The sequence below is a fragment of the Campylobacter sp. BCW_4338 genome (genome assembly GCF_001763255.1).
GTDB lineage: Bacteria > Campylobacterota > Campylobacteria > Campylobacterales > Campylobacteraceae > Campylobacter_D > Campylobacter_D jejuni.
This window is the reverse complement of record NZ_MJYJ01000025.1, coordinates 1-57,671: the sequence shown is the minus strand read 5'-3', so window position 1 is coordinate 57,671 and position 57,671 is coordinate 1. Positions and strand designations below refer to the sequence as shown.

The window sequence follows — 57,671 nt, the reverse complement described above, 5'->3', positions numbered from 1 at the left end:
ATACTATTTATAAAAAACTAGAAGAATGCTACAAAAAGGCATAATTTGGATATTTTAAAACTTGCAATCAAAGATTTTTTAAGTCTTAAATTTTTAAAATTTGCCTTAATTCCTTTGATTTTTAGCCTTATACTGATGCTTTTTTTAGGAGTACTTGGCTTTTCGGCCTTGCTTGATTATTTTAATTCTTTATTTAGCGTTGGAGAAGATTCGTTTTGGGCGTGGTTTTATGCCCTTCATTTTGTACAAATTTTAATCACCATCATAAGTTTTTTATTTTCAGGTTTTATTGTTGTTTTTGCTTCGGTTTTTTTAGCCCTTTTTATCACTTCTTTTCTTACTCCTTTTATCGCTAAAGAAATCAACCAAAAATATTACCATTATGATAATATAAACGAAGTTTCAACCCTAAAAACTATCTTTGAAATTTTTAAAATATTTATAAAATTTATAGGGATTTTATTGCTTTGCACCTTGGCTTTATTTTTACCTTTTATCAATATTTTTGTATATTATCTTGCTTTTTATTATCTCTTTCACAAACTTTTAATGATTGATGTTACAAGCACGATTTTAGACAAAGAAAGTTTTAAAAATTTTCATTCTGATTTTTCGCCTTTAGAGTTTAAATTTAGCACTCTTTGTTTTTATCTACTCTCATCAGTACCACTTTTAGGACTTTTTTTGCAAGTGTTTTTTGTGATTTTTCTCACACATTTAGGCTATCAAAGAATTTTAAAACTAAAAGCTAAGGCTTGAAATATCGATTTTATGATTGTATAAATAAGCTCTTAAAAGTCTTGGAATTTTAGCTATTCTACACTCTTCTTTAAAATTTTTAGTTAATTTTTGACAAGTTTCATACTCAAAAACAATAGCTTGTTCGTTTTTATATACAAGTGCTATTTTACCACCTAAAACACAATCACCTTTTAAAAGCTCTTTTCTTTGTGCCGTGCTTAAAAGCAAACCTTTCATTTTCACCGCTCTAGCAATCAAACTTTCATTTTTAGGGCAAATAAGAAGTCCTTGAATTTCTTTGATATTTTCAAAATCATAAAGTTTTTTCCTATCTTTATCAAGATAAGAAAAACTTCTTTTTAAACCCTGATGAAATTCACTCACAAAGGCATTAGAGAAATTTTTTCTTATATAATTTCTAAAATATTTTTCATTTTCATTACTTTCATCATGGAAATAAAAAATATCTTTTTCTTTTAAAAAAGATGAAATTTCATCTTTACTTATAAAGAGTAAAGGGCGTAAAAGTGTATAATTTGAGCGTTTTTCACACTCTTGCATACCTAAAATTTCAGCCAAACCTGCGCCTCGTGAAAGTTGCATCAAAAACCATTCAAATTGATCGTTTAAATGATGGGCTAAGATAAGATGGTCATAACCTTGCTCAAGACAAATTTTTTCAAAAAAATCATAGCGAAAATCTCTGGCTTTTTTTTCAAAGTTACTTTGAAATTTAGGAGCGTGTTTTATGAAAATTTTTTTATGAAATTTTAAAGCAAGTTCTTTGGCTTTTAACTCTTCTAAATCACTATTTTTTCTAGTTTTATAATTTATCATCACAAGATCAAAGTCGATCTTTTCTTGCATTAAAAGATAAAAAAGCGCACTAGAATCACTTCCATAAGAAAAAGCAAGTAAATTTTTACCCCTTTTTAAAAGGGCTAAAATTTCATCTTTAATTTGCATCTACTTTTCTTAAAGCCTTAGCAAGGAGTTTTTTATCAAGGTTTTGTAAAATTTCACATTCATAAATTTGCCCCATTTCCAAATTTCCACATTCGCTTTCATTAATAAGAATTTCCCCATCAATCTCTCTATCCCATCTTAGATCTTTAGCTGCGATAAAAAACTCTCCCTCGCTACTTTCTCCTGTGCAAACTACTAAACGCTTTTGCCCTACTTCTTTTTCAAAACTTTTTTCTATCACTTCATCAACAATTTTTTCTATGATTTTAAGTCTTTTATTGATCACTTTAAAAGGCACTTGCTCCATATCAAAAGCGGCTGTATCTTCTTCCTTAGAATACGCAAAAACACTCACCCTATCAAAACCAAAGTCTTTAACAAACTCACAAAGCTCTTCAAAATCTGCCTCACTTTCACCTGGATGCCCTACGATAAAGCCCGTGCGTAAAAAGCTATTTGGCGCACTTTTCATTAAATTTAGCATTTCTTTAAGTCTTGTGCTATTTGCCCCACGCTTCATGATTTTAAGCATATTATCACTTATGTGCTGCAAAGGCATATCAAAATAATTTACAAAAATTTCAGAAGCTATAATGCGTTTGATCAAAGCTTCACTCGCACTCGTAGGATAAAGATATAAAATTCTAGCCGCTCTTATGTCTTTGATTTTTTCCACCTCATCGATTAAGCGTATAAGCCCATCTTTTTCACCCTTATCAAACAAATAAGAACTCGTATCTTGTGCAATAAAAGAAAAGTCCTTATAACCTCTAGCTACCAAATCTTTAAGCTCAGCTATAATGCTACTTATCTCGCGAGATTTTAACTTGCCTTTAAAACTTGGGATAGCACAAAAAGAGCATTTTTGATTACAACCTTCGGCGATTTTTATAAAAGCATGGGAATTTGAACCTGTGATAATACGTTTGGAATTTTCACTTTGCAAATAAGTCGAATTTGAAAATAAATTTGTTTTTTTAAGTATCATTTCATCGATTCTTTCATAATCACCCACACCTGTGAAAAGATCAACCTCAGGAAGTTCTTTCATAAGTTCTTCGCGGTAACGCTGCATCAAACAACCCGTAACCACCAAAAGAGAATCTTTTTTTCTTTGTTCGTGCAAATCCAAAATCGCATTAATACTTTCTTTTTTTGCGCTATCGATAAAACCACAGGTATTTACGATCAAAACATCGGCTTTACTTGGTTCATCGCAAAGTTCATAAGCACTAAGGCGCCCTAGCATGATCTCACTATCGACTAAATTTTTATTACAACCTAAAGACATAAGATAAAGTTTTGACATTTTTTTCCTATATTAAAGTTTTCTTTTGATATAATTTTTGACTTTAAAAATATAATTATAGCAAAGAAATTTTATGGATAATTACGAATTTAGCGAACTTTTAAAAACTTTAAAAAACAAAGTCGGCAACATAGCCTCCATCATCAAGCCTGAAAATATCCAAACAAGGCTTAAAGAAATCGAAGAGCTTGAAAATTCTCCTTCTTTTTGGAGCGATGTAAAACAAGCAGGGATCATAGGCAAAGAAAAAACCAAAATCACCAATCTACTTAAAAACTATGAAAATGCTTTTAATGCCCTAAATGACGCAAGCGAACTTTTTGATCTGGCTAATAGCGAAAACGATACAGAAACGCTTGAAGCTTTATTTAATGACGCACCAAAACTTGAAGATACCATCACAAGTCTTGAAATTTCCATGCTTTTAAGCGGAGAAAATGATGGTAAAAATGCTATTGTTTCCATTCACCCAGGTGCGGGTGGAACGGAAAGTAATGACTGGGCAAGCATACTTTATAGAATGTATTTAAGATTTTGTGAAAGAGAAGGTTTTAAAGTCGAAACTTTAGACTTTCAAGAAGGCGAAGAAGCAGGACTTAAAGATGTGAGCTTTTTAGTTAAAGGAGAAAATGCTTATGGTTATTTAAAAGCTGAAAATGGTATCCATCGTTTGGTAAGAACTTCTCCTTTTGATAGTGCAGGACGCCGCCATACAAGCTTTTCAAGTGTTATGGTAAGCCCTGAACTTGATGATGATATAGAAATTGAAATCGAAGAAAAAGACATAAGAATAGATTATTACAGAGCAAGTGGTGCAGGCGGACAACATGTCAATAAAACAGAATCGGCTGTGAGAATCACGCATTTTCCAACCGGCATAGTTGTACAATGCCAAAATGACAGAAGTCAGCACAAAAACAAAGCCACCGCTTTTAAAATGCTAAAATCTCGCCTTTATGAACTTGAACTCATGAAACAACAAGATAGTGCTAATGCCGGAGAAAAAAGCGAGATAGGCTGGGGGCATCAAATCCGCTCTTATGTACTTTTCCCTTATCAGCAAGTCAAAGACAATCGCAGCGGAGAAGCTTTTTCTCAAGTGGATAATATCCTTGATGGAGATATCAAAAAAATGATAGAAGGCGTTTTAATTGCCTTAAAAGCGGAGTAACAGGCTTAAAAATAAGTAATTTCTGCAAAATGTCGGTATAAAAAGAATTAGAAAGATAGCGGGACTTTCCCGCTTGTTTTATTATCTTGCATAAAACCTAAAAGCATCATTCACAGAACAATAAATTCTTTTCTTAAAGTCTTTATCGCAATAAACACTCACAACTTTATAGTCTTTTTTATCGTTTGGATTTAATAAGAAAACATAGTTTGAGTATGGAGTTTTATCTATTTCTAAATCACGCTTCATTTCTTTGATTTTACCTTCTGGATCTTTAATATCACTAATTGCTCTGACTGAAGTATAATCATAAAGCTTATAATTTGGATATTTTTTCATAATCTCTTGATTACCTAAATCAAACATAGCTTGATCGTTGCCATTGTTCTTTAACTCGACTAAATCGCCATCGCCACAACCCACAATCAAAGTCATAGCTCCTAAAGCCAAAGCACTTGTTAAAATCTTTTTCATTATTTTTGCTCCTAGTTTTAAAATTAAATTAATATAACTATACCTAAATTTAAAATTTAAATATCATTTTTGCAATAAATTCTAAAGTAAAAATCACGTAAAAATTTAACTCATAATTATTTCATTCAAACAAATTTTTATGCAAAATTTCTTCTAAAACCACAGTAGCATAAGAGCCTTTTTGCAAGAAAAACTCTATACAAAAATGGGCTTTTTCTTTATCATAACGCCATTTTAACTCTTCTAAATATCCCCACATAAAGCGTCTTGAACCTTGCATTTTAGCCTTAAACTCCAAAGTATCTTTAAAAATTTCATTTTCTAAATTTAAGGCCAAACCTTCTCCTGTTTCATAAGCCTTAGCACCGATTAAAAGCCCCATAGCGCTTATAGCTCTTGCCTTAAAACGCCCAAGCTCAGCACTTAAATCCTCACATAAAAAACACTTTCCAAAAGGATAATGCCCTAAAACCTCACCTTTTAAAAGCTTAAAAAATTGTTCTTGTTTTTTAAGTTCCTTAGCTTCTTCTTTGGAGATTTTATAAATTTGGATCAATTCTTTTTCGCTAAAATCATTTGCAAAATGTGATAACTCCACTCTTTTACTCAAATAGCGATTAAAAAGCTCACTTTGAAAAGCTGAAATTAAAAACTCTTTCATTTTTACATTTTTCATCTTTTTACCACGCAAAATTTCAAGCCCTTCTTTATAATTATCCCCAAATTTTCCAAAACGCTGATAACCAAAATAATTCGCGAAACCTTGTTTATCCAAATTTATCAAAGCTTGTTCTAGTTTTAAAGCATCGCTTGGTAAAACTTTTTTTAAGCGTATGAAAAAAGAATTTCCTTTTAAATGGCCTATTCTTAGCTTGTTCTCATGGGTAAAAATTTCTAAAATTTTAAGTTTAGGATGAGAAAAATTTGATAAAAAACTCTCAAATTTTTTAGGCATAGAAAGGTATTGAAAGGTTGATCCTTGCTTGTCTTTAAGCCCTGCATAACCAAAATCTCTTATTTTAACCCCACTTGCTTCACTTAAAATTTTTAAAGCTTCATTTGTGGTTAAATCTTTTTTATTGATATGCAAAATAAGATGCTCACCCTTACCACTAAATTCATACAAAGGCCTTTCACGCACTACAAAATCATCGCTATTTTTACTAAAATACGCATTAATAGGACTGTGTTTTAAACTATACAAAGGCTTAAAAATGGTGTTCTCTTCCGCTAAATTCATATTTTCCTTTCACTGCTTTTCCAAAGATATTTAATTTCACGCCGTGTTTTTTGGCTATTGTTTCTATATTTTGCCATTCTTTTTCATCAAAAGCAAACAAAATTTCATATTCTTCTCCGCTATAAAGCGTATAATCATCAAGTTTTTTAAACCAAGAAATACCGCATTTATTTAAGGCTAAAAGTCTTGATAAATCCTTGCTTAAACCATCTGAAATATCCATAGCACAAGAAATTAAGGGTGCGATTTCATAAAAAAAACTAGCTCTTAATTTTGGCTTTATAAATACATGGTTTGGTTTTAAAGTGCCCCCATTTTGTAAAATCTCAAGCCCTTTTAAACTTCGCCCTAGTTTTCCTGTATAAGCAAGCAAATGTCCCTTTTTTAAACCTTTTCTAAAAATGGCTTTATCGTTAATCTTTGAAATGATAGTAAGACTAATGTCTATTTTATCATTACTTATAGTATCGCCGCCTATGATTTTTATATTAAATTTCCTAGCTGTTTTTAAAAAACCTTTTTGCAAGGCTTTGATCTCATTTTCGCTTAAATTTTTTGGTAAAGCAAGTCCTAAAAGTGCGTATTTTGGTACAGCATTCATTGAAATAGCATCTGAGATATTAACAAGCATTGCTTTTGTAGCGATTTGCTCTAAGCTAAGCCACTCTCTTTTAAAATGCACATTTTCAAAAAACAAATCCTTGCTAAAACACCAATCATTGATAATAGCTCCATCATCGCCATTTTTTTCATTTAAAAAAGCTTTGATAATAAAATCTTCTTTGTTCATAATGCGTTATTTTATAAAATTTCCTTTTAAATTCTAGTGAATTTTAGAAAAATTTTATATAATATAGAAATATTTAAGGAAAAACCATGAAAAAATTAGAATTAAGAATTTTTAGATTTGATAAAACCAAGGATTATGAAGCTTATTATAAACCTTATATTTATGATAATTATGAAAATTTTGCAAGCTTTTATGATCTGCTTTTGCAAGTTCAAGATGATGATATGTATTTTGATTTTGATAAAGATGAAGATACTTACATAGTTGTAAATAAGCAAATCATACCACTTTTTACACCTTTAGAAAAAATAGCAAAAGAATTTGATTTTAATCTTTGCATCGAGCCTTTAAGCACAAAAAGAGCCATTAAAGATCTTATCATCGATAAAAATGATTTTTTAGACAAATACAAATATCTTGAAAAATTTGGGGATGAAGAGGATAAAAAGCTTTATGCAAAATATGATTATTTATATTATGCAAGTGAAATTTTAGACTATCTTCCTGAATATATGGGTGATGGAGTGTTTTATTTGGCTTCAAAAATGATAGAAAAATATCCTAAAAAAAAGATAGAAATTTTAAAAACTCTAGCAGATAAAGAAAAGGGTATTTTTTATCATCTTGAAAGCAAAAATGAAATTTTAGAAACAACGATCAAAAACCTACAGAATGAAATTTTAAATTTAGGGCTTTTTGATAAAAATATTTTACACTTTGATTTACCTAAAACCAATGCTTTTGATAATGAGATCAAAGAACTTAAAGAAATTAAACATAATTTTAAAGATTTCAATATAGCTTTTTATGGTTTTAATGCTTGTGATACTTTAAAATCCAAACTTGAGGCTAAATTTATTTCCTATGAAAACAGTACAAAAAATAATGGCTTTACTTTACTGAATTTAAATCCCACACTAAGCTATAAAATGGCTGCAGATATTGTTTTGGACGCTTATGATAGCGGGGCTGATTTTATGGTAGTAAAAGAAGAAAAGGATTTTTATCTTTTTGATACTTGTGCTAAAAAACTTATGCAAACAAGTGGGAGAGAATTTGAAGACTTTTATATTTTAAGTCGTTTTGAGTTTTTAGCCCTTATCCAAGGTATACAAGCTCCATCATTAAAAAATCACACTTTAAAGGTTAGTTTGATATGAAAATCTCTTTAGAATGTAAAGACCTCATCATAGAAAAAACTTTAGAACTTTTTTTAAAAGATCATTTGGTAATGAAAAAAGATTGTGATTTTATCATTAGCGATGAAAAAATTCACACCGCAAAACCCTTATTTATCATCTCTAAGAACTCTCCATTTTTAAGCGTGCCATTTAGCAAAGAAGCCTTGTTTGAGTCTTTAAATGAATTTGACAATGCTTTAAAAGCAGCAGCTTTACAACTTGCACTTGAACAAAAAAGACTGCTTGAAGAAAAAATTGACGCTATTGCTTTGGAATTTAAAAAAGATTATGAAAATAAAATCGATCTTGCCATAAAAGATCTTAAAAACAAACTCGTAAAAGCACTTAATGATGAATGATGAATTTATAAGCGTTAAAGACTTTTTTAATCACAATGAAAAAAGAAAAAAATTTCTTCAAAAACAAGAAATTAGTTCCCCTAAAGAAAAAATAAAAAAAGTCAAAGAAACAAAGCTTTATACAAATATAGAAAGTGGTAAATACAAAGGGAAAAAACTACTTTTACCTAGTCTTACAACAACAAGAAGTACTAAAAGCATAGTAAAAAGTTGTGTTTTTAATGTAATAAGGGAAGATTTAAGAGATAAAATTTTCATTGAAGCCTTTGGTGGAAGTGCTTTAATGGCGGCTGAAGCGCTAAGTAATTATGCTTTAAAAGCTTATGCTATAGAACTTGATGTAAAAGCCTATAAAATTGCTTTAGAAAATGCTAAAAATATAGATCCAAATTTAGAAGTTATCCATGCAAATACTTTTGAAATTTTACCCAAACTCATAGAAAATTCAAAAAATAAAATCATCTTATATCTTGATCCACCTTTTGATATTAGGGAAGGTTTTAGCGATATTTATGAAAAAATTTATCATTTTTTAGAAAATTTAGATTTAAAGGCTTTAAATTTAATCATTTTTGAACACCACTCAACCATAAAAACTCCCGAAAAAATCCAAAATTTTCAAAAAGTCAAAGAAAAGAAATTTGGATCAACTAGCTTAAGCTTTTACGCTTCTTAACTTACTTGGAACACTTCTTGCTTGATCTATCATCAACAATAGATTAAAGGAAGAATCCATGAGAGTTTTAACGATATTTTTACTCTTTATGACAAGCATTTTTGCAGTACAAATCAAGGATGTAGCAAACACTGTAGGTGTAAGAGATAACCAACTTATAGGTTATGGACTTGTTGTAGGGCTTAATGGAAGCGGCGATGGAACAAGCTCTAAATTTACACTACAATCCATCTCAAACCTTTTGCAAGGTATGAATATCAAAGTAGATCCTAACGATATCAAATCAAAAAATACCGCAGCTGTTATGGTTACAGCCAAACTTCCAGCCTTTGCAAAAAGCGGAGATAAACTTGATATTACCGTTTCATCTATGGGTGATGCAAAATCTTTACAAGGCGGAACACTTTTACTGACTGCACTTCGTGGGATTGATGGTGAAATTTATGCTATAGCACAAGGCTCTATCTCAACAGGAGGTTTAACACCTAGACCAGGAGGAGCAGGTTCTCACTCAACTGCTGCAACCGTAATGGGCGGAGCTAATGTAGAAAGAGAAATTCCACAAAATTTTAGCCAAAATAATGATCTAACCTTAAGCTTAAAAGTAGCAGATTTTAAAACCGCAAATGATATAGAAAGAGTTTTAAATACCGTTTTTGGCGAAGAAGTGGCTAAAGCCATCGACTCTCGCACAGTAAAACTCAAAAAACCTGAAGATCTTTCAAATGTTGATTTTATGGCAAGAGTTTTAGAACAAGATATAGCCTATAAACCACAAAGCAAAGTTATCATCGATGAAAGAACAGGAACAGTGATTGCCGGAGTTGATGTAGAGGTAGAACCTGTTTTAATCACTCATAAAGATATCACCATAAAAATAGATCCAAACAATAACGCAGTAGCTAATCAAAATGAAATCGATATGAAAGATGGTGGTTTTGTAGATCCAAGTTCAAATACCTTAAGAATCAACAATGCAAAAAGCACAGTTGCAAATATAGCTAGAATGCTTAACAAACTTGGAGCAACCCCAAATGACATTATCGCTATTATGGAAAATTTAAAGCGCGCAGGTGCAATTAACGCGGATTTGGAGATCATCTAATGAAAGTGGATAATTTTTTAAATACTTATAGTATGAATAGTGCTTTACTTGATCGTGCAGCCAAACCAAGAAGTTTAGAATCAAGCATCAAAATAAATGACAATGATATAGTTACAAAGAGCAAAGAAGATGAAGCCTTAAAAGAACAAACGGATGCTTTTGAAGCATTTTTTTTAAAGCAAGTTTTAGACGTATCTTTAAAAAGTCAAAATTCACTCTTTGGAAAAGATGCCAGCGATGAAATATACTCTTCCATGTATAACGATACTATGAGTAAAGCTTTAAGTGGAGGTATGGGTTTTTCAAAATTATTATACGATTTTTTAAAAGAAAGGGGTTAAGTTTTTTAAATTTGGGTCGATATGGTTTGTAGAGGATTATAACTAAGATCAAGGAGGCAGAAATGATCAATCCTATACAACAAAGTTATGTGGTAAATACCGCATTAAATACAAATAGAATAGATAAAGAAACTAAAACAAACGATACTCAAAAAACGGAAAATGATAAAGCGAGTAAAATCGCAGAGCAGATTAAAAACGGTACTTATAAAATCGATACAAAAGCTACAGCTGCTGCGATTGCTGACTCTTTAATCTAAAACTTTCATTCTCCTTTTTTTGAGATAGAAAAGGAGAAAATATGCTTAAACAAAGACTTGATGAAGTAAATGCTATCTTAGCGAAACTTATTACTTTAACCGAAGAAGATATAGAAAATATCAAAGTGGCTAAACATGAGAGTGTAACGCCAAGTGTAGAAGAAAAAAACAAACTTATCGCCGAATTTATTACAGCTAAAAAACAACTTGATGTTGCCTTGGTTGAGCTAAATAATAGCTCTACAAAAGGGCTTAGTGAACTCTTAGATGATGAAGATAAACAAAAACTAGATCTACTTAAAAAAAATCTTCAAAACCTTCATAGTAAAAACAAAGAGTATGCTAAATTTGTTCTTATTGTCAAAGATTTTCTTGATGGCTTAGTAAATAAAATGTTTGATATCAATGATGGAACAAATAATGCTTATGGAGATAAAAAGACAAATCCAGAGTCAATTTTCAAGATCAATGTATAAGGATTTATAATGGGTATTTTTGGAACATTATACACAGGTGTTACAGGCTTAAAGGCAAGCGAAGTTCAAATCGCAACAACTGGAAATAATATCTCAAATGCTAATGCAACTTTTTATACACGCCAAAGAGTAGTGCAAACTACAAATGGGTATATTACCACAGGTGGAGTTCAAGTAGGCACAGGAACTGCTATAGAAAGTATAGTGCGTTTGCATGATGAGTATTCTTACTATAAATTAAAAGGTGCATCAAATCAACTAGAATACACTAAATACATGGCTTCAACCTTACAAGAAATCGCTCAGCGTTTTCCAGACTTACAAAATACTGGAATTTTGAAAGATTTAGAAAATTATAACAAAGCTTGGAATGATTTTGCATCTAACCCCAATGAAAATGCCACAAAAATAGCCCTTGTAAAAGCTTCTCAAACCTTAACAGAAAGCGTTAATAACACTTTTGCAACCTTGGATAAAATCCAAAAAAAAGTAAATGATGATATTAAAAATACGGTTGATGAGATTAATAGAATCGGTGAAGAAATTGCCACTATAAATAAACAAATTTATGGACAAGAAGCCTTACCAACAGAACACGCAAATGAGCTTAGGGATAGAAGAGATGAACTTGAGCTTACTCTTTCAAAGCTAGTTAGTGCAGTTGCAAGCAAAAATGAAATCAATCAAGACAATCGCCTTGATACAACCATCACTGATCCAGGACATCAATACAATCTAAGCATAGAAGGTTTTAGTATAGTAGACGGGATAAATTTTCATCCTTTAAAGCTTGATTATGATGATAAAAATAAATCTTATAGCATTTATTATGAAACTCCTGATGAAAAAGTTCGCGATCTTACTGCAAAGATTAACGGTGGACAGCTTGGTGCTCAACTTGACTTACGCGGTAGAAACTATAGCAAAAGCGAAGGAAAATATGAAGATGGAATTATCCAAGGTTATATGGATTCTTTAGATACTTTTGCTAAGACCATGATCAATGAAACTAACAATCTTTATGCAAGTTCTGCGAAAAGTTCTGTTACTTCTGATTATCTATCTGGACTTAAGGGAGATATTCCTTTAGTCAATTACGACAGAACCATACAACCAGGAAGTTTTGATATAGTCATTTATGATGATAAAGGCGATAAAAAACTCACCAAAACCATCACCATAGATGTAAATACAACCATGAATGATATCATGCGTCAAATCAATGCTAATACAGATGATAATAACGATCACAATGCAAATAATGATGTTGATGATCATATCAATGCAAGTTTTAGCTACGATGCAAAAACTGGAGACGGTTTATTCCAAATCAATGCAAAATCAGGCTTTAAGGTAGCCATTGAAGATAAAGGCACAAATTTCGCAGGTGCGTTTAGCATAGGTGGTTTTTTCAGTGGAACTGATGCAAGTGACATGAAAGTAAAAGATTCTATCTTAAATGATCCAAGCACAGTAAGAGCAAGCTCAAATGGGGTTGATAGTGGCAATGACATGGCAAATAAAATCATCCAACTTCAATATGAAAAAGTTAATTTTTATAATGAAGATGGTACTATCGATAATCTTACTATGGAAGAATATTACCGCAAACTTACAGGTAAAATAGCCTCAGATGGTGAAAATAACAATGTTGTAAATTCAAGCAATGAAACTCTTTATAATTCTGTTTATAGCGAATACCAATCTAAAAGTGGCGTAAATACAAATGAAGAATTAGCCGCTCTTATACAATACCAATCAAGTTACGGTGCTGCAGCAAAAATCGTCTCAACTGTAGATCAAATGCTTGATACCTTACTAGGACTTAAATCTTAAGCTCTAGTAATATCAAGTGAAAAATTTTATCCATCTTAAAGCCAAGCTTGATTTTTTAGCCAATCAAAAAAACACCAATCATTCCCTTTTTGAAACTCCAGATCCTTTGCAAATTGCTAAAATTCACAATGATGAATTTACTGCCTTAATTTGTGCTTTATTTGCCTATGGAAATGCTAAAAATATAGTAAATTTTCTAAAAAAACTTGATTTTTCTTTATTAAACCTTCAAGAAAAACAAATAAAAAAAGAACTTAAAAATTTAAAATACCGCTTCCAAAATGAGAAAGATATACAAGAAATTTTTATCACTCTTTCAAGACTTAAAAATGAAATTTCACTCTACGAACTTTTTTATCAAGCCTATCAAAAAAGAGAAAATACCACAGATGCCATCTTAGCTTTTATGCAAAAAATCAAAACCTTAAATTCATATTCAAGTTATGGGTATGATTTTTTCTTTGGAAAAATTTGGCAAAACACCCCTACTTCACCTCTTAAACGCTATAATATGTATCTAAGATGGATGGTTAGAAAAGATGAACTTGATCTTGGACTTTTTACCAAAATTCACACCAAAGATCTTTTAATTCCACTTGATACACATACACATAAAATTTCCTTGACTTTAGGACTTCTAAAGCGTAAAATATATGATTATAAAAGTGTTTTAGAACTCACGCAAAATTTAAAAAAATTAGATGCAAATGATCCCATAAAATATGACTTTGCACTCTATCGTTTAGGGCAAAGTAAGGAAATTGACAAATTTAAGGAGTGAAAAATGGGCTTTGAGCACTTAGATACAATTTATTATTTCATACTTTTTTTTGTAGCTCTTTTTGCTGGTTTTATAGATTCTATTGTAGGTGGAGGAGGGCTTATTACTCTACCAGCACTCATAGCCTGTGGAATTCCTGCGCATTTATCCTTAGCAACAAACAAACTCCAAAGCGTCTTTGGTTCTTTTACGGCTACTTTAACTTATTTTAAATCCACCACTCTACCTCATCTTGCTTGGGGTGTTTTTTTTACAGCCTTAGGAGCAGCTATAGGAAGTTATAGCGTTCTTTTTGTAAAAGATGAGCAATTAAAGCTTATTATCTTAATCTTTTTAACTCTTACTTTCTTATATACAGCCTTGCGTCCTAACTTAGGCAAACACGAAAGCGAACCTAAAATAAAAAATATCAAAATTTTTCATTTAATTTGTGGCTTAACTTTAGGATTTTATGATGGATTTTTAGGGCCTGGAACGGGTTCATTTTGGATTTTTGCTTGTGTAATGCTACTAGGTTTTAATATGAGAAAAGCAAGCATTAATACTAAAATTTTAAATTTCACTAGTAATATCATTGCTCTTGCTATATTTTTATGGCAATACGAACTTTTATGGGCTGTAGGTTTGCTTATGGGTGTAGGACAAGTTTTAGGAGCTTATTTAGGCTCAAAACTTGTATTAAAAACTAATGGAAAGTTTATAAAAACTTTATTTTTAATCGTTGTAGGAGCTACTATCATTAAAGTAGCTTGGGATTATTTTAGTTAAAATTGACCCCTGAGCTAAGCTCCCACATAGGTAAGAATATACCTAAAGCCAAAAACAAAACTAAAAGCGCTACAAATAAAGTCATCATTGGTTCTAAAAAAACCAAAAATCTATCCATCAAATTTTCGCTTTTTTGTTGATAATATTTGGCAATTTCTTCACTTAATACTTCAAGTCTTCCACTTTTCATCGCAACACTAAGCATAGAAAATACCAAAGAATCAAAAATATCAATCTTTTTAAAAACCTGACTTAACTCAAGACCAGAATCTATAAAACTAAAAAGTTTTTTATACTGAAAAATTAAAAATTTATTTTCAAGCCCTATAATAGCTAAATCAAAAGCTTTAGATATTGAAATTCCATTTTTTAAAAGTAAAGAAAAAGCCATAAAAAAATAATAATTTTGATTATAAATAATCAAACGAGAAATCAAAGGTATTTTTAAAAATAAAAAATCGCAAGAAAAAGCAAAAGAATGAAAATTTTTATAAGCTAAAATAAGCATAACAATAAAAATAACAAACAAAAATATGCAAAAAATTCCATAGTCATCTAAAAAATTATAAATTTCTAACATTACATGCGTGATAAAAGGTAAACTCGCGCCTAAATTTTCAAATAAATCTTTAAAATTAGGCACTACAAAAAGCATTAAAAACAAAAATGCTCCGATAATACTTAAAAAAACCAAAGTAGGATATCTAAAAGCCTTTTTTAATTGTTTTTGAGTCTCTAAGCTTTTTTCTCGAAGTTTAGAAATTTGACTAAACACTTCACTGATTTTTCCTGTCTTTTCAGCCGTTTTAATCAAAGCTAGCTCCGCACGATTTAATCCAAAATTAGCATTTTCAAAAGCTTGATTTAAATTTTGGGCTAAAATTAAATTGTCTAATATTTTTTTCATAATCTTGCAAGAATGCATAAGATATAATTCTCTAATCGCTTCTTGAACACTTAATCCAACTTCACACAACAAAGCCAGCTCTTTAAAAAAGAGTATGAAATTTTCTTCCTTTAATCTCTGAAAATTAGATTTTTGAATTTCTTTTATATCAATGATTTTCCAATTCTTTGATAAGGCTTTTGCTTGTGCTATATTTAAATTTTCAGCTTTTATAGTTTTTGTATAATTTTGATTGTTTTTAAGAAATTCTACTTCATAAAATTTCATCTTACAACCCTTAAAAGCTCATCTATACTTGTAAGACCTTCTTTGGCTTTTTTTAAACCTTGTTCAAACATAGTTTGAAAACCATATTTTTTTGCAAGCTCCATTAAAATCGTTTTATCTTGATTTTCCCTAATTGCACAAGCTAAATCTTCATTGATCTCTAAGCACTCAGCGATTAATTCTCTGCCAAAAAATCCACTATGATGACAACGCTCACATCCTTTTGGTTCAAAAAAATCACCTTCAAATTCAATATAATGTTTTTTGCTTTTTTGCTTACACCAAGGACAAAGTTTTCTAACCAAACGCTGTGCTATAACAAGACTCAAAGCCGATGCTATCAAGTAACTTTTTGCTTGCATATCCAAAAGCCTATCAATGGTACTAAGAGCATCATTAGTATGCAAGGTGCTTAAAAGCAAATGACCTGTTAAAGAAGCTTTAAGTGCAATATCTAAACTTTCTTCATCGCGAATTTCTCCTATCATGATAATATCAGGATCTTGCCTTAAAATTGCTCTTAAAACACTATTAAACTCGACTCCAACTTTTGAATTGAGCAAAATTTGCTGCACTAAAGGAATTTTATACTCTATAGGATCTTCTGCGGAAATAATCTTTTTTTCAATACTTTTCAACTCGTTTAAACACGCGTATAAAGTTGTGCTTTTACCACTACCTGTAGGGCCGGTTAATAAAATCATTCCATTGGGACGATGTAAAATCTTTTTTAAAATTTCTAAATTTTTATCTCCAAGATTTAGTTTATACAAATCCAAAATTTCTTTATCATGTTTTAAAATTCTTATAACAACACTTTCGCCATAAATCAAAGGCAAACATGAAACACGAAAATCATATCTTTCATTTTCAAAATCTAATTCAAAACTTCCATCTTGTGTTTTTCTTGATTCAGCTAAATTCAAACAAGCTAAAAATTTGACATGAAAAACCAAAGCTTCATAAACATCCTTCTCAAAAATAGCAAATTCACGCAAAATTCCATCAACCCTAAACCTAATCAAAGCGTCATCATTCCTTGCTTCTATATGAATATCGCTCGCATGAAAAGATAAAATTTCATGTAATAAAAAATCAAAAATTTGACTGATGCAACTTTGATCATCTCTTTTTTGATTTTCTTGCCATTCAAGTCTAAGCTTAATGCTTAATCTTTTAATCTCCTCTTGAATGCGAATTTGATTTAAAATTTTAGCTATCTTTAATTCATCGGCAATTGCAGTGTCGATTTTTTCACAAATCATAAAAGTCTTAACTTGCTCTAAAAGCTCTAAAGAACAAGGTTTGGATCTAATAATCATAAAGCCGTCATTGTTTTTAATAAGCAGAAATTTAAATTTTAAAAGTAAAGAAAAAGGTATACCTTCATAAATAAAATCATTATCTTCATCTAAATCAACAAAATGTAAATTACAAAAATTTGCTAATTTTTTAAAAAAATCCCAAGAAGTGATATTAAATTTAGTGCAAATTTCATCAAGACTTATTTCATTATCAATATAAGCTTGAAAAATTTTATCCATTCTACTTTCCATCTAATTCCATTAAACCATAATAATTTATATAAGCATCTAAAGCACTTTGAGCTTCTTTTTCTTCGCCTAAAGCTCTTTTAGCCTGAGCAAAAATCAGCCAAGAATCTTGTTTTTGTTTGTCAAGTTCATTGGCTTTTAAAGCCCAAAATATTGTCTTTTGATAAGCTTTAATATCAAAATACTTCTTAGCTAAATTTAATGCCTTTTCATAGCTTGGATTTTGATAAAAAGATTTTTTTAAATCAGAAATATTTAAAATTTTAGAATCAATTTCTATCTTACTAATATGTGTATTTTCCTGCACCGCTTTAACTTCTTCTAGTTCTTTATATAACTTTTCCCTAGAAATCTTATTTTTTTCTTGTAAAATTTGCACTTGAAGAATCTTTTGCTCTAAATGTTTTTTATGTTCAATAGCTTGCAAATAAATATTTTTTTGCTTATTATATTTTTGCATTAGCATAAAAAAACAAAATGCTATCACTAAGATTAAAACAATTAAAAATAAATATTTTAAATATTTTTTAAGTAAAAAGTATTTATACCTAAGCTCAAGCTCTTTAATTCTTTCTTGCATATCTTACCTTAATAAGCCATTCTCTAAAGCACTAAGCTTTAAAATATACTCTTGACTTTTATTTTTATCAAAAAAACTATTTATCTCATAAAAACTTTTTAAAGTTTTATCAATATATCTTAAATTTCCTTGAGAAATTTTTTGTAAAAACTTAAGACATTTATTTGAAAAATTCATTCCGAATTTCAATTTAATATAATCATCAAGCTCTAAAAGACTAATATTTTTCAATTCAAAACAAGCACTTAAGCGACTTTTAAAATGCTCTTTTTTAAGTATATTCAACTTTTTATGAGAACTTAAAACAAAACTTATAGAATCACTATAAATCCTGATGCTTTCTAGCATTGCATAATCATACATTCCCACTTCATCAAGAATAATTAAACTCTGGCCTTGTGAAATCAAAAACTCAATTTTTTCTTTTAAGAAACTCTGATCTTTAAAATTTTCATTAATAAAATCAACATTATATTTTTTTGCCAATCTTTGCAACAATACACTTTTACCACTACCGCTTTTTCCCCATAAAAAAATAAAAGCTTTTTGGCTTTCTAAAATTTGATTGATTTGATGAAAAATTTCTTCTCTAAATGGAATAATTTTACTCATAATGCTTAAATCCTAGATCTTTAAGACTTGGAGCGTTTACACTATCTACTATACTTGGAGTGATAATAAAAACAATTTCAGTTGCTTTAGAATTTAAAACTTCTCCTTCAAACAAAGAACCTAGAATTGGAATTTTTGATAGAAAATTGATAGAATTTTTCTCATTAGATTTATCGTGAGAAATCAATCCACCTAAAATTAAAGTTTGATTATTCTCCACTTGCACAACACTAGAAAGCTTTTTTTGTATAGTATCAGGAGCAATAGTTCTTGGCTCTTTTTGTCGTTTATTATCTTCTGGATACTTAAAATCACTTAAGCTTGGATTAATTCTAAGCATTATTTTTCCATCATCAGAAATTTCAGGCAAGATATTGAGTAAAATGCCTACAAAAATAGAATAATTATTATAACTTTCACTAACAGTAGTCCCATTTTCAGTACCTTTAGAACTTTCTTTGACTTGATAATTTATAGTATCGCCTACAGAAATAATGGCTTGTTGGTTGTTTAAAGCCATAAGCTTTGGATTAGAAAGCACGCTAGTTTTTCCATTTTGAGAAAGAAAGTTAATAATAGAATCAAAATTTAAATTTGCCCTTAAACCCAAATTCTTAACAAAACCTTGCCCATTTTGAAACTGAATAAAAGAATTTTCATTATTTACTTGTGAATTTAAACCTATATTAAAATTTTGCCAATTAATCCCACTAGAATGGCTTTCATTTAAACTCACAGCAAGTATGCTAACATCGATAATAACTTGTTTTTTAAGACGATTTTCTAGTTTTTGCAAATAATTTTTCACACTTTTTAACTGAGAATTTGTTCCAGTTACTATAATAAGACCTGCATTGGGATTTATAATGGGAGTTTTAGCCTCATAATCTTCATGAGAATTTTTTAATAATACAATAATCTCTTTTTCTATATTTTGCCAAAAATCAAATTTTTCCATACTTTTAATCATATTGTCTTCTGCGTCATCAAAACTACCGCTATATTCACTTTGCCTTGGTTTAGCGTCTACAGACGCTTTAGTTATGCTTTGTCCTTCTCTGATAGAAGTGATATAACTTATCTTGAAAATCTTCGTATTAATGCCTGAAATTCTTAAAATTTTACCATCAAAATCATAGCTAAGATCATGCTCTTTGATAAAAAAATTAAAAATTTCGTCCAAACTCATTTGATGAATATTGACAGAGTTTTGCAATGTTTCTAATTTTTCTTTGGCAATTTTATCTTTAACAATAATACTAAAAGAACAATATTTTGCAAGCTCATCAAGACTTTCTTGTATGCTTAATTTTTCATTAATACTGATATCAAAAAGACGCTTTTGACAATCTAAAGCATAAAGATAATGGCAAAAAAGAATGTTAATTAATATTAATCTTATCATTTTTATTTATTTGGATTGCAATTTCTAAGTTATCATATTGGAATTTAATCTCTTTAGTATTTATTTCATATATTATAGCATCATCAATCATATCACCTTTTTTATACCATCGATCATAAATTTTTACTTTATCAAGCATAATTGCAGTAATTTTAATATGTCTTAATTTTTCAAAAGTAGGATTCACAAATGGGTTTTGAAGAGTATTAAAATTTATGCGATTTTCTTTATCTATAAGTTTAAAGTACTCTTCAAAATTATCTTGTGCAAACAAAGTGCTAAAACACAATGTAGCACTAAAAATATATTTTATCAGCTTTCAACCTCATTGCTATAATCAGCCATAGCGATACGCTTAAGCTGTCTATAGCGACGTTGAGCGTCTTTTTTATTGCGTTCAAAAAGCTCAGCAGCGTGTTCAGGATTTGCTTTTTTAAGTGAATTATAACGCACTTCATTCATCAAAAATTGCTCATATAAATCCCAATCAGGTTCTTTTCCTGTTAGAGTTAAAGGATTTTTTCCTTGCTCTTCTAAACGAGGATCAAAGGTATAAAGTGGCCAATAACCACATTTTGTAGCAAGCTCACCTTGCTCTCCTGAATAACCAAGCCCACCTTTAATACCATGAGCTATACAAGGAGAATAACAAATCACCAAAGATGGTCCATCATAGGCCTCAGCTGCAGTGATAGCTTTGATAAGATGAGTATAATTTGCCGTTGAATTTACTTGTGCTACAAAAATATAACCATAAGTCATAGCAATTTGACCTAGATCTTTTTTCTGTATAGGTTTGCCTGCTGCTGCAAACTGTGCTACAGCTCCTGTTCTAGAAGATTTTGAACTTTGACCGCCTGTATTAGAATAAACTTCTGTATCAAGCACTAAAATATTTACATTTTCTCCACTTGCTAAAACATGATCAAGTCCGCCATAGCCTATATCATAAGCCCAACCATCACCACCAAAAATCCAGTGAGATTTTTTACTTAAATACTGTTTAAGCTCTAATATATCTTGTACGGCTTTAATATTTTTATTTTGCTCTAAAATAGGGATCATTTTATCTTTAATTTCCACAGACATAGCACCATTGTCTTTATTTGCAATCCAATCTTTAAAAAGGGCTGATAAAGCATTTGGAACTTCTTGCATACTTTCATTCATGATATGTTCAATGCGGTGTCTTGTGTTTTCAGTTGCAATTTTCATACCCAAACCAAACTCAGCATTGTCTTCAAAAAGTGAATTTCCCCAAGCAGGACCGTGTCCATTTTTCACACTTTTTCTATAAGGAGTTGATGGAGCTGAACCCCCATAAATAGAACTACAACCTGTCGCATTAGCCACAATCATTCTTTCACCGAACAATCTTGTAATTAAAGTAATATAAGGAGTTTCCCCACATCCAGGACATGCCCCATGGAATTCAAATAAAGGTTGGGCAAATTGTGCTCCTTTTGTGGTTTCTTTATTTAAAATATCATCTTTATAAGTAATTTCTTTAAATAAATAATCCGCATTTTCTTGCTCACCAAAATCCATCTCTTCTTGAAGTGGTACCATAACCAAAGATTTTTCTTTAGTAGGACACTCATGAACACAAAGCTCACAGCCTGTACAATCAAGTGGAGAAACTTGGATTTTAAAGCTTAATTTTTCTCCTTTGGTTCCTTTAGCTTCTAAAGCATGATCTTTTACTCCACGAGGTGCATTTGCCATTTCTTCATCATTAATCAAAAATGGCCTGATAACAGCATGTGGACAAACTGAAGCGCATTGATTACATTGAATACAATTTGCCTCTATCCATCTTGGTACCATAACCCCAACACCGCGTTTTTCGTATTCGGTTGTGCCGTGTTCAAAACTTCCATCTTCATAACCTAAAAAAGCTGAAACAGGTAAATCATCACCCTTAGCTGCGTTCATAGGTTTTACGATTTTTTCAACAAATTCAGTGCCTTTATAGGCATTGGTTTGTTCTTTTTCTTTAAGCTCTAAATTTTTCCAATTTGGATCCACTTCAACTTTTACAAGTCCATCAGCCCCCACATCAATAGCTTTGTAATTCATTTCTACAATAGCATCGCCTTTTTTACTATAAGATTTATACGCAAGCTCTTTCATGTATTTTTGTGCGTCTTCATAAGGAATGATTTTTGCAAGTTTGAAAAAGGCTGATTGCATAATGGTATTTGTACGATTTCCCAAACCTATATCACGAGCTAGTTTGGTTGCATTGATGATATAAAAATTTACTTCTTTTTCAGCTAAAGTTTTCTTTACTGCATCTGGAAGTTGTCTTATGGTTTCTTCAGCATTCCAAATACTATTTAAAAGGAAAGTTCCTCCTTTGCGAATTCCTGCTAAAACATCATAAATTTCCAAATAAGCCGCTACCGAACAAGCGATAAAATGCGGAGTTGAAACAAGATAAGTTGAACGGATAGGTTTTTTAGAAAATCTTAAATGGCTTCTTGTATAACCCCCTGATTTTTTAGAATCATAAGCAAAATAAGCTTGAGCGTAAAAATCCGTTTTATCTCCGATGATTTTAATCGAGTTTTTATTTGCGCCCACAGTTCCATCAGCACCAAGTCCGTAAAATAAACATTCGATCGTACTTTCATCTCCAAGTGAAATTTTCTCTCCAGTACTCAGTGAAGTATGAGTTACATCATCAACTATACCTACAGTAAAGCCATCTTTTGGATTATCAAGTTTAAGATTTTCAAATACTGCTATCATTTGAGCAGGATCAACATCCTTTGAAGAAAGTCCGTATCTTCCACCCACTATAACAGGAGCATTTTCTCTTCCATAGAAAGCTGATTTTACATCAAGATAAAGTGGTTCTCCAAGACTTCCTGGTTCTTTGGTTCTATCTAAAACCGCGATTTTTTTTACTGATTTTGGCATAACATCAAAGAAATATTTTAAACTAAATGGGCGATAAAGATAAACTTTTAAAATCCCTACCTTTTCACCCTTGGCATTAAGATAGTCCACCACTTCTTCAAGTGCTTGAGTTACAGAACCCATAGCAACAATCACACGCTCTGGCTCTTTGTGACCATAATAAGTAAATGGTTTGTATTCTCTACCTGTAATTTTTGAAATTTCTTGCATATATTCATTAACAACATCAGGTAAAGCATCATAAAAACGATTGCTTACTTCTCTAGTTTGAAAATAAATATCATCATTTTGTGCTGTTCCGCGTGTTTTTGGATTTTCTGGATTTAAAGCATTATTTCTAAATTCAAGCAAAGCTTCTCTATCTAATAATCTATCAAAATGTGCATAATCCATTACTTCAACTTTTTGAATTTCATGGCTTGTTCTAAAACCATCAAAAAAATGCAAAAATGGCACTCTTCCCTTAATTGCAGCTAAATGTGCTATACCAGCTAAGTCCATGGTTTCTTGCACGGAATGCGAACAAAGCATAGCAAAACCAATTTGTCTTGCCGCATAAATATCTTGATGATCACCAAAGATAGACAAAGCTTGAGCAGCCAAAGAACGCGCTGCTACATGGATTACACAGGGGAGTAATTGACCTGCTATTTTATACATATTTGGAATTTTAAGGAGTAATCCTTGAGAAGCTGTATAAGTTGTAGTCAAAGCCCCAGCCTGTAAAGATCCATGCACACTACCTGCAGCACCTGCTTCACTTTGCATTTCTACGATTTTTACAGGAACTCCAAAAAGATTTTTTTTACCTGCAGCTGCCCACATATCGGTGTAATCAGCCATAGGAGAACTAGGTGTAATAGGATAAATTCCAGCAACTTCAGTAAAAGCATACGCAGCGTATGCAGCAGCCTCATTTCCGTCCATAGTTTTCATAATTTTACCCATTGAGACCTTCCTTTATATTGATAATTTTTATAATTTTTTAGCTATCAATTTACTATAAATTCTCTTAAAAGGCGTTTAACGAAAACTTGAAATTAGTTTAATCTAGCTATATAATTAACAGCCTCATATGCATTTAAAAATACCATAGAATGAGCTTTTAATTCATTTTCATTGCCATAGCCACAAGTTAAGGCCAAAGGAGTGATATTAGCAGAAATTGCAGCTTGAATATCTAGTATTGTATCGCCTATCATATAGGCATTTTCTTGAGTTTTATTGAGTCTTTTTAAAGCTAAAATTATAGGTTCAGAACTTGGCTTTGGATTTGTGACATCTTCAAGAGTAATTAAAGTTTTAAAGAATTTTTTAACTCCCAAATAATCAAGTAAAATCGGAGTAAATTTACCTCCTTTTGTTGTAACTATGCCAAGATCTGCAATTTTGCTTCCAAGTTCTAATGCTTCTTTTACTTTAGGCAAAAGAGTGGTTTGTTCTAAATAAATTTGTGCATAAATTTCACGATAAGCTAATACAAATTCTTTACTTAAATTTACTTTATCTGGATAAAGCATTCTAAACATTTGCTCTAAAGGATAACCTATGAGATTTTTGATTTCTTCATTATTTTTAGAAGTTAATCCAAGGGCTTTAAAAGCTCCTTGGAAAGAATTTAAAATAGCATCAGTAGAATCAATTAAAGTGCCATCTAAATCAAATAAAATAGTTTTATTCATTATCTTAAAATAAATTTAGCATCCACTCTTCTATTATCCGCTCTACCTTCTTTAGTGTCATTGCTTGAGCGAGGATTATCTTGACCATAACCTACTGTTTTGATGCGACTTTTTTCTACACCATATTTTTCAAGTTCATTAGCAACACTTTTAGCACGTCTTTCAGAAAGTTTTTGATTATAAGCTCTTGAACCGATATTATCTGTATGTCCTTCAAGAATAGTATCATATCTTTCATTTTCATCTAAAACTTTTGCAATTTCTTTGATTTTTTCTTGAAAGGTTGGATTTATAGTAGTTTTATCAAAACCAAAATGACCTTCCAAAGAAATAGTTTTTTCGCAACCATTTTCATCTAACAAAGCACCTTCTCTTGGTTCAACAGGACATTTTGCTTGTGGAGCTGGACGAGTATCAGCAACTTCTTCCACAGCTTTTTCCTTTTTGCCACCAAAACCAAAACTAATACCTAAAGTTGAAACCCAATTATGGTTTGCATGATTGAAATTAATTTGATCTCTAGTTTCAAGTCTTAAAGCCAAAGAATCACTAAGACGGAATTTTACACCCGCGCCATAATGTCCAAATCCACCGCTTTTATTATCATAAGCAGCATTTGAAAAATCCTCATATCCTCCACCTGCTAAACCATAGAAATAAAATTTCTCACCTACATCAATACCTTTAATAGCACTCAAATAAGTTCTTGTAATATCTGTAGTTTTATTTGTATTTGTATATTTAACATCAGAATAATGCTCTAACCCAAATTCTAATTGATCAAGCCAAAAATCGTCAAAATGATAACCAAGTCTAATCCCTGGTGCATAACGATTATCCATATCTAAATTACCCTCAAAGTAATTATAGTTTAAAGTTGGAGTGATTTCAAATTTTACATTGTTATCAGCACCAAATAAAACACTTGCCAAACCTAAACATAAGAATATTTTTTTCATAGAAAAAACCTTTCATTGTGTTATAAAATAAAAATTTAAATTTCGCAATTATAACATAAATGATAGAAAAAAGGATGAGTTTTATAAAAAATTGTAGAAAGGTGGGAAAATCCCACCAAAAATATTAACGTTTAGAGAATTGTGGGCTTCTTCTTGCTTTGCGGCGTCCATATTTTTTACGCTCAACAGTTCTACTATCTCTAGTAAGAAGTCCTTTAGGTTTTAATAAAGCTCTAAAATCAGCATCCATAGCTGCTAAAGCTCTTGAAATTCCATGTCTTAAAGCTTCAGCTTGAGCACTATAGCCCCCGCCTAAAGTAGTTGCTTTAATATCCATTGAAGTTTCTTGTTTAGTCACAAGTAAAGGTTGAACCACTTTAAGCTTAATCGCCTCGTGTCCACCAAGCCAAGTGTTTAAATCAACACCATTAACACTAATTTTACCACTACCTGGTTTTACCCATACCTTTGCGATAGCAGTTTTTCTCTTACCTGTTGCGTATGTTGTTGCCATGATTATTTTCCTTCTTTAGCAATTTGCGCAGTGTGTGGGTGCTCACTACCCGCATAGATTTTTAATTTTTTAAGCATAGCTCTGCCCAAATTTGTTTTAGGAAGCATACCTCTAACTGCTAATTTATATAATTTTGCAGGATTTTTTTCAAGTAAATCACCAAATTTTTCGCTTTTTACACTTCCAAAATATCCTGAATGTCTATGATAAAGCTTATCTTCTGCTTTATTAGCACCTGTAAATACAGCTTTTGAAGCATTGATGATAATTACATAATCACCACAATCAACATTTGGAGTAAAGCAAGGCTTGTTTTTGCCTCTCAAAATTGTTGCTACTTCAGTTAAAAGACGGCCAAAGCGTTTGCCTTCTGCGTCTAAAACAATCCATTCTCGTTTTACTTCGTTTGGCTTTGTTATCTTTGTCATAATTTTTACCTTTGCCAAAAATTTAAAATGTGATTGTATAAAAAATAATATTAATTTTTACTTAATTTAAGTAAAAATAAAGTTTATATTTCCAAAATTTGAATTTCATTTTCCAAACAATAAACTATAAAAGCACGCACTTTATCTTTTTTTAAAATTTCACTAATGGCAATCTTATAAGTTCTTACTTGCTCTTTATGTTTATCTTGCATAGCAAGACCTGTTTTATAATCAATTATGAAAGCTTCTTCATCTTTTAGAGCAAGCAAGTCTAATTGTTTAATTTCTCCATTAAAACTCAAAGCTTGCTCTTTTAAAAGCTTTCCATCGCTAATTAAATTTTGAAATTGAGTATTTTTCAGCAAAATTTCAATTCTTTTAAAAAGCTTTTCAAAATCACTCTCATCTAAAAAATGCCTAAATTTGCTCTTGCATCTTTGAGTAAGTATTTGAAAATTTTCACTCTTAGGGAGTTTTAAATTTTGCATAAAAAAATGAAAAGCATTTCCAAAATATAGCTCTTTACTATCAAGCTTTTCTTCACTTTGAACTTCTTGTGGGCTAATTTTTTCAAATTTTTGTAAAGCTTGAATACTTTCTTTTTTAACACTTAAAATTTGCTCTTTGCTTTCTAAAAAACCTCTCTCTTGAGAATGTATATTTAAAAATCCCCCCTTAAAATAACTTGGATAATTTCCATTTACACTTTCTTCGTTTCTTTTTATGATAATCAAACTTTCCTTAGCTCTTGTAAAAGCCACATAAAGTTTATTAATATCATCTTCATAATTTGCTCTTGTAATATTTTCTTTAAAAAGGGTATAAATAGGCTCTTTAGTAAGCTCTCGAATTTTATCTTTAATATGGAGCTGCCAACCTTGATTGATATCATATTCAAGCATGATATCTTCATTGTTTGAATTGTTTTTAGATAAACTATCTAGCAAAATCACATGATCAAATTCCAAACCCTTAGATTTATGCACACTCATAATACTAATACCCATATTTTGTTCGCTTACTATTTTCAAAGTACAAGGCTCAAATAAAAGCTTTAAAAAATTTTCCTTAGTTTTAGCATATTCGATAAATTGCATTAAAGCGATATCATTTAAATCAAGTTTTAATTCTTTTATTAAAAAAAGTATATTTTCCATAGCATTTTTTGAAAAATCAAGGGTGATTTTTCTCGGCTCAAAACCTAAAAGTTCTTTTAAAAATACCAAGTAAAACTCATCACCAAAAATACAATATTTAGCATATTCCAAAACAAGTCTTACGCTTGCTTTATTTTCAAGTAAAACATTGCTTTGAGTAAACGCAGGAATTTTTTGCTCTCTTAAAAAATCCAAAACCATATCTGCATCGCTATTTTTCCAACACAAAATACAAATATCATCATAAGAAATATTTTTAGATCTTAAAAAATTAATTTGCTCAAATAAAGTTTCTAAAGTCTTTTCCTTGATTTCTTGGGCTTGGTTTTTAACCTTTTGTTCTTTAGATTCCACAATACGCACAAAACCACCTTTTTTACTTTCTAAGGCAAATTGCTCTTTATAATCTTTGATTTTTTCTTTAAAAGTTTCATTAACAAAATCAACCAAAAGCTCTTTAGAACGATAATTAGTATTTAAACTATCACTTTTAATTTGACTAAATTCTTGTTTTAACAAATCAAATAATTCTTTTTTTCCTTTACGAAAGCGATAAATACTTTGTTTTTTATCTCCTACGTAAAAAAAAGTGCGATTTTTCTTAACTCCTTCTCCTGAAACAAGCTCAGCGATCAAAGGGCGTAAAATTTGATATTGAATCACGCTTGTATCTTGAAATTCATCAATAAGCAAATGCGAAATAAAACCATCTAAACGAAAATAAATCATATCCTTAAATTCACTGGTTATTAGCTCATAAACTTTTTTACTCACATCTTGGAAATTTAAGGTATTTTTATCTTTATGAAATATATTTTTAGCTTCACTATAATGATTTAAAAGATTCATTAAATTAGCAATTTTATAATTTTCAAGCTCTATAGCATAAGTATTTAAAGCATTTATAAGCTCCATTCTTTTTGTACTAAAATGCAAGTTAGTGCTTTCTAAATCTTGTAAATATTTTGTACTTTCAAATTTTGTCATAAAGCTTGATTGTATAAACACGGATAAATCTAAAACTTCGCTTTTAAAATTGTCACACAAATTTTTATAATTTTTTACATGAGTAAGACCCAAACAATAACTTCTTAACTCACTATAGGCTTTATTGATATAAGCTTTAGATGGATTTGGAATTTTAGGAAGATTTTGAAAATAAGCATTCTCATAAAATTTTTCAAGCTCGTTAAAAAAATTTTCTTTCTCATCAACTAAATTAATATAATAAGCCAAATCTTTTAATTCATCTTTTTTAAGAAGTTTTAAAAAAATCTCTCTTACATCAAGCTTCTCTTCACTCATTGTAAAATCACTACTTAAGCCCAAATTTAAAGCAAAAACACGCAAAATTTTTCCGAAAAAAGCATCAAAAGTGCTGATTTTTAACTCTGTTCTTAAAAATTCTTCTTTTTTAGCATCTCTTAAAGAAATAAGCTCTTCTTTATCTTTACCTAAAAGCTTGCAAAGTTCATTGCATTCACTGGTTTTATTTTCTTTTTCTAAGTTTAAAAAAGTCTCAATAATTCTTTTTTGCATTTCATTAGCAGCTTTTTTGGTAAAAGTCAAAGCTAAAATTTCATTAATCCTAACTCCTTTTAAAATAAGTGCTACAAAACGCACACTCAGGGCAAAGGTTTTTCCGCTTCCCGCACTCGCTTCTAATGCCAAAAAAGGCTCAAATTGACTCATTTTAATTCCTTTTTATAAATGAGTTTATAAGGACAATACTCATCTTGTTCATTTTCAAACTCTATTTCTTCCTTGCTCATAAGAACCAAATCTTTAAGTCTTTCTCTCAGCTCATCTAAACTTTTAGCTTTTTGGTGCAATATTTGCATACTATTTAAATCATAAAAACCTACGCTTGCATTTTCATCATATAAGGCTTGGTAAAAAGCAAGTTGATAAGAATTACTTGGTACTTTTCCACTTTTATAATCAATGATCAAATTACCTTCTTTTGAACTATCGATACGATCTATAGTGCCCTTAAGTTTTATACTATCTGCTCCAAGCTTTAAAATATTGTTTAACTCAAGCTCTGTATGTGCGACATAAAAGCCTTTTGAAAAATGCTCTTTTTCGTTTTTAGCAAATTGTATAAATTTTAATTTAAATACTTCAAGATCAAGTTCACTGATATTGTATTTTTGATATTCTTTATCCAATAAATTTGTAAAAACTTTTATATCAAAATCATTATTTGCATAATTTTTATAATAAATTTCAAGCATTTTATGGATGAAATTTCCTTGATTTTTCGCTTTGCTTTCCTCGCTTAAAACCCTAGGTTCTGCTAAATTTAAAATATAACGATAATAATAAGTTCTTTTTTGATTTTCCAATAAATTAAAACGACTAAAAGAAAGTGGAAACTCGAAAGGATTATGCCTTAAAATAGGAGCTTTTATAGGAGTTAGATTAGGTTTTATACCTTCATAGTCTAATTTTAAAGCATTAAGATAAGCTTTTTGGTGGATATGAGTTTCATAAAAAAAGTCAAAATCAAGTTCATCTAAAAAACGTGATTTGCTTTTTTCTTCATTTTCCACAAAGCAAATACTTACTTCTAAAGCATTCTTCATCAAGCTTTCATAATAAAATCTTTGTAAATTTTCTCTTCTATCATAGCTAATCAATCCTGCTTTTTTACGCACTTCATTGTTTAAAAAAAGTTCATTAACACTTCTTTTGGGAATAAATTCTTCATTAAAATCAACCAAAATCACCCCATCAAAACAAAGCCCACGACTTTCTAAAAGTCCCATTACCGTAACCTTACCTCCACCTACATCACTAAGGGAAAGTTGTGAAATTTGCATGAAAAAAAGATGGATCAACTCTTTAAGAGTTAAAGACTGATTTTTTAATAAATCTTTAATAAAATAAAGTTCTTTTCGTATCAAATAAATAAGTTCTTGCTTTTCATTTTCTAAAAATAAAGCAAGTAATTTTTCAAAATATTCAAAATCACATTTCTCATCAAAATACTTTTTAAACTCTATAAAATCAAGCTTTAAAGAATGTAAAAGTGTATTGTGATAATCAAAAATCATCTGCGTGTCTTCAAAATAATCCTCTTGATTTTTATAAACAAAAGAAGCACTACTAGCACTTTCATAAAGTGCTTGAAATTTTTGATAAAATAAACTTTCTTTAATACTAATCCCACTTGCAAAATTAAGCATATTGTCTTTATCAAAAAGTCTTAAAAACTCACAAAAACTTTCATCTGGAGTTATAACTACAATATTTTCAGACTCTAAACCTTTGCGTACAAAATGTGAAATTTCATCCATAACAAAAGCGCATTGTAAAGCCCTTAATTCAAAAGATTTGAGTTTAATTTTTGAATTTTTTGTTTTAAAAATTTCTTCTTTTAAAATCTCTTGTTTTGAAAGATTGATTTCATAATGAGTGTTTATTTTTAAATCAAATATTTTTAAAAAATCAAGTTTTGAAAGATATTCAAGATTAAATTTACTTGTTTTAAAACTTAAAACCACTTCTTTAATCTGAGAAATTTCACTTAATAAATTTTCTTCAAATTTACTCAAAAAACCTTGCAAATCATAAACTATAGCTTCATACTCATCTAAAAAATCTTTATTAAGAGTGTAATTTTTAGGTAAAGAAAGATCATCATAAAAAGAATTTTTTTCAAGTAAAGCAAGATAATTTTTATATACCTCATCTAAAATTTCTAAATGTTCATTATAGGTGGCATAATAATCATTGTTTTTAAGATCTTCTATGCTTTTTTTTTCTAAACTAAGTTCTTTAAAAAAAGAAAAAAGATATTCGTTATTTTTCAAAAAAGCAAAAAATTCTACCGAAATTCCTAGTTTTTTTTCTAAATCCTTACTTTTTAGACAAGCTTCTTGCATTAAAAGCAAACTTTCATAAGAACTTGCCTTATGAAAATTACTCAAACAAACTTTATCTAAAAATTCACCTATATGAATAGCACTATCTAATAAGGCATTTTGCTGTTTTTTGTGGTTATAATACTCTCTAATTTGTCTTGAAGAACTAAAAATTCTTAATTTCATTGAGCATTTAATTCGTAGCTAAAAAAACCCACTGTTTCTTGATTTGCATAAAACTTTAGCTTAAGCTCCCATCTACCTTTATCTAGTTTAGGTAAAGCGATACTTAAAATTCCATTTTTAACTTGTCCTTCTAACTTTTGATCAAAATTTTTAGTGAATGGTCTTGTAAGAAGAACTTGAACTTTTAAATCATCAGAATTTATATTTTGTAATGCAGAAATTTTAAAATTTGCAACATAGGAATTTTGATCCACTTCATAACTAGGAATTTTTCTTTTACCTATAAAAGTGATTTTATCATTTTGAAAATTTACTTTAAAAAATTTATCAAAATTTACTTGTTGTTTTTGTATTTGATTGTAATTATTTTCAACATTTTGATAAGAGTCAAAATAAAAATCATCCTCATATACAGGATGGTGACTTGCTATAAAAATCGTTACAATACAAGCAATAATTATAGCCAAAAGTGAAAGCAAAATACCATAAGGCCAAAAACTTCTTTTAGTTTCTAACATTTTTTTTCCTCTTTATTCTTCTTTGTGCATAGTATAACAATGCAAAGCAAATAAATCCATAGATAAGTATTCTTAAGATATTGATAGTATCACGATTTGCATTACCTATAGAATGTTCTAATTGTAATCCCAAGGATTTTGCCACACGATCTACAATATCTGCATAACCATTAAGTATAGCAGCATTATAAATATCACCTTTATTTGTAGCTAATATCGGCAAAATAGATCCTGTTCCAGGATAAGGACTAAGCACAGATTCTTTATCAATCAAAGCTAAAGCACCTTTTGAGCCCACTATATCAACTTTGTGAGAATTTTTTGACAAAAGAAGCAATATATAAGATTGAGGAAGTTCTTTTTGTTTATTTAATAAAGTTTCAATTTCAGTTTCATCACCAACCATAACGCCGATAAAAATATTACTTTTTTGGTAAAGCTCTTTTCCTATAAGATTAATTTCATTACTTACTTTTTGACTTAAAATATTTTCATTAAAAAGTACAGCATCAAGAGCAAAAACCCTAGAAGGCAATAAAACAAAGAAAAAGATGGCTAAAAAAAAGCCATCTTGTAATATTTTTTTCATCCTATATGAAGATGATTTACAGTTAAAACCGACCAAGCGGTAATTGCAGCAGCAACAACTAAACCAATAACAATTAAATATTCCAAAGCCTTACTCATTGTGCTTCCTTTATACTTCTATGATCTTGTTCTTTTGAACCAAACATCTTTACACTTTGTGCATCTTTAAGACTATATGGCTTTTGCATCACTTCTTGCTGAGCTTTAAGACCCCAAATAGTTAAAACTACTAAGATAGCAAGTAATAAAACCGTAGCAATTAACATACCTGTAACACCTGAAAGAGAAAACACGCATCTATTATTATTTTCCATCATTCACCCCTTGAAAGAGAAATTACATACTCGCCAACAGCTTCTTTTTGAATATCATTAAGTGTTGGAAAACTCGGCATTGTTCCTATAAAACCAGCCTTACCACTATGTAAAACATCTACTACAAAAGCTGCAGAACCGTATTTTGTAAGATCTGGGAACATTCCATCTTGACCTTTTCCATCTTCTCCATGGCATGCTGCACAAGTTGCATAAGCTTCTTTACCTTTTGCTACTAAATTTTCATTTGCAGTTTTCTTAATAGCTGAAAGATCTTTTGCTACATAAGCAGCAATAGCAGGAATATCTTCTTCTGCCACACCTAAATCAGCAGCACCAAGCATTTCTCCACCTGGAAAATTCATACCTTTTGAACCATGTTTAATTACATTGATTATACCTTCTTCACTACCCCAAATATTTAAATTTTGAGCTTTACCATTGATACCATCGCCTGTAATTCCATGACAAGCTGAACACTGAACTAAAAAGATATTTTGACCCATTGCTATTTTATCTTCAGGAGATAAATTTTTAAATTTTTCTTCAAATTTTGTATTATGAGTTACTACTTCTTCATTGTATTGACCTATACTTGAAAAAGAATTTAAAGGATATCCCCATAGAAAATACCAAATAGCCCAAACAATAGTCAGGAAAAATACCACAGCCCAACCAGTAGGAACAGCATTTTTATACTCTCCTATTCCATCCCAACTATGTTCACTAAGCTCTGACTCGCCTTTTTTTTCTTTCATCTGCTTAAACATTCTACTCACAATAACTAGTGTGATTAAAATGATAAGAATAGCTCCAATTAAAGATAAGAGATTAACATTATCTTCTAAATTTAACCATTGCATTAAGCACTCCTTTTACTTTCTAATACACTATCATCAATATCATCTTTTAAGGCAAGGTTTGCATAATTTTCATAATTTCTCTCGCCTTTTTTTTCTGTTCTATATAAATGATACCAATACGCATATAATACTATTGACAAAAACATAACGAGTGCAAAAAAACCATAACCTTGGAAAATCTCCCACTCATGTTTTTGGACTGTTGCTAAATCAAATGTGATTAAATTTTTAATCACATCAAAAACTATTGATAAATGTTCCATCATTTTACTTTAAGCTATTTAAATAAGCGATCAAAGCAACTATTTCTTTGATTTCACCTTTAGCAAAAGCATCTTTTACTTCTTGATTTTTCATTTGATCAACTATAGCCTGAGCTTCAGCTTTTACTTCAGCTTGTGCATCCTCCCAAGAACCAAGTTTTGTTCCATTTTCTGTATCATAAGGAACATTGAAAACTTTTTTCACAGTTAAAGCCTCAGCATAAGCAGTTTCAATATCTGCATTATTTTTAAACATATGCTTATATGAAGGCATAATAGAATCTGGAACAACAGAAGTAGGATCCCACATATGATTTTCATGCCAATCAACTGTTCTATAATTTCCTACACGAGCAAGATCAGGTCCTGTTCTTTTTGAGCCCCAAAGAAAAGGTCTATCATAAGCAAATTCACCACTTACAGAATACATACCATAACGATCTGTTTCTGATTTAAATGGACGAATAAGCTGTGAATGACAAGCATTACAACTATCTTTAATATATACTGCACGCCCTGCAAGTTGTAAAACTGTATAAGGTTTTTTACCTTCAATTGGTCTTGCATTTTCTGCAAAATTTGGTAAAACTTCAACTATGCCTGCATAAGCAATCACTACAAAAACAGCTACAGCAAAAAAGAATGGATTTTTTTCTAACCAACTAAACATATTTTCTCCTTTTTATGCTGCCATAGGCGAAGCGCTTTTTGGTTCTTTATCAAGCACTCTTCCACAAGCAATTGTTTTGTAAATATTATAAGTAAACATAAAGAAACCGATAAGATACAACAATCCACCAATCGCTCTAATCCAATAATAAGGAACAATAGCCACAACAGTATCAATAAAGCTATAAAGCAAGTTACCATACTCATCTGTCGCTCTCCACATCATACCTTGAGTAATACCCGCAATCCACATTGAAGCAAAATAAAGAACTATACCTGTGGTTTGGATCCAAAATTGAGCTTCCATTAAAGATTTGCTATAAAGCTCTCTTTTGAAAACTCTAGGAGTCATATGATAAAGCGCAGCCATAGTCATAAATCCTACCCAACCTAATGTTCCATCATGAACATGTCCTGGAATCCAATCTGTAAAGTGTGCTAAAGCATTAACAGACTTAATTGAAAGAATTGGCCCTTCAAGTGTTGAGAACATATAGAAAGTTGATGCCAAAATCATAAATTTAATCAATGGACTCTCGCGAAGCTGGCTCCACTCACCTTTCATAGTAAGTAAGATATTAATCGCTGAACCCCAAGAAGGTAAAATCAATACTATAGAGAAAACCGAACCCATAGTTTGCATCCAATCAGGTACAGTTGAATAAATCAAATGGTGACCACCTGCCCAAAGATAAACAAACATTAAGCCCCAAAATGCAAATAAAGAGAGTTTATAAGAGAAAATCGGCTGACCACTTTCTTTTGGCAAGAAGTAATAAATTTGAGCAATAATACCCACAGTAAATACAAATGCCACAGCATTATGTCCATACCACCATTGTACTAAAGCATCATTTGTTCCTGCATACATTGATACACTATGCCACCATTTACCCATTCCAGTAACAAAATAAGTTGGTACTTCCATGTTGTTAAAAAGATAAAGCATAGCTATACCTAAAAATGTAGCTATATAATACCATAAAGAAATATAAAGAGTTTTTTCACGGCGAATTCCAATAAGTCCAAAAATACTTACACCCCATAAAACCCAAACAAGAACAACAAGAATATCTAAAGGCCACTCAAGCTCTGCATATTCTTTAGATGTAGTCACACCCATAAACAAAGATATAACAGCTAAAACCATAGTAAGCACATAAAGCCAAAAATGAAGCTTACCAACAGCCATTAAAAATCTTGACTCAGCCATACTTACCTTAAGAACACGCTGACCTATATAATACCAAGTTGCCCAAATCCCTGAAAGCATAAAACCAAAAATCACACCTGAAGTATGAAGTGGTCTAAGTCTTGAAAAAGTAGCATATTCTCCTGCTAAATAATTTAAGTTAGGATATGCCATTTGAAAAGCTATAAGAGTTCCTATAGCCATACCAACAATGCCAAACAATACGGTTGTAAACATAAAATATCTTGCAACCGTATAGTCGTAATTTAATACATTACCTGGATGCATCGACTTTCTCCTTAAAATTTTTGATAATAAGAGAATATTATAGAATATTAATTATACATTTTTTCTTAAAAATGATAATTTTGTTAATCATTTGTTATGCTTTATATTTTAAGGCTAAATCAGTCTTATTTATTGATATTTATCTTATAACCTAAACTTGGCACATTTTTTATAAAATCTTCACCCACTTTATCTCTTACTCTTTTAATAAAAGTTCTAACAGCAGTATCACTCACATGTTCACCTATCCAAACATTTTTCTTTATATCTTCATGCAAAACCAAAGCCCCAGGTTGCTTTAAAAGCAAAGAAATAAAAGCTAATTCTTTTTTAGTTAAAACAATTTCTTCACCATTGTAAATCAAAGTTCTTTTAGTTTTGTTAAATTGATATTCTTCAGAAATTTTTACAAGCATATTTGCTTCAATTTTTTCGCCTATTAGATAATCTAAAACTTTAAACAACTCTTCTATATCAACAGGTTTGATCAAATATTTATCTATACCAATATCAATAGAACGCAAAAGTCTCTCTTTCTCTGAATACGCACTAAGAACAACAATTGGGACATCATCTGAAATTTCCTTAATCTCTCTTGCCATATCAAGCCCATCCATAATAGGCATAGCAATATCTGTGATAACTAAATCCGGCTTAAATTTTTTAAATTTTTTAAGCCCCTCATCTCCATTTTGAGCTCCGATTACTTTACTAAAGCGTTCGCTTAATACATTAATCAATGATTCTCTAGTCTTAATTTCATCTTCAACTACTAATATTATCAATTCTTTACATTCTTGTGACATTTCTACTCTACCCTCTCTTTTAGTTTTAAAAATACCTCAAAACAAGCCCCATCTTTTCCATTCTTAACTTTTATTTTTCCTTGGAAACTTTCAATAATTTGTCTACTTATATAAAGTCCTACTCCTATACCCTGACTGGGATGTTTTGTTGTAAAATAAGGTTGAAAAATTTTATCTAAATTTTCTTTATCAATCCCACCAGCATTATCTTTTATTGTAATTTTCAGATAGTTTTTTCCAAATTTTGAAAAATTTATTGTTATGATTTTCCTTTTTTTGTTTTTAAATGCCTCTATTGAATTTAAAATCAAATTAAGAAAAACTCTTATTAAACCATTCTCATACGCCAAAACTTCATAATCACTTTTCGAAACAATATTAATATTTACATGATTTTTTTCTATAGTTTCAAAAGCAATTTCTAAGGCTTTATTTAAAGTCTCTTTTATAAATACACACTGCTCTACTCCTTTGTTAAACAAAGTTCTAAACACATCAATTGTTTCTGACATATTTTTAATCATATCTTTTGATTGTGAATAAATTTCAGCAAATCCTTTTTCATCTTTAAGATTTTGCTTCATTTGAAACATGGCAATACCAAGCTCATTTAACGGTTGTCTCCATTGATGTGCTATATCACTAATCATTTGTTCTAATGAAGATTTCAAAATCTCTTCATATGCTATTTTAATATCTTTTTCATTTTTTTCCAAGGCAATTTTCATTTTTTTCTCAAATTTTTTACCTAACTGTATAAATTCTTGTTGGTGATTTTTAACTGTATTTTCAAGATTAATACTTAATTCTCTTAATTTAGCGTGATTTAGAGCAAGCTCTTCATTAAGCTTAAAAGAATTACTGACATCATGAGAAAGCGCTACTATTTCTATTAATTCATTATTTTTATCCAATATGGGGATTAACAAAGTTTCAAGATAGAAGGTTTTGCCTAATTTATCAATATTTTTAAAAATAACCTGATAAGGCTTTTTATATGAAAGATCTTTTAAAAGCTTCTCAACATAACATTCATCAACATCTGGATGTTTAAATATTGAATGTTTTTTTCCTATAAGCTCTTTTTTGCTATATCCACTTATTTGACAAAGCTTATCACTGACAAAAATTAAATTTCCTTGCACATCAGCTCTTGAAAAAATTGTATTTTTTTCCAGAGCTTTAAAAAACTGATCTTTAAAAAAATCTTTCATTGAAAAGCCTTAAAACCTATATAGGCAAGATTTATACCGTAACAAACAATAATGCCATACGATAAATAATTAAACAAATTTTTCAAAAAATCACTAAAAAATTGTGAAATTTTAGAAAAAAATAACATCGCAGGTAAAGTTGATATTCCAAAAATCATCATTACCAAAATACCTTCAAAAATATTTTGCTTACTTATTGCATTGGCTATAAAAAAATACACCAATCCACAAGGAACAAAACCATTTGAAAATCCTAAAAATATAGCTGATTTTAATCCTTTAAAATTTTTAGATTTTTTAATAATTTTCTTTACAAAACTATCAAAAAAAACATTATTTTCAATAAAAGATAACATATTGCCTCTAAAAATAAGAGCAAAACCCAAAATCATCATAAATATACCAAGAATAAAAAATGACAAACTTTGAACCTTAGCATTGATTGCCAAGATATTCCCAAAAGTCCCAAAAATTATCCCTAAAACAATATAAGCAAAAATTCTAAACAAATGATAAATAAAAGTTAATAAAAATAAATTATTGCTTTTTGAATTTAAATTTATAAAAAGTAAATTAAAACCACCACACATAGAATAGCAGTGTCCAAAACTAGATAAAAAAGCAACGCTGATAATAGCTAAAAAATCTATACTCACATCAAATTCATAAATTCTTTAAAAATGTACTTACTTTCATGAGGACCTGAAGAACTTTCCGGGTGATGTTGCACTGAAATAATAGGATAGTCTTTATATCTTACTCCTTCAACATTATCGCCAAATAAATTTCTATGAGTGATATGAGCCACTTGAGCTAATTCTTCTGGAACATTATAATTATGATTTTGTGCGGTAATTTCTACCGTTTTTGTATCAAGATTGATCACAGGATGATTTGCTCCATGTTGTCCAAATTTCATTTTATAAGTTTCATATCCAAAAGCATTGCTTAAAAGCTGGTGACCTAAGCAAATTCCAAGCATAGGAATTTTAGCTTCTGCAAGTTTTTTAATCTCTGCAATCTCTTGTTTTAAAATTCTTGGCTCACCTGGACCATTAGAAAGAAACACACCTTGAATTTCACCTTTTTTATACAGAGCAATCAACTCATTTGCTTTAATATTATATGGATAAACTTCTACTTCAAAACCTACTTCTACGAGTTCATTTAAGATATTTGTTTTAACACCATAGTCTATAACAGCAACTTTTTTCTCGCCTCTTTTAGCGTCATTAAATTTTTGAAAACTAGCATTCCAAACGCCTTGTTTGTGAGAATAATTTTTCTTAGTGCTAACTTCTTTTACAAAATTTACTTCATCAATTTTTGCTGATTTTTCTAAGGCGATTTTTAAATCTTCTTTATTTGAAATTTCAGTTGAAATTACAGCTCTTAAATTGCCATTATTTCTTATCATTTTTACTAGATATCTCGTATCAAGTTCATAAATTCCTATTTTTCCATGTTTTTCAAGATAATCTTGCAGACTTTCTTTAGCGCGAAAATTTGAAAAACTGGAACTTAATTCACGCATTAAAACACCACTTGCAAAAATTTCCTTACTTTCATTATCATTTTCATTGGTTCCTACTATACCAATTTCTGGCATAGAAAATACGATAAATTGCCCTGCATAAGAAGGATCTGAAATAATTTCTTGATACCCTGTTAAAGAAGTGTTAAATACAAGCTCTCCAAAAAAAGTACCGCTCTTTCCAAAAGCCTTAGCACTTAAAAAAATATCATTTTCTAAATAAATATAAGCCTTCATTAAAACATACCTTTTTTTCTAAGCTCTTCTTGATAGAGTTTTTCAAAGATAAGATCGTATTCTTCGCTACCTGGAATAGGTTTTGTTTTATAATTGCTAATTTTCTCATAAACCTCATCTTCAAGTTTTTCATAAATTTTAAGATAAGACTCTATGCTTGAAAAGATTAAATTTTTAACTCTATTTTCACTCACTATAAAATTAATATAATCATTCTCTACAAGTTCTTCTAAAATTTGATGCGCTAGATGATTATGTCTATCTTCAGAATCTAAAATCACATTAAATTCAGGAGCTAACTTTTTCTTCACAAGCCAAAACATATTTTTACGATCTACTTGCATAAGCTCCATTTCATCTTCTTGTTGCTCTAAAAGCTCTTTGACTCTTTCATCTAATTTTCTTTCATTTAGAATATCTTTCTCTAAAACTTCTATTATACATACCTTAAGCTTTTCTAACTGATCTTTAATTTCTACAAAAGAAGAATTAGCTATATCTAACATCATTTTATTTGCGATATAAGGAATATGTGGTAATTTTATACGCATCTTAAAAACCTTTTATTTAATAATGTTTAAAATAATAGCTTATTTTTGGTAAAAGAATGTTAAAAATGAAAAATTTTCATTTTTTTAATCACCTAATTACTAGCATTATTATCTAAATTTTTTAAAAGTAAAGTAAGCTCGCTGGCTTTTTTTGGATCCATTTTAGATAAAACACCTGAAATTTTACGCGATTCCAAAGAAAGCATTATTTTGCTTGCATCCTCTGCATCCATTTGACTTAAAACATCTGCAATGGCTGCATCTTTCATTTGGGAGTAAATTTCTTTAACCCTACCTTGAGTTTTATCATTGATTGAATTTAAAATCTTTTGTTGTTCTTCTACAAGCCTTGCGTTTTCAAGTTTTAATTCTTCAATTTTTGCCAAAGTCGCATTAACCTCAGCCTCTTTTTTTTCTAAATTTTCAAGCCTTTCTTTTTGCAAAGCTTCAAAAGAGGCTTTATAAGCTTCTAAAGATTGTCTTGCTTCATCAAATTCTCTAGCTTGCAATTCAATTTGAGCTTTTCTAGCTTCAAAATATTGTTCACAATCTTGTTCAGCTCCAAAAACTACACTTGAAATAAAAACTAACAATATAAATTTTTTAATCATCTTTTTCCCCTTTGAAAAAACGACTGATTGCAATTTCATCTAAAAATTTTTCTTCAGCCTTCGCAAGTTCTTTTTGTTTTTGTTTAATTTCTTCAGTTTCCAAAGCCTTCATTTTTTCATAATCTAAATGCGCTTTTTGATATAAAAACTGATAATGATTCATTTCCTTTTTAGAAAGCTCTACTTTCTCCTTAGCTCTTGCCAAAGCCTCGCGTCCTACTTGCGCCATACTTAAATTTGATCTTAACTCTGCTATAGATCCTGATTTTGGCAATACGCCTAAACTTTCACACTCTTGGCGTGAAAGTTCATAAGCTTTTTCATGTTCAAGCTGTCTTTGTTTGGCTTGATTAAGATTTGATTCTGCTTTATCAAGTTGTTGTTTTCTTACTTTTACAACAGAATTATATTTACTTTTCATAAGATGATAGTATCATCTCTTTCAGGGCTAGTGGAAATATACTTTACTTTAACCCCTGCAAGCTCTTCAAGTCTTGCTATATATTTTTTAGCATTTTCTGGCAATAAATCATAATCTTTTATACCAAAAACTTTATCCCAACCATCCATTTCTTCATAAATAGGTTGAACATTTTCTAAATCGCTTGGTATATAGTCGATTTCCATGCCCTTATATTCATAAGCACGACAAATTTTTATCTTTTCAAAACCATCTAAAACATCAAGCTTCATCAAAGATAAAGCATCAAGACCATTAAGCCTTGCTGTATATCTTACAGCAACCGCATCAAACCATCCACAGCGTCTTTTACGTCCTGTGCTTACGCCAATTTCTTTTCCAATTTGTGCAATTTTTTCTCCATCTTCGCCCTTATCCTCAGTAGGAAAAGCTCCATTTCCCACACGCGTTGCATAAGCTTTTACAATACCTATAATATTTCCCGCTTCTTTAGGATTTAACCCAAGTCCTGTTAAAGCGCCTGCTGAAATAGTACTTGAACTTGTAACATAAGGATAAGTTCCATGATCAATATCAAGCATAGAGCCCTGAGCTCCTTCTAAAAGTACTCTTTTATCTTCATCTAAAGCCTTCCAAAGCATTCTTGTAGTATCTGTAATATAAGGAGTTAAAATTTCATTAAAGCGTTTTAAATCAGCAAGCAATTCTTCAGCACTTGGAATTTCAATTTCAAGCATTTCAAAAAAAGTTTTATTAGCTTCAAAATCTTTCATCAAAGCCTCACAAAGTCTTTGTGGTTCTAAAAGCTCTCCAACTCTATGTCCTGTACGATTAATCTTATCTGCATAAGAAGGTCCTATACCCTTACCTGTTGTTCCTATGGCATTTTTGCCTTTGAGTTTTTCTTTTGCAATGTCTATTAAAGAATGATGTTTTAAATTTAAATGAGCTCTATCGCTGATATATAATCTACCTTTTAAATTTTCAAATTGAGCCATTTCAGCAATCAATACTTCAGGAGAAACCACAACTCCATTTCCGATAATATTAATACATCTTGGATGCAAAACTCCACTTGGCATAAGATGAAGCGCATATCTTACACCATTTACCCAAATCGTATGTCCTGCATTGTGTCCACCTGCACTTCTGCAAACAAAATCATAATTTTCACATAATTTATCAACTACCTTACCTTTTCCTTCATCGCCCCATTGAATGCCGACAATAATATCTGCTTTGCTCATAAAAATTTCCTTGATTTTACTTTAATATTGGCGAGAAGATGAGAGAATCGAACTCCCCAAAGAATAGTCAACTATCCTTTCATCTGATTTGAAGTCAGTGGCGATCACCAGATACGCTAATCTTCCAAAGCGATAATTATAGCGATTTTTAATGAAAAACAAAATAAATTTATCAATATTCTTTTTGACTTCATATTAAATTTAAGCTATAATCTCACTCTTTTTTAGCATCAAGTTTTGATGATTACATTATTAGGATCTTTCTTTGAATTCTTTTAAACAAAAATATTTAATCAATTTTTGGGACAATTCCCATTCTATGATTGCACTTGGAATTTTAAGTGCAGTGTATTTTGGGATTTTTGGTGGCGTTTGGGCTGTTACTGGAGAAATGACGCGTTGGGGCGGTGAATTTCTAGAACTTTTAGGTATGAATTTAGATGGATATTCTTATTACCAAAAGCAAAATTTAAATGGAACCCCTTTAACAAGAACTGATGGTATTATGCTCATAGGTATGTTTATAGGTTGTTTAGTAGCCGCACTTTTAGCTAACAAAGTCAAATTTCGTCTACCTGCTAGCAATATAAGAATTTTTCAAGCAATAGTAGGTGGAATTCTTTCAGGATATGGAGCAAGACTTGCGTTTGGATGTAATTTAGCTAATTTTTTTACAGGTTTACCTTATTTTTCTTTACACACTTGGCTTTTTACTGTTTTTATGGTTTTAGGAATTTATCTAGGAGTGAAAATTTGCAACACTTCCTTTTTTAAACCTAAAGCTAAATTAGAACGGGTAAATAAAGAAAACTTGCCGCTAAACAAGCAAAGTTTGCGTACAAAACTATATTTTAACTTAGGCATATTACTTTTCATAGCCTTTTTAGCTTGGGTGTTTTATCTTGTTTTTACAAACGGCAATATCAGCACACAAAACAAAGCTTTAGCACTGATTTTTGGTTTTGTTTTTGGTTTTGTTATCTCTAGGGGGCAAATTTGTTTTACCTCTTGCTTTAGAGATTTGTTTTTATTTGGTAGAGATAATGCTATAAAAGGCGCATTAATTGGCATGATTATCGCTTCTTTAATCGCTTTTGCTTTTATCTTACAAGGCCATACTAGCAAACTCATAGAACTTTCTCCTGCTGTAGCTGTAGGAGCATTTTTATTTGGTTTTGGCATAGTTTTTGCCGGAGGTTGCGAGTGTGGTTGGGCTTATCGTGCCTTTGAAGGGCAAAGTCATTTTATGATAGTAGGAATTGCAAATATAATAGGAACTATGATTTTAGCTTTAAGTTATGACTTTTTACCAAAAGCTTTTAAAGAAGGTATAAAAATCAATCTTTTAACTGAATTTGGCAATTTAAATGGATTTTTTATCAATCTTATTTTATTCATCTTAATGTTTGTTTTTGTAGTATTTTACAAAAAACACTTCTTTAAAAATCAACTTAAAGGATAAACAATGAAAATTACTTATAGTTTAAATTTACAAGGTGAAGCTTGTCCTTATCCTGCTATAGCAACACTTGATGTCTTACCTAAGCTTAAAAGTGGAGAAATTTTGGAAGTGCTTTGCGATTGCCCACAAAGTATCAATTCCATACCTCAAGATGCAAAAAACCGTGGTTTTAAAGTGCTTGAAATCGATCAAAGTGGACCCACGCTAAGATTTTTAATACAAAAGCCTTAAAAAAGGCTTTTGTTCTCAAAGCTCTTTTAACATCTTTTCATAAGCTGCTTTAGTTCCAGATCTTACATTTGTAAACAAACTTGCAATAATAATTACCACAGAAGCTGCTAAAAACCCTGGAACTATTTCATAAAGACCCGAATTTGCAAAATTCTTCCAAAGTACCACAGTAGCAGCTCCTGTTATCATACCTAAAATCGCTCCTACTCTTGTCATCCTACTCCAAAATAAAGAAAAAAGCATTACAGAACCAAAAGAAGCTCCAAATCCAGCCCATGCATAAGAAACTATACTCAAAACACTTGAATTTTTATCAGTAGAAATCAAAAACGCTATTACAGCTACCAGTAAAACACCTAATTTACCTAAATTTAATACAACATGACTTGGCGCATCTTCTCTAAAAATCTTTTTATAAAAATCTTCCGCTATAGTAGAACTTGAAACCAGCAATTGTGAACTTGCCGTACTCATAATAGCCGCTAAAATAGCACTGAGTAAAATGCCTGCTATCCAAGGATTAAATAAAAGCTGCGACATCACGATGAAAATCTTTTCAGGATCTTGCAGGCTTAATTCAAATTTATACACATAAGCTATACCCAAAACACCTATCATACAAGCACTTAAAAGACAAACCACCATCCAAGCAATACCTATAAAAGTGGCCATAGGAATATCTTTAGTAGAACGAATCGACATAAAACGCACTAAAATATGTGGTTGACCAAAATAGCCCAAACCCCAAGCAAGTGCAGATATAATGCTTACAACTCCTACTCCTTCGCCCATAGATAAAGCTTGTGGTTTAATTTCTTTAACTATATTCATCGCTTCGCCAAAGCCACCTAAATGATAAAGCATAACCAAAGGCACAATAATTAAAGCCATCATCATTAAAAGCCCTTGTATCATATCCGTCCAACAAACCGCCTTATATCCACCTAAAAAAGTATAAGCAACAATAATAATCGTTCCAGTAGTTAAAGCATAATCATATCTGATACCAAAAGTACTTTCAAAAAGTTTGGCTCCACTTACAAGCCCCGATGAAACATAAAAGGTAAAAAATATCAAAATTACCACCGCACATACTATGCGAAGTATATGTTTGTCATCATCAAAACGAGTTTCAAAATAATCAGGAATAGTCAAAGAATTGGCAATAACACTGGTATAAATTCTAAGTCTTTTTGCTACAAAAATCCAATTTAAACTAGCCCCTATGGTAAGCCCGATCGCAATATAAGAATCTATAAAACCACTTACATATAAAGCTCCTGGTAATCCCATTAAAAGCCAACCACTCATATCAGAAGCCCCTGCGCTAAGTGCAGATATCACAGGCCCCATAGTACGCCCACCTAAAAAATAATCCTCTGAATTTTTATTTTGCTTATAAAAATAAAAACCTATATAAAGCATCAATAAGGCATAAACTACAAACATCACTGCTATTGGGGTATTAATTTGAACTACTTCCATCAAACTCTCCTTAATCATTAAGATATTGCTCTAATGCCTAAATTTCCATAGCGATGAAAAGATATACTTAAAGCTTTTTCATTAAAATAATTTAAAAGTTCAAAACGACCATTTAACAATGGCTTTTCTCTTATGATGATTTTAGCAAGCTTTGCAGCCTCTTTATAAATCTCATCATTTACATCTGGCTTTGCCAAATAACGCACTCTTTCATATTCTTTAATACTCTTGATAAAATTTTCTTTATTTTCTTTTAAAAATAATACTTTTGCTCCTATGCTTTGAACAATTCGTTCTATCATACTAATATCTTGTTCATCATAACTGATACCTAGATCAATATTTGCAATATTTGCACCTAAAACCACCCCTAAAACATCTTTTAAGCTTTCATTTCCACAAAGTCTTAAAACCATATTCTTTATTTTAGTATAAGAAAAAAGATTATCTTCTCCACGTATATTGACATAATCTTTTGAAACACTAAACTCATTTTTATAATGATAAGCATAAGATTGAGACATTTTAATTAAATCATTCATAAAATCTTGTGCTTCTTTTAAATCTATTTGTGCTAATTTTTTTGAAAATTTATCTTCAATTAAATGATCATCAAAATCTTCTTGCTTAATCTCTAAAAATTGAGTGATATAATTATAAATTCCCACTTTTCTACCCAAACCTATGGCAGATTTTTTAATCCCACCAAAAGGTTGACGCAGAACTATAGCCCCTGTGGTTGGTTTATTGATATAAATATTTCCTGCTTCTATATGAGTGTGAAAATACTCCCATTCTCTTTCATCTAAGCTTTCAAAACCTGCAGTTAAACCATAACCTGTGGAATTTACTATATCAATAGCTTCTTTTAAGTCTTTAGCTTTCATTACACTTAAAATCGGCACAAAAAGTTCATTCATATGGGTAAAATCACCCTTTTTAGTGCCGTATTTTATGCCTGGAGTCATTAAATAAGGATTATCCTCTAAAAACTTAGGTTTTAATGCCCATTCTTCATAAGGTTGTAATTCATCCAAAGCCTTTTGAACTTTAGAACTTGGCTTATCAGCTAAAGCACCTAATTTATTTTTAAATTCAAAAGGACTGCCCACTGCCATAGAACTTGCAGCATCCACTAAAGTCTTTTTAAATTCTTCATCATGATAAACCTCTTCTTCTAAGACTAGCAAAGAAGTAGCTGAACATTTTTGACCGCTATTGCTAAACGCAGAATGAATGATATTTTTAATCGCACTATCACGATCAGCAAATTTAGAAACTATAGTCGCATTCTTTCCTCCCGTTTCAGCACTTAAAAGCAAGGTTGGATTAGCTTTTAACATAGCATAAGCAGTATCCTCTCCTCCTGTAAGAATTGAAAATTTAATCGCTTCATCAACAAGTAAATATTTAGAAATATCGCTTCCTTTTGAAGGTAAGAAAATCAAAGCGTCTTTTGGAATACCTGCATCCCAAAAACACTTACAAAGCATATAACCTGTTAGGGTTGAAAGTGAAGAAGGTTTATAAATCACCACATTACCTGCAGCTAGTGGTGCAGCTATAGTACCTACTGAAATCCCTATAGGAAAATTCCAAGGAGCTATGGTAACCCCTATGCCTTTAGGTGTGAATGTAACTTTTGGATTTTGTTTTTTAAGCTCTTCTAAAGAGTGCGGATAAAATTCTATAAAATCAATAGCCTCACTCACTTCTGGATCGATCTCTAAAAAGGTTTTGCCCACTTCTAAAGCCGCCAAACCTATCAAATCCCCTCTTCTTTCTCTCATAAGTTTTGCACTTTTGGCTAAAATTTGATAAATTTCATCATGACTTTTTTGTATAAATTTGGAATTTTTAGCTACTTCTAAAGCTTGTTTGATTTCTTTTTCTCCGGCTAAATAAGCCTTTCCTATCACTCTATCTTCAATCTTATCTTTAACTTCTAAAACATTTAAATTTTCTGCTTTAAAATCAAGCTCACCTATGACAGGATAAACATCATAATCTTTTAAATTTTCATATTTAGCTTTAATTTCTTTAGCCCATGCTCTATTTTGCGCTAAAATAAAATCCGTATCACTTTCGTTGCTAAATTTTTTACTTTCATAAGAACTTGTGATATTTAATTCTTTATTTCTATCTTGCTTGCGATGCGTAGTGTTATCAAGAGTTTTTATGCCTTCTAAAGATTTTAAAAAAAGTTCTTTTTGGATATTCCAGTTTTTATCTCCTACTTTAAGATTGAAAAAATAACGCATAAAATTATCTTCACTTGTATTTTCATCAAGGCGTCTTACAAGATAAGCAATGGCATTGTTAAAATGTGCTTCATCACAAACTGGGGCATAAAGGATTAAATCATGCATTTTAGATAATTCATAAGAACATTGCAAACTCATACCTTCAAGCATTTCAAAAGTAAAAGAATCTAAAGCACCCGCTTCACTTATGCGTGTATAAGCATAAGCAATCTCAAAGATATTATGACTTGCAATTCCTATGTTGATGTATTTATAATTATCTCCTTCAAGAATAAAATCAAGCATTTTATTATAATTGCTATCAGTATCTATTTTTTTGTAAAAAGTAGGAAGCTCCCAGCCTTTTTGAGATGCAATAGTTTCTTCACTTTCCATATTAGCACCCTTAACAAAACGGATCTTAATAGGATTCATACTTTTTAAAACCCTCTCTTTTGAAAAAGCAAAAAGTTTTTTAAGATACTCATAAGAATCAGGAATATAAGCTTGCAAAACAATCCCCGCTTTAATATCAAATTTAGCCACACTTTCCATAAAAGCTACAACGGTGAGTTCTAAATCTCTAAATTCTTCCATATCCAGATTGATAAATTTAGATACACCTTGTTTTTTCTCTTCTTCCAAGGCTAAAGCATAAAGATAATCTAGTCTTTTTACTACCTCTTCTTTGGAATAATCAAAATCTATAATATTAATTTGTGAAAAAATAGTAGTAATTTTTATGGAAATATAAGTGATATAACTTGATTTTAAAGCTTCTTCATATTTTTGTATGCGATATTTACTCTCAGCTTCACCTAAAACCTCTTCACCGATTAAATTCACATTTAAGGTAATTTTATCTTGCTCTTTTCTTTTCTTAATATGTGGTTCTAAAACACTAGGATTTGCATCTAGAACCATAGCTTTAGTATCTTCTCTTAAATGTTTGACAAAAAAAGGCACACTTAAATTAGGAGCAAATTTTCCAAAATTTAAAAAGCTAAAAAGTAGGAATTTTTCAAAAGTGCTAAAAAAATCCGCTATGCCATATTTACTCAAAGTATATTCTATAAGCTCAAAACTTGCATTTTTATCTTTACATCTAAAAGAACGATCTAAAAGTTCTATAAGCATAACTTTATTTTTGGGATTATTAAGAAGTTTTTGCATTTTTGAGTGAAATTCTTTTTCAGAATTTGAAATATTAGCTTCTATTTGTCCTTGCAATTCTTCAGCTAAGGCTAAAGCTTTTTGTATCATTTCGTATCTCCTAAGATAAAATAAATTTTAATAAATAATATATAAATAAGATAAAAAATAATATTTTAAATCATAGAAAATGTATAAAAAATGATAAAAAAAATTTTAATGGGTATATAAGTAACAAAAATTAAGAAATGATAATATCATTTTCTTGCTTATTTGCAACCTTAGCAATAATTTTAGCTTGAATATTTTCATCTTCTAGTTTTTTTAAACATTCTAAGGATTCTTTTTCACTTATAGAAATTAAAAGTCCTCCTGAAGTTTGCGGATCACAAAGTAATAATTTTTCTTCATTTAAATCAGGGATAAATTCTTTTATAAATTCTAAATTTTTATAAGCTCCAGCAGGGATTAAACCCATATTAAAATACTCTTTTACTCCATCTAAAAAAGGAAGTTCACTTTCAAAAATTTCAAAAGAAATATTTTTATTTAGCATTTCTTTTAAATGTCCTAAAAGTCCAAAACCTGTGACATCACTCATGGCACTTGGATGAAATTTAAGAGCAATTTGACTGGCTTTATAATTTAACTCCATCATACTTTTAAGCATTATATCTAAATGTTTTTGATTTAACATTTGTGCCTTTAAAGCTGTACTTAAAATTCCTGTTCCTAAAGGCTTGGTTAAAATGATACAATCTCCAACTTTAGAAGTATTATTAGCAATAAATTTACTAGGATGTACTTTTCCTGTAACACTAAGTCCAAAAAAAAGCTCAGTGCTTTCTATAGTATGGCCACCCACAACTAAAGCATTGCATTCTTGAACCTTATCATTTGCACCTTCTAAAAGCTCTTTTAAGATATTTAAATCATGATTACAAGTATCAAAACCTACTATATTTAAGGCATTAATTACCTCTGCACCCATAGCAAAAACATCGCTTAAAGCATTTGCTGCGGCAATAGCACCAAAATGATAGGCACTATCTACTATAGGAGTGATAAAATCAAGCGTTTGCACCAAAGCTAAATCGCGGCTGATTTGATATACGCTTGCATCTTCATTATTTCCGATATCGCTAAGTAAGGCAGGGGTTTTTTGCATGAAATTTAAAATTGTTTTAAGACCACCCGGGCTTAATTTCGCTGCTCAGCCTGCTGCTTTAACAAAATGGGTTAAATTTTGATTTTTATATTGCAGTATTTTTCCTTTACAAAGTAATAATTTTTGCTTTACCAAAAAGCTCATTTAAAATTTCATAAGCATTGCCTATATTTCCTATTTTAAGTTCTTTGCTTTTATTAAAAAATTCCAGACAAGCTCCACAACTTATGATCTCAATACCTAAATTTTCAAGTTCTTTCATAGCTAAATGTGCTTTATGATTTTCATCAACATTGATTAAAACACTTTCATTTACACAAAGAATTTTACTTGGAGCATGATCTAAATTTTTTAAGGTACTTAAAAATCCTACAAGTAAATTTTGTCCCAATTCACCCTCACCCACTTTGTCGGTTTTTAAAAATAAAACATTATAATCGTGAATATTTATTTCACTAGAATTAAAATTCTTTTTTTGTACTTTGATGCAAAACTCTTGTGCATTTTCATCTATAATAGGATTTAAATTTAAAGAGTTAAGAAATTTTACAACATTATTTTTTGAAATAATAGAATTTAAAACAATTTCTAAAATTTCATTTTCTTGAAGTTTTTCAAGAGCGTTTTTTGTTTCAACTATAGGCTGAGGACAAGAAAGATTGCGACAATCAATTTTCATTATTTTTCCTTAATATTAGCTTTGAAAAATAATATTATTTTATTACTTGTTTTGTGTTTAAAAATTTTAAATAATATAGAAAAAATTCAAAAGCTCAAAAATGAGCTTTTTTTAAAATCTTTTTTTATTCACATCTTCAAGAATTGCCGCAGCAATTTGATTGACTTCATTTGTTATATTATTGGTAACATTTGCAACTTCGACATTTTCCTTAGTTACAGTTTCAAGTTGTGCTATAGCATCGTTAATCTGTGTGATTCCTGCTGTTTGTTCTTTTACAGATTCTGCTACTTCATTTACGCTTTGAACAAGTATATTAATATTTGCCTCGATTTCAGATAAGGATTTTCCTGTTCTTTCCGCAAGCTGTCTTACCTCATCTGCAACAACTGCAAAACCACGCCCATGTTCTCCAGCACGTGCAGCTTCAATAGCTGCATTTAAAGCAAGAAGATTCGTTTGCTCAGCGATATCTTTAATCACATTGACAATATTTTTTATATCATCAGCTTGCGAAGCAACCTCAACTGTTTTTCCACTTACATTTTGCATAGAAGAATTAATCTCCTCTACAGCTGCAGCCGATTGTTCTAAAGAACTCGCTTGTGCATTAGAGCCATCAGCAAGTTTTTGCATAGAATTTTTTAACTCTTCTGACTGATTGGCTAAATCTTTAGCAAAATTTGAAGAAGCTAGAAGCATCTTTTTAATTTCTTTACCTAAAATATTAGTTGTAATCTCAACTTCGCCTTTAGCATCAAGCACCTCTGTGCTAAAATCAAGCGCTTTATAACTATCAAAAACTCTATTAATTTCATTCATATTAGAACCAATTTTACTTTGCAAAACATCAAGCATTCTATTAAGAACATTTTTAAGTTCTACTAATTGAGGGTTTATAGGATTTTTAGTAATTCTTGCAGTTAAATTACCTTTTTCGATTTCTCTAGCAGTTTGCACTGATTCATCTACAGCATTTTGATCTTGTTCTAAAGATATTTGAATCTTTTCAATATTTTCATTTATGATTCTACCCATTGCCCCTAATTCATCATTAGCTCGAATTTTAATTAATTTGAGTTCAATTTTTTCATGATTTAAGAAACGGAAAAAAGATTCTAAAGAATTAAGAATAATTGGTAATCTTGTTGCAACAATTTTTCTTACGCAATAATAAACCACTCCCAAAACAACAAAAATAAAAATAAAAGATGCGCTAATAATAATTAATTGTAATTTTTTCAAAGGTTCAAAAACCGAATATTTAGGTGCAGTTACCAAAACTGTCCAAGAGCTATCTTGCACTTTAAAACTATTAATCGCGGCATAAGAATCATCACCATCAGAAGCTATATAGTCAAAAACTCCATTTTTTCCTTCGCTCATAGCCTTATAAGTCTCTTGTGCACCTTTGTTAGGATTGACATCTTTTAAATTTTTTAAAACCAAATTTTTATTAGGATGAATCGCAACAAATCCATCTGAATTTAAAAGAACTCTTAACTCTCCATCATATTTTTGACTCTTGGGATCTAAAAGATAAGTAGCAATAGCTGAAAAATCCAAAGTCATACCGATAACACCTACAACTTGATTCTTTCGGTCAAATATAGGCATAGCAATATTTACAGCATCAAAATCTTGACCTTCTAAATTCATCCTAATAGGACGTCCTATATATACTTTATTTTCCCCATATTTTGCTTTTTTTAATATATCTTGCACAACTTGTAAATTAGCTATTTCATCACTAGCTTGTATTGCTTTTATCCCGCCTTTATTATCCTTTTCTTCATCAACATAAAGCATAACAAATTTTCCACTTTGAGTATTGAAAAATTTACTTTCCTCTTTAAAATATTCTGGCGGATCGATAAGATACAAATAAGTAAAATTAGAATAAGCGCTATTATCAAAAGTATTGGTTATAATATTTGTTATACTGTCTATATCTAAATTTTCTTTTGAAGTTGATCTAAACATTTCTGTTAAGGTACCTGAAATACTTTTATTTAAAGCAATCATTTCCCCAAAAATTCCTTGAGTTTGGGTAGCATATTCTTTTGTAATAGAAGCTAAAATATCTTCTGTATTTTCAGTAATATTTTGACTTACTTGTTTTGTGATTAATGAGATTAAAATAATAAGCCCAATAACAACAACAGTTGCTACAGAAAAAATAAGTTTTAAACCTATATTTAAAGATTTAAACATCTTAATAACTCCTAAAAAATAAAATTTTGGATTTTATATTTTAACATATTTTTTAAAAAAATACCATTAATTAATTATAAAAATATTATGTATTAGTATTTTTTGTGAAAGACTTATTTTTTTCCTTTTAAAAACAATTCTTTAAAGCGTTTATTAGCATATTCTTCTATGTCTTTTTGCAAAATAGAGTAATTTTCCATTAATTCCAAAGCTCTAGGAGTAAGTTTTGTTCCTGATTCTTTAGAGCGTCCTTGTCGTGTGCTAACTAAAATTTCTTGAGAATTTTTTTGTAAGGTTTGTAAATGCATCCAAGCTTTTTTATAATTAATCCCCATAAGTTTAGAAGCATGCAATAAACTACCTGTTTGTCCGATAAGCTCTAAAAGTTCTGTTTTTCCTCGTCCAAAAAGCAAATCTCCATCCGCATTTTCAATCCAAGTTTTTGTTCTTACTATAAATTGCTTACCTTTTTTTTCTTTAAAACAACCAAGTTGACAATACTTTACATCAACCTTATAAGCTTTTAAAGCTGAACGCATACTTTTAAGTCCACAACCTTCTTTAGCAATATCTCTTGCATCTTTACAAAAAATTCTACGCTTTTCATCTAAACTAGGTTCTATTTTTTTAAGCACTTCAATCTTTGCTTTTTCAAAATCTAAATGTCCAAATTGCCCCAACTCGCAATTATCAATTCTCATGTGATTTTCATCGGCTAATTGTCCGATTTTTTCTATATTTATATTAAATTTCTTTGCAATTTTAAAAGCCGTACCACAATCTAATTTTTCATTACTATTTAACAATTCTCTCATGTATGAGATGATTTCTTTTTCTTGATTTTTATCCATGAATTCTAAATTCTCCACTATAAATATTGATCTTATTTTCTCTAGCAAAACCACAAAGCGTTAAATCAAATTTTCTTGCTATCATAACCCCTAAACAAGTAGGAGCCGTGCGTGAAACAAGCACTGAAATTTTATGCATAACTGCTTTAGCTACCATTTCAGAACTTAGCCTTCCACTAACCATTAAAAAACATTGACTTAAATCAACCCCAGCTAAACGTGCTTTTCCTAAAGCTTTATCTATGGTATTATGTTGAGCTATATCTTCACCTATAAAAAAAGTTTTCTCATCTACAAAAAGCTTAGCCGTATGCACACAGCCTGTTTTCTCGTAAAGCTCGCATTGAGTATAAAAAGTACTCATTTGTTTTAAAATTTCATCTTTGCTAAATTTTACATCAGAACTAATTTTACTCGCTTCAATGGCTTCTAAATCGATATTTGCAGTATGTGCTCTACCACAACCACTTATAACTACGCCTTCAGCATTAAGCTTTGCTAAATTTTCTTTATCAATCTTTGCTTTGATATGCACACTCATACCATCATCTTTTGTTTCTATGTTCTCAATATCGCTTACTTTTGCAATGATATTTTCGCTCATTAAATACCCTATTGCTAGTGCCTGTTCATCTACAGGAGTTGCCATTAAAGCACCTACTTTTTCATCATTAATAAAAATTTCAAGCTTAATTTCACGTACTAAAGTATCATCGCATGTAAAAGATTCATCACCTTTATATTTTAAAATTTGGGTTGTAAATAAGGGTTCCATAAGCTTTCTCTTTTCGCGTTATTTTAAAAATTTAATTATATCAAAAAAACATAATTAAAAGTAATACTGATAAAAAAATAGGGATTTAATTTATAATTTTTAAGAATTTTAAAGCATTTTATATCAAAAAAACATAAATTTACTCTTTAAACTCTTCAAGTGAAAATATACTAACAATTTGAAATTTAAAAACAAAAATAAAATTTTCTCTTTATAAAATTACTTCTTAAGCTCTTTTTTATGGGGGGGGGTATAATGGTTTTTTATTTTTTGTATAAGGAGAATTTATGAAGCTTTCGTTTTCGGCGAGTAAAGTTTTAGTGGGTTTTGGCTTAGGTGCTGCACTTTGTAGCAATGTAATGGCAGTAGATTTAAATTCTAAAAATACCTTAGTTGAAGCTCAGACAACACCAACTGAAATAGAACTAGATGGGATTAGCGGAAAAAATCTGCAAGATTATTTTGAAGTTAAAGGGCAAGATGTAGTTTTAATAAATGGAGATAGTTTAAAAGGCAATGATTTAACCATAAAATCAAACATTCCTAGATTTGATGATGAAAGCTTTTTAAATCCAGATGATAAAGATATCGATACTGATGAATTTAAGTATGTCTTTGATTTGGGTGATAAAAATACTTTAAATATCGAAAATGTTGGTATGGAAAGTTCTTACATTGCAAATCTTTATGTAAATGCTAAAGAAACCATACTTAAAGATATGAATTTATATGTCAATCAAAGCGGCTCGGTGTTCAATGGAGATTTAAGCCTTAGCGGAACTAATTTAGTAGAAGATGATACACAAAAAGGCTCAAGAGTATCTGTATATGGAAATAACCTTGTCGTAAATGGAAATTTAAATGCAGACAAAACCTTTTTTGAATTTGGCAATCCTTATGCAGTGCAAAATTATTCTATAAAAGTTGCTAATAATGCGAATATCACTAATTCTAAATTTAGCGTAAATGGTACATCTTTTAGAGATTTGCTTGCTAAAAACACACTTTTAATCCAAGCACAAGGATTTAATAAGGATATAAGCACATCAAATACAGCTGAAGCTTCATATGGCAAATTTGCAAGTGATTATATCGATATAGATAAAAATCAAGACACCTTTCAAAGTATAACACTTGATAAAAATTTGCTGGATATGGAATTAGTAGATTACAATTTAAAAGAAGTAAATTGCGGATCTAACAAATGCTTGGTAGCAAATGGAACAGCAACTGAGCATTTAAAAAATACTCTAACTCAATTAAAAATTGACTTAAAAATGCTAGAAAAACTAATAAAACAATTTAATGATAATGAACAAATAAAAAAAACAGCTTGAAGACCAAAAAAATAAATTAAATGAAATAATACAAAAAGGCGAAAACAATCCAAACTTAGACAAAGAAGTAGTAAAATTATACAACCTTAAAGAAGGAAGTGCTGAATATAATGCTGTACTTAATCTTAGAGAAATCGCAGACAAACTTGTAGACAAGGTTTAGGACTAGATTTAAAAAGTTTTAGCGGTGTAAAACTAGCCCTACAAATCAAAAAAGACACAGACAATACAGGTAAATCTGTATCTAATCTCAATTCAGCTTCTAGTGCAGTAAATACCACTATGAATATTTCTAATGATGTTTCTATAGGTTCTCGTGTAGCAATGCTAAACAATCCTTTTGGAACTTATGCTTCTAAAATGAATGGCCTTAAATTTGCTGCTTTAGATAGTGATATGAGACCAAGCTATGTAAATGAATATACCAATAGTATTTGGGCTAATGCTTTTGGTGATGCTAACATTATCGATGGAGATAGTGGTGCAATGTATGGTGCTACCGTAGGGGTAGATAAACAAGCTAATGATAATATTTTATGGGGTGCTTATTTTACTTATGCAAATGCTAAAATCAAAGACAATAATTTAGAACAAAAAAGCGATAACTTCCAATTAGGTATGTATTCTACTATCAATATAGCTCCACAATGGGAACTTAATCTTAAAGCTTATGCTCAAGTTTCTCCAACTAAACAAGACAATATTCAAACAGATGGTGCATATAACTCAGATTATACAAGCAAATTCTTAGGATTTAGTGCTAATGTAGGTCGTGTGTTTGACTTTAGTGATAATACTTTATTTATTAAACCTTTTGCAGGGATAAATTATTATTTTAGTTATACTCCATCTCATACAGAAAATGGTGCTATTGCTAAAGATATTGATTCTATGAAAAACAATTCTGTAAGTGTTGAAGTGGGTGCTGAATTTAGAAAATATATGAATGAAAACTCTTATATTTTTGTAACTCCAAAAATAGAACAATTTGTTATCAATAATGGTGATGATTACACAGCTAATTTAGCTATAAATAATGCTTTCTTTACTAGTGTAGAAGCTAACAACAAGAAAAAAACATACGGACAAATTATCGTAGGGGGTAATGTAGATTTTACAAATCAACTCAGTATGAATCTTGGCTTTGGTGCTAAACAAATACTAGCAGGTAAAGTAGATAATAAAAATGAAACTTACTTAAGTGGTCAAGTAGGACTTAAGTATAAATTTTAATCTTAAA

General features: G+C 30.2%; 56 protein-coding genes, 1 tRNA gene and 2 pseudogenes (1 of these 59 running past the window's edge). 17 read left to right on the top strand and 42 right to left on the bottom strand.

Going from position 1 to position 57,671, the window contains the following annotated elements; all coding sequences use genetic code 11:
* Positions 1-44: the 3' end of a dUTPase gene (gene dut / locus AJN69_RS02685; RefSeq protein ID WP_052785471.1), read on the top strand. Its footprint begins 646 nt before the window's first position; 44 of the gene's 690 nt are visible here — the last part of the coding sequence; its start codon lies off the left edge, out of view; the stop codon is at positions 42-44.
* 1 nt (position 45) lies between these two features.
* Positions 46-759: an EI24 domain-containing protein gene (locus AJN69_RS02680; RefSeq protein WP_052782865.1), complete on the top strand. Its 714-nt coding sequence runs from the start codon at positions 46-48 to the stop codon at positions 757-759.
* Here the strand turns inward: AJN69_RS02680 and tilS are convergent.
* Positions 742-1,707 carry a tRNA lysidine(34) synthetase TilS gene (gene tilS / locus AJN69_RS02675; protein WP_052782866.1) on the bottom strand — a complete coding sequence of 322 codons (966 nt, stop codon included), beginning with the start codon at positions 1,705-1,707 and terminating at the stop codon, positions 742-744. The two genes, AJN69_RS02680 and tilS, sit on opposite strands and share 18 nt — an antisense overlap.
* The gene (gene rimO / locus AJN69_RS02670) at positions 1,697-3,016 is read right to left on the bottom strand and encodes a 30S ribosomal protein S12 methylthiotransferase RimO (protein WP_042635935.1); all 1,320 of its coding nucleotides are present in this window, start codon (positions 3,014-3,016) and stop codon (positions 1,697-1,699) included. The genes tilS and rimO overlap by 11 nt, the downstream gene beginning before the upstream one ends.
* A gap of 73 nt (positions 3,017-3,089) precedes the next feature.
* Between rimO and prfB the strand changes: the two genes are divergently transcribed.
* Positions 3,090-4,187 carry a peptide chain release factor 2 gene (gene prfB, locus AJN69_RS02665; RefSeq protein ID WP_002867022.1) on the top strand — a complete coding sequence of 366 codons (1,098 nt, stop codon included), beginning with the start codon at positions 3,090-3,092 and terminating at the stop codon, positions 4,185-4,187.
* 162 nt (positions 4,188-4,349) lie between these two features.
* Here prfB and AJN69_RS02660 read toward each other — a convergent pair.
* From AJN69_RS02660 to AJN69_RS02650, 3 genes and pseudogenes are all read right to left on the bottom strand, one after another.
* A pseudogene (locus AJN69_RS02660) lies at positions 4,350-4,661 on the bottom strand (hypothetical protein); the annotation flags it as partial.
* A 121-nt stretch (positions 4,662-4,782) separates the two neighbouring features.
* Positions 4,783-5,901 (bottom strand): tRNA pseudouridine(13) synthase TruD, encoded by a 1,119-nt coding sequence (gene truD, locus AJN69_RS02655; protein WP_022552432.1) that lies wholly within the window; start codon positions 5,899-5,901, stop codon positions 4,783-4,785.
* Positions 5,870-6,691, bottom strand: coding sequence for a thiamine-phosphate kinase (locus AJN69_RS02650; protein WP_070287691.1), 822 nt, complete (start codon positions 6,689-6,691; stop codon positions 5,870-5,872). Before AJN69_RS02650 ends, truD begins: the two co-directional genes overlap by 32 nt.
* 86 nt (positions 6,692-6,777) lie before the next feature.
* On the opposite strand from AJN69_RS02650, the gene AJN69_RS02645 reads away from it, so the two are divergent.
* The 10 genes from AJN69_RS02645 (at position 6,778) to AJN69_RS02600 (ending at position 14,474) form a co-directional block, all read left to right on the top strand.
* Complete coding sequence (locus AJN69_RS02645) at positions 6,778-7,851, top strand: DUF5644 domain-containing protein (RefSeq protein WP_070281090.1); 1,074 nt, start codon at positions 6,778-6,780, stop codon at positions 7,849-7,851.
* Positions 7,848-8,231: a hypothetical protein gene (locus AJN69_RS02640; protein ID WP_002870895.1), complete on the top strand. Its 384-nt coding sequence runs from the start codon at positions 7,848-7,850 to the stop codon at positions 8,229-8,231. The genes AJN69_RS02645 and AJN69_RS02640 overlap by 4 nt, the downstream gene beginning before the upstream one ends.
* Positions 8,224-8,907 carry a 16S rRNA (guanine(966)-N(2))-methyltransferase RsmD gene (gene rsmD, locus AJN69_RS02635; RefSeq protein ID WP_044778878.1) on the top strand — a complete coding sequence of 228 codons (684 nt, stop codon included), beginning with the start codon at positions 8,224-8,226 and terminating at the stop codon, positions 8,905-8,907. The genes AJN69_RS02640 and rsmD overlap by 8 nt, the downstream gene beginning before the upstream one ends.
* Before the next feature lie 58 nt (positions 8,908-8,965).
* The gene (locus tag AJN69_RS02630; protein WP_002826014.1) at positions 8,966-10,012 is read left to right on the top strand and encodes a flagellar basal body P-ring protein FlgI; all 1,047 of its coding nucleotides are present in this window, start codon (positions 8,966-8,968) and stop codon (positions 10,010-10,012) included.
* A complete protein-coding gene (locus tag AJN69_RS02625; RefSeq protein WP_070274206.1) occupies positions 10,012-10,353 on the top strand; it encodes a hypothetical protein in 342 nt (113 codons plus the stop codon). The genes AJN69_RS02630 and AJN69_RS02625 overlap by 1 nt, the downstream gene beginning before the upstream one ends.
* 62 nt (positions 10,354-10,415) lie before the next feature.
* On the top strand, positions 10,416-10,613 hold the full coding sequence (flgM, locus tag AJN69_RS02620) for a flagellar biosynthesis anti-sigma factor FlgM (RefSeq protein ID WP_070210358.1): 198 nt from the start codon (positions 10,416-10,418) through the stop codon (positions 10,611-10,613).
* A gap of 41 nt (positions 10,614-10,654) precedes the next feature.
* Entirely contained in the window at positions 10,655-11,089 is a 435-nt protein-coding gene (locus tag AJN69_RS02615) for a flagellar protein FlgN (RefSeq protein ID WP_070287690.1), read from the top strand.
* A 9-nt stretch (positions 11,090-11,098) separates the two neighbouring features.
* Positions 11,099-12,925 (top strand): flagellar hook-associated protein FlgK, encoded by a 1,827-nt coding sequence (gene flgK, locus AJN69_RS02610; protein ID WP_070252595.1) that lies wholly within the window; start codon positions 11,099-11,101, stop codon positions 12,923-12,925.
* 16 nt (positions 12,926-12,941) lie between these two features.
* Positions 12,942-13,706, top strand: a complete 765-nt coding sequence (locus AJN69_RS02605) for a TIGR02757 family protein (protein ID WP_044778882.1) — start codon at positions 12,942-12,944, stop codon at positions 13,704-13,706.
* 3 nt (positions 13,707-13,709) lie between these two features.
* A complete protein-coding gene (locus tag AJN69_RS02600) occupies positions 13,710-14,474 on the top strand; it encodes a TSUP family transporter (protein WP_002855301.1) in 765 nt (254 codons plus the stop codon).
* On the opposite strand, the gene AJN69_RS02595 is transcribed toward AJN69_RS02600, so the two are convergent.
* The 30 genes from AJN69_RS02595 to AJN69_RS02450 form a co-directional block, all read right to left on the bottom strand.
* Positions 14,467-15,648: a type II secretion system F family protein gene (locus tag AJN69_RS02595; RefSeq protein WP_070210361.1), complete on the bottom strand. Its 1,182-nt coding sequence runs from the start codon at positions 15,646-15,648 to the stop codon at positions 14,467-14,469. The two genes, AJN69_RS02600 and AJN69_RS02595, sit on opposite strands and share 8 nt — an antisense overlap.
* Positions 15,645-17,204, bottom strand: a complete 1,560-nt coding sequence (locus AJN69_RS02590) for a GspE/PulE family protein (protein ID WP_070274204.1) — start codon at positions 17,202-17,204, stop codon at positions 15,645-15,647. The genes AJN69_RS02595 and AJN69_RS02590 overlap by 4 nt, the downstream gene beginning before the upstream one ends.
* The gene (locus AJN69_RS02585; RefSeq protein ID WP_070210363.1) at positions 17,194-17,781 is read right to left on the bottom strand and encodes a transformation system protein; all 588 of its coding nucleotides are present in this window, start codon (positions 17,779-17,781) and stop codon (positions 17,194-17,196) included. The genes AJN69_RS02590 and AJN69_RS02585 overlap by 11 nt, the downstream gene beginning before the upstream one ends.
* Before the next feature lie 3 nt (positions 17,782-17,784).
* On the bottom strand, positions 17,785-18,393 hold the full coding sequence (locus AJN69_RS02580; RefSeq protein ID WP_002862129.1) for an ATP-binding protein: 609 nt from the start codon (positions 18,391-18,393) through the stop codon (positions 17,785-17,787).
* Positions 18,386-19,798 (bottom strand): pilus (MSHA type) biogenesis protein MshL, encoded by a 1,413-nt coding sequence (gene mshL / locus AJN69_RS02575; RefSeq protein WP_002870886.1) that lies wholly within the window; start codon positions 19,796-19,798, stop codon positions 18,386-18,388. The genes AJN69_RS02580 and mshL overlap by 8 nt, the downstream gene beginning before the upstream one ends.
* Positions 19,776-20,087: a hypothetical protein gene (locus AJN69_RS02570; protein ID WP_002855438.1), complete on the bottom strand. Its 312-nt coding sequence runs from the start codon at positions 20,085-20,087 to the stop codon at positions 19,776-19,778. The genes mshL and AJN69_RS02570 overlap by 23 nt, the downstream gene beginning before the upstream one ends.
* Before the next feature lie 23 nt (positions 20,088-20,110).
* A complete protein-coding gene (gene nifJ / locus AJN69_RS02565) occupies positions 20,111-23,671 on the bottom strand; it encodes a pyruvate:ferredoxin (flavodoxin) oxidoreductase (RefSeq protein ID WP_002870883.1) in 3,561 nt (1,186 codons plus the stop codon).
* 92 nt (positions 23,672-23,763) lie between these two features.
* Positions 23,764-24,405, bottom strand: a complete 642-nt coding sequence (locus tag AJN69_RS02560) for an HAD family hydrolase (protein WP_002862133.1) — start codon at positions 24,403-24,405, stop codon at positions 23,764-23,766.
* Positions 24,405-25,364 carry a fibronectin-binding outer membrane protein CadF gene (gene cadF / locus AJN69_RS02555; RefSeq protein WP_002932315.1) on the bottom strand — a complete coding sequence of 320 codons (960 nt, stop codon included), beginning with the start codon at positions 25,362-25,364 and terminating at the stop codon, positions 24,405-24,407. The genes AJN69_RS02560 and cadF overlap by 1 nt, the downstream gene beginning before the upstream one ends.
* Positions 25,365-25,488: 124 nt before the next feature.
* Positions 25,489-25,878: a 30S ribosomal protein S9 gene (gene rpsI, locus AJN69_RS02550; RefSeq protein ID WP_002851459.1), complete on the bottom strand. Its 390-nt coding sequence runs from the start codon at positions 25,876-25,878 to the stop codon at positions 25,489-25,491.
* A 2-nt stretch (positions 25,879-25,880) separates the two neighbouring features.
* Complete coding sequence (rplM, locus tag AJN69_RS02545) at positions 25,881-26,306, bottom strand: 50S ribosomal protein L13 (RefSeq protein WP_002779321.1); 426 nt, start codon at positions 26,304-26,306, stop codon at positions 25,881-25,883.
* 83 nt (positions 26,307-26,389) lie between these two features.
* Positions 26,390-29,155 carry a RecB-like helicase gene (locus AJN69_RS02540; protein ID WP_070210365.1) on the bottom strand — a complete coding sequence of 922 codons (2,766 nt, stop codon included), beginning with the start codon at positions 29,153-29,155 and terminating at the stop codon, positions 26,390-26,392.
* Complete coding sequence (locus AJN69_RS02535) at positions 29,152-31,518, bottom strand: PD-(D/E)XK nuclease family protein (RefSeq protein ID WP_070210366.1); 2,367 nt, start codon at positions 31,516-31,518, stop codon at positions 29,152-29,154. The genes AJN69_RS02540 and AJN69_RS02535 overlap by 4 nt, the downstream gene beginning before the upstream one ends.
* Positions 31,515-32,036, bottom strand: a complete 522-nt coding sequence (locus tag AJN69_RS02530; protein ID WP_002862138.1) for a FixH family protein — start codon at positions 32,034-32,036, stop codon at positions 31,515-31,517. The genes AJN69_RS02535 and AJN69_RS02530 overlap by 4 nt, the downstream gene beginning before the upstream one ends.
* The gene (locus AJN69_RS02525; protein WP_002870878.1) at positions 32,023-32,625 is read right to left on the bottom strand and encodes a hypothetical protein; all 603 of its coding nucleotides are present in this window, start codon (positions 32,623-32,625) and stop codon (positions 32,023-32,025) included. The genes AJN69_RS02530 and AJN69_RS02525 overlap by 14 nt, the downstream gene beginning before the upstream one ends.
* On the bottom strand, positions 32,622-32,723 hold the full coding sequence (locus AJN69_RS02520; RefSeq protein ID WP_002858872.1) for a hypothetical protein: 102 nt from the start codon (positions 32,721-32,723) through the stop codon (positions 32,622-32,624). Before AJN69_RS02520 ends, AJN69_RS02525 begins: the two co-directional genes overlap by 4 nt.
* Positions 32,720-32,941, bottom strand: a complete 222-nt coding sequence (locus AJN69_RS02515; protein ID WP_072223679.1) for a DUF4006 family protein — start codon at positions 32,939-32,941, stop codon at positions 32,720-32,722. The genes AJN69_RS02520 and AJN69_RS02515 overlap by 4 nt, the downstream gene beginning before the upstream one ends.
* Entirely contained in the window at positions 32,938-33,801 is an 864-nt protein-coding gene (locus AJN69_RS02510) for a cbb3-type cytochrome c oxidase N-terminal domain-containing protein (protein ID WP_070210367.1), read from the bottom strand. Before AJN69_RS02510 ends, AJN69_RS02515 begins: the two co-directional genes overlap by 4 nt.
* Positions 33,801-34,064: a cytochrome c oxidase, cbb3-type, CcoQ subunit gene (locus AJN69_RS02505; RefSeq protein WP_002851307.1), complete on the bottom strand. Its 264-nt coding sequence runs from the start codon at positions 34,062-34,064 to the stop codon at positions 33,801-33,803. Before AJN69_RS02505 ends, AJN69_RS02510 begins: the two co-directional genes overlap by 1 nt.
* Positions 34,065-34,068: 4 nt before the next feature.
* A complete protein-coding gene (gene ccoO, locus AJN69_RS02500) occupies positions 34,069-34,734 on the bottom strand; it encodes a cytochrome-c oxidase, cbb3-type subunit II (RefSeq protein WP_002870875.1) in 666 nt (221 codons plus the stop codon).
* 12 nt (positions 34,735-34,746) lie between these two features.
* Entirely contained in the window at positions 34,747-36,213 is a 1,467-nt protein-coding gene (gene ccoN, locus AJN69_RS02495) for a cytochrome-c oxidase, cbb3-type subunit I (protein WP_002880455.1), read from the bottom strand.
* 125 nt (positions 36,214-36,338) lie between these two features.
* Complete coding sequence (bumR, locus tag AJN69_RS02490) at positions 36,339-37,019, bottom strand: butyrate response regulator transcription factor BumR (protein WP_002862143.1); 681 nt, start codon at positions 37,017-37,019, stop codon at positions 36,339-36,341.
* 2 nt (positions 37,020-37,021) lie between these two features.
* Positions 37,022-38,233: a butyrate sensor histidiine kinase-like phosphatase BumS gene (bumS, locus tag AJN69_RS02485; RefSeq protein ID WP_002862144.1), complete on the bottom strand. Its 1,212-nt coding sequence runs from the start codon at positions 38,231-38,233 to the stop codon at positions 37,022-37,024.
* Positions 38,230-38,889 (bottom strand): sulfite exporter TauE/SafE family protein, encoded by a 660-nt coding sequence (locus AJN69_RS02480; protein ID WP_002870873.1) that lies wholly within the window; start codon positions 38,887-38,889, stop codon positions 38,230-38,232. The genes bumS and AJN69_RS02480 overlap by 4 nt, the downstream gene beginning before the upstream one ends.
* Positions 38,886-40,004, bottom strand: a complete 1,119-nt coding sequence (gene carA, locus AJN69_RS02475; RefSeq protein ID WP_002880457.1) for a glutamine-hydrolyzing carbamoyl-phosphate synthase small subunit — start codon at positions 40,002-40,004, stop codon at positions 38,886-38,888. Before carA ends, AJN69_RS02480 begins: the two co-directional genes overlap by 4 nt.
* Positions 40,004-40,555 (bottom strand): DUF507 family protein, encoded by a 552-nt coding sequence (locus tag AJN69_RS02470; RefSeq protein WP_002851269.1) that lies wholly within the window; start codon positions 40,553-40,555, stop codon positions 40,004-40,006. The genes carA and AJN69_RS02470 overlap by 1 nt, the downstream gene beginning before the upstream one ends.
* Before the next feature lie 92 nt (positions 40,556-40,647).
* On the bottom strand, positions 40,648-41,166 hold the full coding sequence (locus tag AJN69_RS02465) for a MotE family protein (RefSeq protein ID WP_002880458.1): 519 nt from the start codon (positions 41,164-41,166) through the stop codon (positions 40,648-40,650).
* Positions 41,159-41,587, bottom strand: coding sequence for a flagellar export protein FliJ (locus AJN69_RS02460; protein WP_002880459.1), 429 nt, complete (start codon positions 41,585-41,587; stop codon positions 41,159-41,161). The genes AJN69_RS02465 and AJN69_RS02460 overlap by 8 nt, the downstream gene beginning before the upstream one ends.
* The gene (locus AJN69_RS02455) at positions 41,584-42,834 is read right to left on the bottom strand and encodes an adenylosuccinate synthase (protein ID WP_002862151.1); all 1,251 of its coding nucleotides are present in this window, start codon (positions 42,832-42,834) and stop codon (positions 41,584-41,586) included. The genes AJN69_RS02460 and AJN69_RS02455 overlap by 4 nt, the downstream gene beginning before the upstream one ends.
* Before the next feature lie 28 nt (positions 42,835-42,862).
* Positions 42,863-42,960: transfer RNA gene (locus AJN69_RS02450), tRNA-Sec, on the bottom strand.
* Positions 42,961-43,099: 139 nt separating this feature from the next.
* Between AJN69_RS02450 and yedE the strand changes: the two genes are divergently transcribed.
* Both yedE and yedF (AJN69_RS02440) read left to right on the top strand, forming a co-directional pair.
* A complete protein-coding gene (gene yedE / locus AJN69_RS02445; RefSeq protein ID WP_002880461.1) occupies positions 43,100-44,296 on the top strand; it encodes a selenium metabolism membrane protein YedE/FdhT in 1,197 nt (398 codons plus the stop codon).
* Positions 44,297-44,299: 3 nt separating this feature from the next.
* A complete protein-coding gene (gene yedF / locus AJN69_RS02440; RefSeq protein ID WP_002855447.1) occupies positions 44,300-44,527 on the top strand; it encodes a sulfurtransferase-like selenium metabolism protein YedF in 228 nt (75 codons plus the stop codon).
* A 15-nt stretch (positions 44,528-44,542) separates the two neighbouring features.
* Here yedF (AJN69_RS02440) and putP read toward each other — a convergent pair whose 3' ends face one another.
* The 7 genes from putP to fdhD all read right to left on the bottom strand — a co-directional run bounded on the left by putP (position 44,543) and on the right by fdhD (position 55,094).
* The gene (gene putP, locus AJN69_RS02435; protein WP_002880463.1) at positions 44,543-46,012 is read right to left on the bottom strand and encodes a sodium/proline symporter PutP; all 1,470 of its coding nucleotides are present in this window, start codon (positions 46,010-46,012) and stop codon (positions 44,543-44,545) included.
* A gap of 17 nt (positions 46,013-46,029) precedes the next feature.
* The gene (locus AJN69_RS02430) at positions 46,030-49,518 is read right to left on the bottom strand and encodes a proline dehydrogenase family protein (protein ID WP_070287689.1); all 3,489 of its coding nucleotides are present in this window, start codon (positions 49,516-49,518) and stop codon (positions 46,030-46,032) included.
* Positions 49,519-49,648: 130 nt separating this feature from the next.
* Entirely contained in the window at positions 49,649-50,671 is a 1,023-nt protein-coding gene (selD, locus tag AJN69_RS02425) for a selenide, water dikinase SelD (RefSeq protein WP_079860378.1), read from the bottom strand.
* 10 nt (positions 50,672-50,681) lie between these two features.
* Positions 50,682-51,254: a sulfurtransferase-like selenium metabolism protein YedF gene (gene yedF, locus AJN69_RS02420; RefSeq protein ID WP_002870867.1), complete on the bottom strand. Its 573-nt coding sequence runs from the start codon at positions 51,252-51,254 to the stop codon at positions 50,682-50,684.
* Between the two features lie 111 nt (positions 51,255-51,365).
* Entirely contained in the window at positions 51,366-53,468 is a 2,103-nt protein-coding gene (gene ccaA / locus AJN69_RS02415) for an aspartate chemotaxis receptor CcaA (RefSeq protein ID WP_002870866.1), read from the bottom strand.
* Between the two features lie 113 nt (positions 53,469-53,581).
* A complete protein-coding gene (locus AJN69_RS02410) occupies positions 53,582-54,319 on the bottom strand; it encodes a winged helix-turn-helix domain-containing protein (RefSeq protein ID WP_002862159.1) in 738 nt (245 codons plus the stop codon).
* Positions 54,312-55,094, bottom strand: a complete 783-nt coding sequence (fdhD, locus tag AJN69_RS02405; RefSeq protein ID WP_070210370.1) for a formate dehydrogenase accessory sulfurtransferase FdhD — start codon at positions 55,092-55,094, stop codon at positions 54,312-54,314. The genes AJN69_RS02410 and fdhD overlap by 8 nt, the downstream gene beginning before the upstream one ends.
* Positions 55,095-55,381: 287 nt before the next feature.
* On the opposite strand from fdhD, the gene AJN69_RS10595 reads away from it, so the two are divergent.
* On the top strand, positions 55,382-56,431 hold the full coding sequence (locus AJN69_RS10595) for a hypothetical protein (protein WP_002881764.1): 1,050 nt from the start codon (positions 55,382-55,384) through the stop codon (positions 56,429-56,431).
* 118 nt (positions 56,432-56,549) lie between these two features.
* Positions 56,550-57,664, top strand: a pseudogene (locus AJN69_RS10590) (autotransporter outer membrane beta-barrel domain-containing protein); the annotation flags it as partial.
* Between the last annotated feature and the right edge of the window lie 7 nt (positions 57,665-57,671).

Coding starts and splice junctions, on each gene's coding strand:
- tilS (WP_052782866.1), bottom strand. CDS start 1,707: ATGCAAATTAAAGATGAAATTTTAGCCCTTTTAAAAAGGGGTAAAAAT.
- rimO (WP_042635935.1), bottom strand. CDS start 3,016: ATGTCAAAACTTTATCTTATGTCTTTAGGTTGTAATAAAAATTTAGTC.
- prfB (WP_002867022.1), top strand. CDS start 3,090: ATGGATAATTACGAATTTAGCGAACTTTTAAAAACTTTAAAAAACAAA.
- truD (WP_022552432.1), bottom strand. CDS start 5,901: ATGAATTTAGCGGAAGAGAACACCATTTTTAAGCCTTTGTATAGTTTA.
- AJN69_RS02650 (WP_070287691.1), bottom strand. CDS start 6,691: ATGAACAAAGAAGATTTTATTATCAAAGCTTTTTTAAATGAAAAAAAT.
- AJN69_RS02645 (WP_070281090.1), top strand. CDS start 6,778: ATGAAAAAATTAGAATTAAGAATTTTTAGATTTGATAAAACCAAGGAT.
- AJN69_RS02640 (WP_002870895.1), top strand. CDS start 7,848: ATGAAAATCTCTTTAGAATGTAAAGACCTCATCATAGAAAAAACTTTA.
- rsmD (WP_044778878.1), top strand. CDS start 8,224: ATGAATGATGAATTTATAAGCGTTAAAGACTTTTTTAATCACAATGAA.
- AJN69_RS02630 (WP_002826014.1), top strand. CDS start 8,966: ATGAGAGTTTTAACGATATTTTTACTCTTTATGACAAGCATTTTTGCA.
- AJN69_RS02625 (WP_070274206.1), top strand. CDS start 10,012: ATGAAAGTGGATAATTTTTTAAATACTTATAGTATGAATAGTGCTTTA.
- flgM (WP_070210358.1), top strand. CDS start 10,416: ATGATCAATCCTATACAACAAAGTTATGTGGTAAATACCGCATTAAAT.
- AJN69_RS02615 (WP_070287690.1), top strand. CDS start 10,655: ATGCTTAAACAAAGACTTGATGAAGTAAATGCTATCTTAGCGAAACTT.
- flgK (WP_070252595.1), top strand. CDS start 11,099: ATGGGTATTTTTGGAACATTATACACAGGTGTTACAGGCTTAAAGGCA.
- AJN69_RS02600 (WP_002855301.1), top strand. CDS start 13,710: ATGGGCTTTGAGCACTTAGATACAATTTATTATTTCATACTTTTTTTT.
- AJN69_RS02595 (WP_070210361.1), bottom strand. CDS start 15,648: ATGAAATTTTATGAAGTAGAATTTCTTAAAAACAATCAAAATTATACA.
- AJN69_RS02590 (WP_070274204.1), bottom strand. CDS start 17,204: ATGGAAAGTAGAATGGATAAAATTTTTCAAGCTTATATTGATAATGAA.
- AJN69_RS02585 (WP_070210363.1), bottom strand. CDS start 17,781: ATGCAAGAAAGAATTAAAGAGCTTGAGCTTAGGTATAAATACTTTTTA.
- AJN69_RS02580 (WP_002862129.1), bottom strand. CDS start 18,393: ATGAGTAAAATTATTCCATTTAGAGAAGAAATTTTTCATCAAATCAAT.
- mshL (WP_002870886.1), bottom strand. CDS start 19,798: ATGATAAGATTAATATTAATTAACATTCTTTTTTGCCATTATCTTTAT.
- nifJ (WP_002870883.1), bottom strand. CDS start 23,671: ATGGGTAAAATTATGAAAACTATGGACGGAAATGAGGCTGCTGCATAC.
- AJN69_RS02560 (WP_002862133.1), bottom strand. CDS start 24,405: ATGAATAAAACTATTTTATTTGATTTAGATGGCACTTTAATTGATTCT.
- cadF (WP_002932315.1), bottom strand. CDS start 25,364: ATGAAAAAAATATTCTTATGTTTAGGTTTGGCAAGTGTTTTATTTGGT.
- rpsI (WP_002851459.1), bottom strand. CDS start 25,878: ATGGCAACAACATACGCAACAGGTAAGAGAAAAACTGCTATCGCAAAG.
- rplM (WP_002779321.1), bottom strand. CDS start 26,306: ATGACAAAGATAACAAAGCCAAACGAAGTAAAACGAGAATGGATTGTT.
- AJN69_RS02540 (WP_070210365.1), bottom strand. CDS start 29,155: ATGAGTCAATTTGAGCCTTTTTTGGCATTAGAAGCGAGTGCGGGAAGC.
- AJN69_RS02535 (WP_070210366.1), bottom strand. CDS start 31,518: ATGAAATTAAGAATTTTTAGTTCTTCAAGACAAATTAGAGAGTATTAT.
- AJN69_RS02530 (WP_002862138.1), bottom strand. CDS start 32,036: ATGTTAGAAACTAAAAGAAGTTTTTGGCCTTATGGTATTTTGCTTTCA.
- AJN69_RS02525 (WP_002870878.1), bottom strand. CDS start 32,625: ATGAAAAAAATATTACAAGATGGCTTTTTTTTAGCCATCTTTTTCTTT.
- AJN69_RS02520 (WP_002858872.1), bottom strand. CDS start 32,723: ATGAGTAAGGCTTTGGAATATTTAATTGTTATTGGTTTAGTTGTTGCT.
- AJN69_RS02515 (WP_072223679.1), bottom strand. CDS start 32,941: ATGATGGAAAATAATAATAGATGCGTGTTTTCTCTTTCAGGTGTTACA.
- AJN69_RS02510 (WP_070210367.1), bottom strand. CDS start 33,801: ATGCAATGGTTAAATTTAGAAGATAATGTTAATCTCTTATCTTTAATT.
- AJN69_RS02505 (WP_002851307.1), bottom strand. CDS start 34,064: ATGGAACATTTATCAATAGTTTTTGATGTGATTAAAAATTTAATCACA.
- ccoO (WP_002870875.1), bottom strand. CDS start 34,734: ATGTTTAGTTGGTTAGAAAAAAATCCATTCTTTTTTGCTGTAGCTGTT.
- ccoN (WP_002880455.1), bottom strand. CDS start 36,213: ATGCATCCAGGTAATGTATTAAATTACGACTATACGGTTGCAAGATAT.
- bumR (WP_002862143.1), bottom strand. CDS start 37,019: ATGTCACAAGAATGTAAAGAATTGATAATATTAGTAGTTGAAGATGAA.
- bumS (WP_002862144.1), bottom strand. CDS start 38,233: ATGAAAGATTTTTTTAAAGATCAGTTTTTTAAAGCTCTGGAAAAAAAT.
- carA (WP_002880457.1), bottom strand. CDS start 40,004: ATGAAGGCTTATATTTATTTAGAAAATGATATTTTTTTAAGTGCTAAG.
- AJN69_RS02470 (WP_002851269.1), bottom strand. CDS start 40,555: ATGCGTATAAAATTACCACATATTCCTTATATCGCAAATAAAATGATG.
- AJN69_RS02465 (WP_002880458.1), bottom strand. CDS start 41,166: ATGATTAAAAAATTTATATTGTTAGTTTTTATTTCAAGTGTAGTTTTT.
- AJN69_RS02460 (WP_002880459.1), bottom strand. CDS start 41,587: ATGAAAAGTAAATATAATTCTGTTGTAAAAGTAAGAAAACAACAACTT.
- AJN69_RS02455 (WP_002862151.1), bottom strand. CDS start 42,834: ATGAGCAAAGCAGATATTATTGTCGGCATTCAATGGGGCGATGAAGGA.
- yedF (WP_002855447.1), top strand. CDS start 44,300: ATGAAAATTACTTATAGTTTAAATTTACAAGGTGAAGCTTGTCCTTAT.
- putP (WP_002880463.1), bottom strand. CDS start 46,012: ATGGAAGTAGTTCAAATTAATACCCCAATAGCAGTGATGTTTGTAGTT.
- AJN69_RS02430 (WP_070287689.1), bottom strand. CDS start 49,518: ATGATACAAAAAGCTTTAGCCTTAGCTGAAGAATTGCAAGGACAAATA.
- yedF (WP_002870867.1), bottom strand. CDS start 51,254: ATGAAAATTGATTGTCGCAATCTTTCTTGTCCTCAGCCTATAGTTGAA.
- ccaA (WP_002870866.1), bottom strand. CDS start 53,468: ATGTTTAAATCTTTAAATATAGGTTTAAAACTTATTTTTTCTGTAGCA.
- AJN69_RS02410 (WP_002862159.1), bottom strand. CDS start 54,319: ATGGATAAAAATCAAGAAAAAGAAATCATCTCATACATGAGAGAATTG.
- fdhD (WP_070210370.1), bottom strand. CDS start 55,094: ATGGAACCCTTATTTACAACCCAAATTTTAAAATATAAAGGTGATGAA.
- AJN69_RS10595 (WP_002881764.1), top strand. CDS start 55,382: ATGAAGCTTTCGTTTTCGGCGAGTAAAGTTTTAGTGGGTTTTGGCTTA.